Below are 56,563 nucleotides of genomic sequence, written 5' to 3' on the forward strand. Positions count from 1 at the left end.
AAAGGCTCACCGGAATGTCGCCCACTTTCGAGCCTGTGACCGGACCGGTATACCCCCCCGTCCAGGCCGGGATGGTTCCATCCTTATTGCCGGCTTTTTCCCCGCCGAGCGGCGTAAGGGAGGTTTTCAGCTTGCCGGCGTCCTCCGCACTGACGGCCGCTGCGGCCGTCTGCATTCCTGCAATCAGCGCCAGCACCGATGCACATAGCAAGGTTTTGTTGAACATATCCCGTCTCCTCGTTTACTTATAGTGAATCAGAAAGTGCGTTGAACAGTGAGTGACACGAAATCGCGGTCGCCGTGGAAGTTGTCATAGGACAGCTCCCCGGCAGGATTGACGATCGAGCCCGAAGAGCCGATGTAGTGGGTGTAATTCAAGCCGGCCTGCCACGTCTTCCGATAATCCGCTTTCACGCCGACGCTCAAATTGCCGCCATTTTCGGACGGGAACAGGACGCCATTGACGGAGGAACGCCCGGCCAGGCCATAGCTGACGCCAATCGGCACCTGCAGGTCGACACCGGGCATAACCTGGAAATATTCCGGGGTAAACACGAACTGGATTGCGCTCGCTTCACGCGTGGCATTGGGGTCGAGCACCGCCCGGTTGTCGGTGACGCTCAACACACGGTTGTAGGCAAACTCCCCTACAAAGGCCGCCCCCTCCCAAAGCGCATTGGCCGGCAGAACGGTGATCGCCGAAAGGCTCACATGCATCGTCTTGCCTTTCGGAAAGGTGGCGTTGTCGTCGTTGTCCGCTCCCCCCAGACCCAGCGCGATATTGCCCGAAGCAACCAGCGGCTGATTTTCGCGGAAGGACAGTTCGCCGGAAACGTTCGTCTCACCCAGCAGCGTGGCAAAGCTCGCGCCTACGGTGCGGATGTTTTCCGCATAGACGAGGGCGTAATCGCCATCCACGCCGTTGGCGGGATCGGCGTTCACTCCCGGCCTTATGTAGAACTGGGGCAGCTTGTCGTGGAACTGCGCGGCGTACAGCCCATACTCGGTGTCGCCGGCCCGGAACTTGACTTGAACCCCGCCCTGGCCTGAGTCCTGGGCGTCCATATCCCCCGCGCGGCGCAAGGTGCCGTTCGGGCCAAAGGGGCCAAACAGGAATTCTCCGCCGGCGCCGGCGAAGTCCGCGAAGGAAAAGTAGCTCCCCGCGCCCGGCAGGCGCGATTCCCGCCATTCATACTGGTAATAGGCGCCGATCGATAAGTCCGCGCTGAGCTGCAGTTGCGCCGAAACCTGCCCTACGGGGCGGGCGACTTCCTTGAACTGCGAATTCGGCACCGACAGCGCGCGCGCCAGGTCGAGCGGGGTTTGCGCGCCTGCGATCCCGTTCGCGCCGAAGAACAGCGTTTCGCCGTAGAGCTGGGTGAAGCGTCCCGCCTTCAGGTTGAGGCCCTTGCCGGCAATATCGGTTCGGCCATACACGAAGGCATCGAGAAACTCCGCCTTGCGGCCATGCAGCTTTTCGGTGGCCGTCGTGAACTCGTCGAAATCCGCGGAGCGCTGGTTGAGGGACCCGGCGTGGCGTGGGCTGCGGTCATTGGACTCGTTGTAGACCTGGTCGTGCCAGGCTGCGCCGCTGACACGGATACCCATGTTGTTGCGGTAGCGCAGGTCGAATTCGGACAACAGGTCGACACGATTCGAGATCAGGTCGCGGCTGAAGTTGCGGTCGCCGTCGTTGGTATTGACCCGGGCCCCCGTATCCGAAGCCGGCCCATTCGTCTCCTGTTTTTCGGTCCTCCAGCTCGCGTTGTATTTGACGGTATTGTCCCAGCGCATCGACAGGTCGGTGTTGCCTGTATCGATGGCAACGCCAAAAGCCGTTCCCGAGGCCACCATGCCCGCACAGACGATGGTGACTGCTTTGCTAACCGACCTGATCCGCAGCACGGAGCTGCAGTTGAAGCGGGACTGCCTTTCTTTCATGTCTTCCTCCTTGAATGGATAGGACTGTGGTTTTTGTTTTTCCCATCGTCCGGGACGGCCATGAGTCTGTTTTAGAATCGGAATTTTTCTTGTATCGCCGTGACTGAAGATCACGGCGATGAGCCGGCTGGCGTACTTTAGGCAGCCCCGCGCAGATGGCGCTCCATGCGTTACAGTCGGGCCGAACTGTTCAGGATTGCGATATGCGCGGGGCTGCCGGAAGCGGACAACTTTGGGGATATCGAAAGGTGTCGTGACATCCATGCCCTGCCGGACGGGGAGCGATCGCGCGTGCGGCGGGCGGTCATTGGGGGGTAGAGAATTGGCTTCACTGGTGTCTCAATGTGCAGTTCAATGAGGATCGATCACGCGTGCGCAGCGCCTACGCCGTCAACAACCATGAAGATACGATTGCCCTGTGCTTATTAGAGCTATCCGACCGATCAGCAACAATTGGTGCGAACACTTAAACGCTAAGGGGTAACCCCAGGGCTACCGCACTCGGAAGTCATAACGGATGAATCCCCAGCATCTTCATCCTGATGTCGTCGTCCCAGGCCGCGCGCTTGCGCTTCAGGCGCAGGCTGGTCTTGGCCGGGTCGGTGGTGTCGGTGCGGATCAGGTTGAGGACGATCTTCTTGAGCAGCGAGAGGTTCTGCGGCGCGTTGTCCTTGCGGACCATGGAGCCGTCCTCACCGAAGCACACGTCAAGCATCCAGTGGAGCCGGTTCTCGATGGTCTGATCACAAACGACAAATTCTGCGTCACCCGCTTTGTCCGGCTGACACTGACCTCGCCGCGCCATGACTGGCGGCGACAGGGCACGGCTCAGCATGCTGCGTGTCCTTCCGCGGAGAGTGTTCTCTGCGGAGGGGGCCATGAAACACCAATGGCAGATTCGCCGGCAGACGAAGCCGTTGCCGGACGGTCAGCAGCGGTGGGATCGAGCCTACCAGCTGTTGCTGGAATGGAGCCGGTGTCCGGCGGCGCCTCCGCATCCACCGGCAAAGGAGAAGGATGATGTGAGTTGCCGTGTATGTGAGGGTATCGACCTCGAACCAAGTCCACCAGCAGACCATTGATCAGCAACTCGATCGCCTGCGAGCCCATCTCCAAGCACAGGACCTTACCCTGACGGATCAGAACATCTACCGTGACGACGGCTTCAGCGGCGCGCGCCTGAACCGTCCCGGGTTGGATCATCTGCGCGATGCCATACGGGAGCGCAGTATCGATCGGGTGGTGCTGACGGCGCCGGATCGGCTGGCGCGCAATTATGTCCATCAGATGCTGCTGCTGGAAGAATTCGAAGAGCATGGCTGCCAGGTCGAATTTCTCGACCGCCCGATGAGCCAGGATCCGCACGACCAGCTGTTGTTGCAGATTCGCGGAGCGGTGGCCGAATACGAACGCACCCTCATCACCGAACGGATGCGCCGTGGCCGCCAGGCAAAGCTGCGCGCCGGAGTGTTGTTGCCCTGGACGCGGGCGCCCTACGGCTACCGCCTTCATCCCGATCGGCCGCGCGATCCGGGCGGGGTGGTGCTGGAACCCGGCGAGGCCGCCGTGGTGGCGGAAATCTTTGCGCTTTACCTGGAGCCCCAGGTGAGCCTGTTGCAACTGGCGCGCACGCTTGCCGAACGTCATATACCGTCGCCCGGCGGCAAGTCGGTGTGGGCAGTCGCCACCTTGCACGGGATACTGACGAATCCCGCCTATACCGGCCAGGTCTATACTGGACGAGTACGTTACCGCCCACCCCGTATCCGGCGTTCGGCGACCCACCCGATTGGCCGGCCGCACGAAAGCCGCATCCCGGTGCCACGCGCCGAATGGATTGCGGTGGCGACGGTGCCGGCCATCGTGGCCACCGAACAGTTTGACCTGGTACAAAGCAAGTTGGCGAAGAATCGATGCTTTTCGCAACGCAACAACACGGCGCACCCCTACCTGCTGCGGGCGCTGGTCAGCTGCGGCTACTGCCGGTATGCCTGTATCGGTCGCACGGCGGTCCGTTCTCCCTATTCGTATTACATGTGTTCGAGCAAGCTCAAATGGGCGATGTTGGGGCGTGAGCCTTGCCATGCGCGTTTTGCTCCGGCCGGCCAACTCGATGATCTGGTGTGGCGCGACTTGTGCGAAGTGCTGACCCATCCGGCTGAACTCACGCGGGCGCTGGAGCGGGCGCACGGCGGACAGTGGTTGCCGCAGGAATTGCAGGCACGCCGGGAGAACCTGCGCCAAGGCCGGGTCAGCCTGGGCCAGCAGATCGACCGCCTGACGGAAGCCTATCTGCATGACGTCATTGCCCTGCCTGAGTACGAGCGGCGGCGTCGCGACTTGGAACAGCGCGATCAGGCGTTGGCGGAACAGGAGCGCCAGTTGTCCGCCCAAGCCGACCGGCATGAGGAACTCGCCGGCACCGCCATCGCCATCGAGAACTTCTGCGCCCGCGTACGCGCTGGACTGGATAACGCCAGCTTCGAGCAGAAGCGCCAGTTGGTCGAACTGCTGATCGACCGGGTCATCGTCACGGACACCGCGGTGGAAATCCACTATGTGATTCCCACCGACCGGAGCAGCGAGCACGTCCGTTTTTGTCATTTGCGTACAGACTATCTCGATGGCCCAGTGGGCACGCACCGTGCGGGCCAGTTCCTCGGCCGAGAGCACGCGCGAGCTGATGTAGAAGCGCTCCTCGAGCTCGGCCGCCTTGTTGCCGACGAAGCGCTGAGAGACAACGCAACCGACCGTCTTGCACCCAGGCCACAGCGCGGAGTCGATTTCGCTGCCGCTGGGCACGGCCCAACTCACCTGCAGGACGGTCCGACCGTGGCCGCGTTCGACGTGCTCGAAGCCAGGGCGGGCTGTAAGCGTCCGCCGCTCCCACGCCCTCTTACGCTTGCGCAGACTCTTTCTATCTGATCGGCAGCAATTCGTCGATGCGGCTGTTGGGCCAGGCCGGCAGCTTCTCGAGGGTGTCGGAGAGCCACGCCAGGGGCTCGAAGCCATTGGCGCGTGCGGTGGCGAGCAGCGACTGAATCACCGCGGCCCGCTTGCCGGCGGCTTCGGAACCCGCAAACATCCAATTTTTCTTGTTATCGAAATGTTTCGATAACAAGAACTGGACTAAACCGCTGGCGCGGTAGGGGGTGATCCACGCGCGGTGCCGAAGCCGGCACATTCCCACAAAGCCCGCGTTGGAGAAGGATGGGGTGGCTGTTCGCAGCCCTTCGTTCCTTCCCAATCAGGAGCTTTGCCATGACACCCCTTCGCCAGCGCATGCTCGAAGACATGGGCGTTCGCAATCTCGCCCCGAACACCCAGTCGGCCTACCTGAAGCAAGTCTCCGCCTATGCAAGGTACTTCGATTGCTCGCCCGACGAACTCGGGCCGGAGCAGGTTCGCGCCTATCAGGTCTATCTGACGCAGACCCGCAAACTCACCCCCTCCACGGTCAGTGTCGCGACCGGCGCGCTGCGATTTCTCTACAAGGTGACACTCAAGCGCGCCTGGGCGGTGGAAGAGATTCCAATGCCCAAGCGGTCCTTCAAGCTCCCGGTGGTACTGAGCCGCGAAGAGGTGTCGCAGTTCCTGGCGTCGGTCGACCATCTCATGCATCGCACGATCCTGATGACGGCCTATGCCGCCGGGCTGCGCGTCTCGGAAGCGACCCACCTCAAGGTGAGCGACATCGACAGCCAGCGCATGGTCTTGCGGGTCGACCAGGGCAAAGGACGCAAGGATCGCTACGTGATGCTCTCGCCGCGGCTGCTCGAGGCGTTGCGGGTCTACTGGAAGTCCGCGCGGCCAACGCTGTGGCTGTTTCCGGGTGACGTGCCGGGTCAGCCGATCACCCGCAATGCGGTGGGATTGGCGTGCCAGAAGGCTCGGCGCGCCTGCGGCATTCGGAAACCGATTACCCCGCACTCGCTTCGACATGCCTTCGCCACACACCTGCTCGAATCCGGCACCGACGTGCGCACCATCCAGTTGCTGCTCGGCCATCGCAGTCTCGCCACGACCTCGCGCTACCTGAAGGTCGCCACCAGCACCGTGTGCGCGACGACGAGCCCGTTCGACCTGTTGCCGAAAGTGGTGGTGGATCCGCCGCAGCCGAGTCCGCCCGTCCATTTCTGAGACCGGGGCGTGCGCGCCACCGGGCTCGAGGTGGCGGACATCTTTCGTCAGGCCGGGCCCATCTATCGCCGGGACCACGCGGCTACCCTCAGCCGCGGGCAGTACCAGGTCATGCGCGCGATCGAGCGTTGCCGCACCGCGGCCCTCGGCGGACACGTCGAGCAGTGCGACGCCTGCGGTCACCAGCGCATCGCGTTCAATAGCTGCCGCAATCGGCACTGTCCCAAATGTCAGTCCCTGGTGCGGGCGCAATGGCTCGAAGCGCGCCAGGCCGATCTGCTCCCCGTCGAGTATTTCCACGTCGTCTTCACCGTCCCCGAGGACATCGCGGCGATCAGCTATCAGAACAAGAGCGTGGTCTACGAGATCCTGTTTCACGCCACCGCCGAGACCTTGCGCATCATCGCCGCCGATCCGAGGCACCTCGGGGCCGAGCTCGGTTTCATCGCCATCCTGCATACCTGGGGGCAGAATATGCTGCATCACCCGCATCTGCACTGCGTCGTGCCGGGCGGGGGCGTGTCGGCCGACGGCGAGCGCTGGATCGCGTGCCGCCGCGGGTTCTTCCTGCCCGTGCGGGTGCTGTCGCGGCTGTTCCGGCACCTGTTCCTCAAGCGCTTGCAACAGGCCTTTGATGCGGGCGAGCTCCACTTCTTCAATGCCCTCGCGGCGCTGCACGCGCCCGCTGTCTTCGCCCGGCATCTGGCGCGCGCGAGACGATCCGAGTGGGTGGTTTTCGCCAAACCGCCGTTCGGCGGCCCGCAGCAGGTCCTCGAATATCTTGGCCGCTATACCCATCGCGTCGCCATCTCGAACAATCGCCTCGTCGCCTGCACCGACGATGAGGTGAGCTTTCGCTGGAAGGACTACCGCCACCACGGGCGCAACAAAGTCATGCGCCTGGAGGCGCACGAATTCATCCGCCGCTTCCTGCTGCATGTCCTGCCGGCGGGGTTCCATCGTATCCGGCATTACGGATTTCTCGCCAACCGCCTTCGCGCGAGCGCGCTCGCCCACTGCCGGGCGTTGCTCAGCGCCCCCGCGCCAGAACCGCAGACCGACGCGCCGCGCGACTACCGTGAGCGCTACCAGCAGCTCACCGGAAGGTCACTACGCGACTGCCCGCAATGTGGCCGGGGTCACATGGTGTGCCTCGAGACCTTCCTGCCCGGCGCCTTGCCCCGCGCGCCGCCGCGAGTGCCGTCATGAATGCGACCGCTGCCGATTTCCTGAACGCTTCCCTGGCATCCAAGAGAGGCGCCGGGACTCCTGTCGCCAGGCACGGCCGAAACCGCCGGAGCGGCTCCGCGTCGTCGGCGCGGTGCTCGCCCGGGCAGCCACCCCAGGCATCCGAAGGCGCCGCAATCATCGCTCGGGCGTCATTTCCACGAGCCATTCCGGCAGCCATTCACGCCTTCGCCGCTCGCACCACGATTCAATCCCCATAGCCCCACCCGCGTGCCGGCGGTTCAGTCCAACAGGCTTTTTAGCCTACCGAACGCGGTCATCCCGGAGCGCCCGCATCAGCACCTGCTCGCCGCGTTCGCCAGGCTAAAAACCCTCTGCATTATCCTCGGTCAACTATTAGGCAAGGTCTGCCGCCGGGATCGGCCACCTGTGTGGCGGGCCGCGTACTTGAGTTTGCATAATTTCAGAGGCTTTCGAGGAATTTGAGGACAGCGTCGCTTGGGCGATAGCGTTTGCGCTTGGTCTCTGGCGGCGCGAGCGTATCGAGGGCACGTTCCTTCATTGCCAGGTCGGCCTCGACGTAGCCATGGGTCGTGACCGGGCTCTCGTGCCCCAGCCACAAGGCGATGACCGTGATGTCGACGCCGGCCTGCAACAGATGCATGGCGGTCGTGTGCCTCCAGGAATGGGGCGATATTCTGCGCCCCGCCAGCCGCGGACACTGCGTCGTCGCCGCCGTGATCGCGAGGGCAAGTCGCTCGGCGACATTCGTGCGGGTCATCGCTCGCCCGCTGCGGTTGGGGACGAGCGGCTGGTCGGTGCGCAAATCTGCATACTTCAACCAGTGACGGATTTCGGCCGCCGTTTCCTTCCACAGCGGCACGGTTCGTTGCTTGCGCCCCTTGCCCTGCAGGCGCACCGAGGACGTCGCGCCGAGCGTGACATCGGCCACCCGGATGCCGATCATTTCGGAAACCCGCGCGCCGGTGTTGTAGAGCAACGCGAACATCACCCGATCACGGCGACCACACCAGGTGCTCGTGTCGGGGGCGGCGAGAACGGCTTGAACCTCATCGCGGGAGAGATACTCGAGCAGGGGCCGCTCGAAGCGTTTCATCGGGATCGCCAGGATCTGCTGCGCGAGTTGCAACGTCGGCGGGCATTGCAAGGCCACGTAATGGGCAAAGGCGCGCACCGCAGCCAGTCGTGCGTTGCGGCTGCGCACCGTGTGGTGGCGCTCGGTTTCGAGGTGGGCGAGGAAGTCGAGGACCAGTGCCGCATTGAAATCCCCCAGCGTCAGCTTGGCCGGTGGCTTGCCCCGTTCTCGTTCTGCATAGGTCAGCAGCAGCCGGAAGGTATCGCGATAGGCCCCGACCGTTCTCGGACTGGCGTTCTGTTGCTGGATCAGGCGTTCGGCAAAGAAGCGTTGGAGCAAGGCTCGGCAGGCATGGGTACGTGGGCATGGTGGGCTCCTGTGGTGATGGATCGGACTCACAGGAAACACCATTTCTTATGGCAGGTTTGCAGACAGCACTGAGGGCTGAAACCCCCGCTGGCTCTAGGCTTCGGCGGCGGTAACGAGCAGACCTTGCCTAATAGTTGACCGAGGATAATTCTTGCCCAGAGCGATCGGGCGGATGGCGTTCTCGATCGGATTATTGGCGATCGGCCAGTCGCCACGGCTCGCGTAACGCGCGAGCGCCGGCCAGCGCTTCAAGCTGTAGTCGATGGCACGGGCCAGCGCCGCGCCATCGGCCACGGTCTTGCGAGTCTGCACGAGCCACAGATACATCGCCTCCAGACGCGGGCGGGCGTACTGCGCGCGCAGTTCGGCGCGCGCCTCGATCGAGACGTCGCGCGCCTGCTCTTCGAGCGCATACAACTCGCCGATGCGCTGCAAAGCCTCGGCCGCCACCGGGCTCTGGTTGGCCTGATGCAGTTCGAAGTACTTGCGTCTTGCATGGGCCATGCAGGCCAACTCCCCGACCTGATTGCCGAAGAGCGCCTTGTAGGCGACGTAGTCATCGACCATGAGCATGCCCTTCCAGCCTTTCAGGAAGGCCTGGGGATATTGCCCGCCGCGCCCGGGCTGGTAATCGAAGATGATGATGGGCGGGTCGGCGCCGAGCGTGTTGCTGCGGTAGGCCCACAGATACGCCCGCTTCGTCTTGCCGCGCCCCGGATCGAGTTGCTCGACGGGGGTTTCGTCCGCATGCAGCACCGTACCCGCCAACAGGTGCTCGCTCAGTCGGGCGTAGAGCGGCGACAGCGCCACCCCGATGCGCCCGAGCCACTCGGACTGCGTCGAGCGCGGTAGTGCCACATCGCTCCTCTGGGCGATCTGTTCGAGCCGGTACAGCGGCAGATGATCGACGAACTTGCTCACCGTCACCCACGCCAGCAGCCCCGGCGCGGCCAGGCCGCCGTCGATGACCGCCGCCGGCACGGGGACGGCCGAGACCGTCTCTCAGTGGCGGCAGGCGTACTGCGGGCGGATGTGGCGATGCACGAAGAACTTGGCCGGGATGATGTCGAGCTGCTCGGAGACGTCTTCGCCGATCTTGACCAGATCCTGCCCGCACGTGCCGCAGCTGCAGGACTCGGGCTCGTGACGGTGTTCGATGCGCTCGAGGTGGGCCGGCAACGGCGGGCGGCCCGCGCGGGGGCGCTCGGGCGGAGCCTTCGGGGTCGCTGCAGCTTCGGATGCCTCGGCGTCGCGCAGCGCCTCGAGCCGGGCTTCGCAGGCGGTGAGGTCGGCCGCGAGCGTCTCGTCGAAGAGGTCCTTCATGCCCGCCGGCAGCGTTTCGCTGCTCGCGCCGAAGCGCAGGCGCTTGAGGGTGGCGATCTCGTGGACCAGGGCCTCGATCTTGAGCTTGCTCAGCTTGAGTTCCGCTTCCAGGCGGGCCACGTCGGCCGCCTGCGCGACCCACTTCTGAACCTGCTGCGCGAGTTCGGGCGGCAGGTCGAAAGCGGTCAGTTCGGCGGCGAAATCCATGCCGGAATTATACCCGAAGAGTGCGCCAAACCCCAGCATTCACAAGGGTTTCAGGCCAATTTTATGCAACTGATGGTGGACCGTGTCGGCGCCCCGATCACACCCGCCAGTGCGCCGGGGCGGCGGCGCTCAGGCGCTGCCATTGCACCCCCGCCACGAGCCACTGCCACTGCTCGGCCGACAGCGCGAACACCGCCGTATCGGCAGCGGGCCAACTGAAGCTGCCCCGATGCAGACGCCGCTGACTCAGCCACACCCCGGTGCCATCCCACAGCAGCACCTTCAGGCGCGTGCGGGCCCGGTTGATGAAGGCGTACGCACTGCCATCGCACGGCGCGCGGCCCAGGCTGTTCTGCAGTCGTGCAGACAGACCGTCGATGCCCAGACGCATGTCGATCGGCTCGACCGCGAGCCAGATCTGCTCCGGCGGAATCATCACGTCGCCCCGTGCGCGAGCACCTCGGCGAGCCACGACGCCGGCGGCAGCGCACCGAACTGCAGGCACCAGCCCGACGGGCTGCACAGCGACAGCACCTCCCCCGCTTGCCGCGGCGCCGTGACGCCGACAGGACGGGCCGCCACCAACGTCAGGACCGAATCCACCTCGCGCGCTGACTCGTGGCGCGACCGCCGAATCCAGTACCCCAGGGATTTACTGCTCACGCCATGCTCGGCGCTATAGGCCGCCTGTGTCTGACCACTGCGGCGCCACCGCTCCACGTGCTCGCGCCAGCGCGCAACGCGCTCCGATTGTGTGCTCATCACGAACTCCTGGTGAAAATCAGGAGTGTCGACAAAACCGCGGGGCTGTTACAGGTGGGAGCGGCGGACGCTTACTTTCGGGTCTCCTCCGTATCGGAATTTTTCGGTCTGGGTATTACTGCGCATGGTCGCGGATCATGTTGCGGGCGATGACGAGTTGCTGGATCTGCGTCGTGCCTTCGAAGATGCGGAACAGGCGCACGTCACGGTAGAAGCGCTCGATGCCGTATTCGGCCAGGTACCCGGCGCCGCCGAAGATCTGCACCGCCCGATCGGCGACACGGCCGCACATTTCCGAGGCGAAGAGCTTCGCGCACGCGGCTTCGGTGCCGACGTCGAGCCCGTCGTCGCGGCGCCGTGCTGCGTCGAGCACCATGCTGCGCGCCGCATAGATCTCGGCCTTGCTGTCGGCGAGCATCGCCTGGATCAGCTGGAACTCGGCGATCGGCTTGCCGAACTGCTTGCGTTCGAGCGCGTAGCGCAGCGCGTCGTCGAGCATGCGTTCGGCGACACCGACGCATACTGCGGCGATGTTGATGCGACCCTTGTCGAGCACTTTCATCGCAGTCTTGAAGCCGACTTCCTCGCGTCCGCCGATCAGGTTCGCGGCCGGCACGCGGCAGTCGTCGAAGATCACGTCGCAGATGTGCGCGCCTTTCTGGCCCATCTTCCTGTCGATCGGCCCGAGCGACAAGCCCGGCGTGCCCTGCTCGACGATGAACGCCGAGATGCCGTGAGCGCCGTGCGAGTCCGGCGTCGTGCGGGCCATCACCGTGAAGATGCCGGCTTCCGGCGCATTCGTGATGTAGCGCTTCGTGCCGTTGAGCACGTAGCAGTCGCCGTCGCGGCGCGCGCTGGTGCGCAGGCTGGCGGCGTCCGAGCCGCTGTCGGGTTCGGTCAGCGCGAACGAACCGATGATTTCGCCGGACGCGAGCTTCGGCAGGTAATGGCGTTTTTGCTCTTCAGTGCCATCGATGACGATGCCCTGGGCGCCGATGCCGTTGTTGGTCGCGAACAGCGAACGGAAGCACGGCGAAGTCTTGCCGATCTCGAAGGTCGCGAGGACTTCTTCTTCCATCGTCAGCCCCATGCCATCGTATTCCTCGGGAATCGACAGGCCGAAGAGGCCGAGTTCCTTCATCTCGTCGACGAGCTCCTGCGGGATCTGGTCGGTTTCGGCGACGTGGGCTTCCTGCGGCACGAGGCGTTCGCGCACGAAGCGCGAGATCGTGCCGAGAAGAATGTTCAGAGTCTCCTGATCGCGGATCATGTCCTATTCCCTCTCCGGTCTGATGGTGCGTTGTGGTTTTTGCTGCGAAGCGCCGCCGCCCGGCCGGCAATCGGTCACCGGTCCGGGCGGCAGCGCCTGCGCGAGCGCTTACTTGACGTATTTGCGGAACTCGGGCTTGCGCTTCTCGCGGAACGCGTTGCCGCCTTCGGCCGATTCGGCCGTCTCGTAATACAGCTTCAGCGCGTGCATCGCGAGGCCGCCCATGCCGCGGATCATCTCGGTATCGACGTTGAACGACTTTTTCGCCAGCGCGATCGCAGTCGGGCTCTTCTCGACGATCTCGTCGCACCACTTTTTCACTTCGGCGTCGAGTTGGTCATGCGGCACCACCGCATTGACGAGGCCCATCGCGAGCGCTTCCTGCGCAGTGTAGCGGCGGCACAGATACCAGATCTCGCGCGCCTTCTTCTCACCGACGACACGCGCGAGCAGCGCCGTGCCGAAGCCGGGGTCGACCGAGCCGACGCGCGGGCCGGCCTGGCCGAGCTGCGCCTTTTCCGAGGCAATCGCAAGGTCGCAGACCGTCACGAGCACGTTGCCCCCGCCGATGGCAAAACCATTCACGCGCGCGATCACCGGCTTGGCGATGTCGCGGATCGCGCTCTGCATCTCCTCGACCGGCAGGCCGATCACGCCGCGGCCGCCGTAGCCGCCGTCCTGCGTGCCCTGGTCACCGCCGGTGCAGAACGCCTTGTCGCCCGCGCCGGTCAGCACGACGACGCCGATCTGGCGATCGAAATCCGCGTCCTTCAGCGCGTGGATAATTTCCTCGCAGGTCTGCGCGCGGAACGCGTTGTACTGCGCCGGACGGTTGATCATGATCGTCGCGATGCCGTCTTCCTTCGTGTACAGAATGTCCTGGTATTCCATTTTGATTTCCTCTGAATGTTAGATTGGGGGTCGCGAGTCCGCGCTCAACCAGCCATCGTCAGGCCGCCGGACACGCTCAGCACCTGGCCGGTGATGAAGGACGCGTCGTCGCTCGACAGGAACAGAATCGCCCCAGGCAGGTCGTCGGGCTGGCCGAGCCGCCCGAACGGCACCGCGCGCGTGAAGGCGGTGCGCAGCTTGTCGCCCTTCTCGCCTTCGCCGCAGATGTCGTCGAGCAGCGGCGTATCGGTCGGGCCGGGGCACACGACGTTGACGCTGATCTGCTGGCGGGCGAGTTCACGCGCCATCGTCTTCGAGAACGCGATCAGTCCGCCCTTGCAGAACGAATACACCGCCTCGCCGGACGAGCCGCCACGGCCGGCGTCCGACGCGATGTTGACGATGCGGCCCGCGCCGCGCTCGACCATGCCCTTGGCGACGGCGTGATGCATGTACAGGGCGCCATACAGGTTGATCGCGACGATCTTGTCCCACAGCGGCTTGTCGGTGCTGAGGAAATTGCCGATCTTGTCCCAGCCGGCGTTATTGACCAGCACGTCGGTCGGGCCGAGCGCCTGCTCGGCGGCGCTCACCGCGGTGATCACCGAGTCCTGGCTCGTCAGATCGACCGCGAACGCCTGGGCGTTGCCGCCTTTCGCGCGGATATCCGCAGCGACCGTTTCGGCCGCTTCGCGGTTGATGTCGAACACCGCGACTTTCGCGCCTTCTTCGCCGAAGCGGCGGCAGATTGCCGAACCGATGCCACCTGCGCCGCCGGTGACGATCGCGACTTTGTCCTTGATTCCTCTCATCTGTGCTTCCTCCTGTTGGATACCGCTCAATTTCCGACCCGTTTGCGTCCGGGCTGCTGTTTGCGTTTCAATGGGCGCCGTTCGAACCCTGCCCGTCCATCCGATGACCGACGCTTCCGCCGCCAAGAACCTCGCCACGATCGAGATCAGCAACCGCCTGTTTTTCCGCTTCTTCCAGGCGGCCAACACGCTGCACACCAAAGGCACGCAGGCGCTCGACGAGTTCGGCGTGACGACGCAGCAGTGGTCGGTGCTCGGCGCGCTGTCCCGCCCGAAGGCAAAGGACGGCATGGGCATCAACGAGCTCTCCCGCTTCCTGCTCGTCAGCCGCCAGAACCTGTCCGGCCTGCTGACCCGCCTCGAACGCGACGGCCTGATCGAACGCGTGACCAGCGAGGAAGATCGCCGCTCGCGCAAGGTCAGGCTCAGCCCCAAGGGCGAAGACCTGTGGATCAAGCTCGCCGAGCCGATTCACGCGTTCTACGACCAGGCGCTCAAAGGCTTCTCGTTCGACGACCGCCTGCAATTCATCCATTACGTCAGCCTGCTGCAGCGCAACATGGCGAAGCTGTAGGGCGGAAAAGCGCAGCGCCTTCCGCCGAATGCGAACCGCCGATGCCGCCCGGTACCGCCCGGCACCACACATCCGGCGGATAACGCCTTCGGCTCATCCGCCCTACGCTCCGTCACGACCTGTTGCATACACGCCGTCAGATCTCGTGCGCCGCGAGCTTCTCGCGCCCGATGATCATCTTCATGATGTTCGCGGTGCCGTCACCGATCTGCAGTCCCATGACGTCCCGGTAGCGCTGACCGAAGTCGTAGTCGCTCGCATAGCCGCCATGGCCGTGCGTGAGCAGGCACTGGTGGATGATTTCGCACGCCAGCTTCGGCGCCCACCACTTGCACATCGCGGCTTCCGACGTGTGCGGCAGCCCCTGATCCTTGAGCCACAACGTGCGCAGGCATAGCGCACGGCAGGCTTCGTACATCGTCTCGGCTTCGGCGAGCGGGAACGTCACGCCCTGGAAGTCGCCGATCTTCTTGCCGAACGCCTCGCGCTCCTGGATGTAGCGCCAGGTCTCGTCGAGCGACGCGCGCACGACGCCCATGCACTGCAGGCCGATCAGCGCACGGCTGTAATCGAAGCCCTGCATCACCTGGATGAAGCCCTGTCCCTCATTGCCGAGCATCATGTCGGCGGATACGCGCACGTCATCGAAGAAGATCGAGCCGCGGCCGACCGGACGCGTGCCGATGTCGTCGAACGCGGTCCGCGTGATGCCGGGCAGGTCCATCGGCACGAGGAACGCGCTGATGCCGCGGGCACGCTCGGCCTCGCTGCCGGTGCGCGCGAACACCACCGCGACATCGGACTGCGTCGCCATCGAGATCGACGTCTTCTCGCCGTTGAGCACGAAGTCGTTGCCGTCGCGCACCGCCTTGAGCTTCAGGCGCGCGGCGTCGGACCCCGCGGAGGGCTCGGTCAGCGCGATCGCGATCGTCTTGTGTCCGGCGATCACCTGGCCCAGCCACTCCTTCGCGATGTCGGGCCGCGCATGGCCGGCCACGATCTGGCCGCACAGCGACGTGAGCAGGTTCACATATGAGACGTTGAAGTCGCCGTACGAGATTTGCTCGAGCAGCAGCCCGCTGGTGAGGCAGTCGACGCCGAGCCCGCCGTGCTCCTCGGACAACTCCGGACCGAGAAAACCCAGTTCGCCCATGTCGCGGATCACTTCGCGCTCGATGCGCTCGGCCTTTTCGCGCGCCTTGTAGCCCGGCGCCAAGCGTTCGCGGGCAAAGCGGTTCGCGGTGTCAACGAGCGCCTGTTGCTCGGGGCTGAGACTGAAATCCATTTTTCTCCTCCTTATCAAGTCCGACGGATTCTAGGAAGCTCTCGGGTTTTGTGTCAATAGCTTGACTTATTTTCATACGTAACAGAGCTCTTATGATGTCTGAAATAACAATTTATAAATATAAAATTCAACAGATTACATAGATTTCCTCGAATGATTCCCGGGCCATCCCCGAACGGTGCATATTGGTTTTTATATCAAACTATTGACTTAAAAATTTCCGGACGCTACTTTTGCAGCGTCCCCGTCGCATGTGCGCCTGGACCACACGTGGAGAGAGATATGCATCCAGAAAAATCAGAAACGAGAGCCGTGAGCGGAAAGATCGCGCTGCCGCTCAACGAATCCAAATGCACGCTGATCCAGGGCTGACCGGGACCGGTCGAGAGAGGAGAACGACAATGAACTTCGAACCGGTACTGCTGGCAGACCGCATGGACGCGATGAAGGCTGCCGGCCTGTGGCGCGACGAGACGATCGACGTCCATTTCCAGCGCGCGCTCGAGAACTGCCCCGACAAACCGGCGGTGGTCGCGTATCGCGACGGCCACCCCGAGCCGGTGCGGCTCAGCTACCGCGAACTCGACTGTCGCGTCGACCGCATCGCGCGCGGGCTCGCCGCGCTCGGCGTCGGCCGTGGCGACGTGGTGAGCTTCCAGCTACCGAACCGCTGGGAGTTCGTCGCGCTTGCACTCGCCTGCGCGCGCATCGGCGCCGCGGCGAACCCGGTGATGCCGATCTTCCGCCAGCACGAGCTCACTTACATGCTGAACTTCGCCGAATCGAAGGTCTTCATCGTGCCATCGGTATTTCGCAAGTTCGACCACGCTGCGATGGCGCGCGAGCTGCAGTCGAAGGCACCGCACCTCAGGCAGGTCGTCGTCATCGACGGCGACGGTGATGACAGCTTCGATCGCGTGTTGATGCGCGACGACACGCCGCCGCTCGCCGGCCCCGCACTCGGCCCCGACGACGTCGCGCTGCTGATGTACACGTCGGGCACGACGGGCGAGCCCAAAGGCGTGATGCACACGTCGAACACACTGTTCTCGAACCTGCACGCATACATCGAGCGGATGGAGCTCGGCGGCGGCGACGTCATCCTCGGCGCCTCGCCGATGGCGCACCTGACCGGCTACGGCTACCTCGCGATGCTTCCGCTGATCCTGAACTCGACGACCGTCCTGCAGGAGACCTGGAACGCGGCACGCGCGCTCGAGATCGTCCGCGAGACCGGCGTCACGTTCAGCATGGCGTCGGCGGCGTTCATCTCCGACCTGTGCACTGCGGTCGAAGCCGGTGCGCCGGTGTCGTCGCAGTTCACGAAGTTCAACTGCGCCGGCGCGCCGATTCCGCCGATCGTGATCCAGCGCGCCTGGGAGCTGATGGGCCTTCTGGTGTGCTCGGCGTGGGGCATGACCGAGTGCGGCGCGGTGACGGTGACCGAACCGGCCCGCGCACTCGAGAAGTCCGGCGTGTCGGACGGCCGGCCCGTGCCCGGCATCGAGGTGAAGATCATCGATGCAAACGGTGCGAAGCTATCGCAGGGCGAAACCGGCAGCCTCTTGATCCGCGGCGCGTCGCTGTTCGCCGGCTACCTGAAGCGCCCGCACCTGAACAGCGTCGACGCCGAAGGCTGGTTCGACACCGGCGACCTCGCGTTTCAGGACGCCGAAGGCTACATCCGCATCAACGGCCGCAACAAGGACATCGTCATCCGCGGCGGCGAGAACATCCCGGTCATCGAGATCGAGAACCTGCTGTACCAGCATCCGTCGATCACGACGGTGGCGGTCGTCGGCTACCCCGACCGGCGGCTCGGCGAGCGCATCTGCGCGTTCGTGTCGCTCAAACCCGGCTGCACGCTGACGTTCGCCGATCTTACCGCCTATCTCGATCGCCAGCAGGTCGCGAAACAGTACTACCCCGAGCGGCTCGAGATCGTCGACGACCTGCCGCGCACACCTGCCGGCAAGCTGCAGAAGTTCAAGCTGCGCGAGACCGCGAAAACCTTCGGCGACACCGCCAACCCCGCCCCGGAGAAATCCTGATGAATCTCGTAATCCTCGTCGAAACCCGGCACAAGGTCGGCCTGATCCGCATCAACAGGCCCGAAGTGCATAACGCGCTCAACGATGACGTGATGACCGAGCTCGGCCGCGCGCTCGACGCGTTCGAGGCCGACCGGAGCATTGCCTGCGTCGTGCTGACCGGCTCCGAAAAAGCTTTCGCCGCCGGCGCCGACATCGCGGCGATGCGCGCGATGGACTTCATGGACGCCTACAAGTCGGACTTCATCACGCGCAACTGGGAGCGGCTGCGCACTTTCCGCAAGCCGGTCATCGCGGCGGTGAATGGGGTCGCGCTCGGCGGCGGCTGCGAGCTGGCGATGATGTGCGACATCGTCTTCGCTGCCGACAACGCCCGTTTCGGCCAACCCGAGATCAAGATCGGCACGATTCCCGGCGCCGGCGGCACGCAACGCCTGCCGCGCGCGATCGGCAAGACCAAGGCGATGGACATGTGTCTGACCGGTCGCCTGATGGACGCGCAGGAAGCCGAGCGCAGCGGGCTCGTCGCACGCATCTTCCCGGCCGGCACGGTACTCGACGAGGCGCTCGCGACCGCCGCGCAGCTCGCCGAGTATTCGCTGCCGGTGCTGATGATGATGAAGGAGTCGGTCAACCGTGCATACGAGAGCCCGCTCAGCGAAGGGCTGCTGTTCGAGCGCCGCACGCTGCACGCGACGTTTGCGCTCGCTGACCAGAAGGAAGGCATGAACGCGTTCGTCGAGAAACGCACGCCGCAGTTCGCGCACTGTTAGCAACGCTCGTTCAGGCTGTTATCGAAAGGGAATCAATGAACAAAAAACAATCAGCGCTCGCAGCCGGCGTTGTTTTGGCGGGCCTGGCGTCGGCGCCCGTCATGGCTCAGTCGGCGACGACGCTCTACGGGGTCGTCGACGCCTATTTCAGCTACGGAAAAATGGGCGACAACAGGAAGACCGGCATCGATCCGGGCGGCCTGACCGGCTCCCGCGTCGGCTTCCGTGGCACTGAAGCGCTGGGCAACGGCGTGGCGGCGGTGTTTGCGCTCGAATATGGGCTCCTGAACGACGCCAACGAAGGCATCGGCACCACCGGACTGCGCGCCCGCCAGCAATTCGTCGGACTGAAGGGCAGCTTCGGCTTCGCCGGCCTCGGCCGTCAGTACGCTCCCGGCTACTATGTCTTCAAGTACGACGCTGCGATCGGCACGCCGTGGGGGCCGCAAGCAATGCTGGGCATCAAGGCCGGCGCGACGATCGTGCCGGCGAGCCCAGCACGCGCGAACAATGCGCTGAACTACATTTCGCCGAACATGGGCGGCCTCACCGTCAACACGATCTACGCGTTCAGCGAGGAAAATCAGGCGACGAACCGCCGCCAGGGCGATCGCTTCAGCATCGGCGCCGAATATGCGAACGGCCCGCTCGGCGCGAACGTGATCTACCATCTCGGCCGGAACATGCCGGCCGCAGTGGGCCGCGACGACAAGAAGGAATGGTACGCGGGCGGCTCGTACAATTTCGGCGTCGTCACGTTGCTCGCCAGCTACCAGCAGGTCGAGCAGGATTCGGACACCAACAAGGTCTACCAGGTCGGTGCGATTGCGCCGGTCAGTTCGGCCGGCAAGCTCCATTTCGCGATCGGCCGCCTCGATCACGAGAATTCCGCCATGGACGCGACGAACCTGACCGTCGGCTATGGCCACGCGCTTTCCAAGCGGACCACGGCTTATGCTTTCGCCACGCGGGTGAACAACGACTCCGCGCAAGATGCGACATTCGTCGCGAGTGCGGTCGGTCAGACGGGCGAGAACAGCACGAGCCTCATGGTCGGCGTGAATCACACTTTCTGAGTCGTTCCTGACCCATGGCCTCGACGGGCGTCGCTAGGATTGGCTGCCGTGGCCCAGGAACTGCCGCGCGAATTCGTCGCGCGGCAGCGGCCGCCCGAGGAAATACCCCTGGCCCTGGTCGCAGCCGTGCGCCTCAAGGTACGCGAGCACATCGCCGCTTTCGATCCCTTCGGCGACGACTTCCAGCCCGAGCGTGCGCCCGAGCGCGATGACGGCCTCAACAACCGCGCGACTCGTCGAATCCTGGCCGATGCCCTCCACGAACGAACGGTCGATCTTGAGCTTGTCGAGTGGTAGCGAACCGAGATGGGCCAGGCTCGAGCAGCCGGTGCCGAAGCCGTCGAGCACGACCTTGACGCCGAGCGCCCTGACTGCGGCAAGAATCCCGGCAGCATCGTCGGCGTTGTCCATCACTGCGCTTTCGGTGATCTCGAGCAGCAACGATGCCGGATTCATGCCGCCGTCGCGCAGGATGTCCGCGAGGCGCTGCACGAAGCGCCGCTGCCGGAACTGGACCGGCGACACGTTGATCGCGATCGGCACCGGTTCCAGCCCCTCGGCGGCCCACGCGATGTGCTGGCGGCACGCTTCGGCGGTGACCCACTCGCCAATGGCGCCGATCAGGCCCGACGATTCGGCGACGGGAATGAAGAGCCCGGGGCCGAGCGCCTCGCAGTCCTCGCCGGCAAAGCGGAGGAGCGCCTCCGCTCCCCTGACGGCACCGGTTCTCAGGTCGATCACCGGCTGGTAATGCAGCGCGAACGTGTTTTTGGCGAGCGCCTGCTTGAGCCGCCCCTCCACCGAGGTCGACACGTCGTCGCGGTGTTCGAGGTTCGGCTCATACACGCAGTAAGCACCGCGGCTGCAGTGCTTGGCCTGGTACATCGCCAGATCGGCGGCGCGAATCAGCCCATCGACAGTCATGCCGTGCTGCGGAAACAGGCTGATGCCGATCGACGGTGAAACGGATACTTCGGCGTCGCGGATCATGAATGGCTGCGACACGCTTTCGACGATGTACTGCGCGATGTTCATCGCTTCCTGCGTCTGCTCGAGATAGGGCAGCAGGACGATGAACTCGTCGCCACCGAGTCGGCCGATGATGTCTTCCTTGCGCACGCCCGCCTTCAGTCGGCACGCGACCTCCTGCAGCAGCCGGTCGCCGGCTTCGTGGCCATAAAGGTCATTGACCGGCTTGAAGCGGTTCAGGTCGATGAACAGGAACGCGCCCTGGCTGTGCTTGCGCCCGGCTGCCGCGAGCAGGTGCTCGGCGTATTCGAAGATCAGCCGGCGGTTCGGCAGCGCGGTCAACGAGTCGTGCAGCGCCGCTTCATGGGCGCGCTGTTCCGCCTCTTTGCGGTCGGTGATGTCGATGTTCATGCCGACCCATTTCTCGACCTCGCCGTCCGCCCCGACGAGCGGCGCCGCCCTCACGTTGGCCCAGCGCCACTCGCCCAAGTAGTGACGCAGGCGAAGTTCCGTATCGAACACGCGCCGGCCGGCAACCGCCGCGCGCCATTCCCTTTCGACGCGGGCGCGGTCGTCGGGATGAATCGCATCGAGCCATCCGAAGCCCGCCATTTCCTCGAAAGTCTGGCCCGTGTAGGCGGACCAGGACGGCGAATGGACGACCAGGGCTCCCGCGGCATCGCCTTCCCACACCGCCTGGGCGGTTTCCTCGACGAGCACGCGGAAACGTTCTTCGCTCTGGCGCAGCCGGTCGCTGGCGAGCTGCCGCGCGAGCGCAGTCCCGGCGGCACTCGCCAGCACCTCGAGCACCGCAACCTCCTCGTCGTCCGACCGGTGCGGCTCGAGCCAGTACGCTCCGACGGCACCGGTGGGGATCGCACCGCCGACCGGAACCATCACCAAGCCGCGCTTCGATACCCCTTCGAGCACATCCGCGGACACGCGATCGTCGTCGCGCACATCGACGATCACCGCTGTCCGGCAGTGGCGGACGGTCCACTCCGCGACGCTCGCGATCAGCGGATGATGGCTGCGTTCCCACACCGCCCCGTTCATCGCCCCCCTGCCGATGCAGCGGAACCGGCCATTGTCGAGCTCGACCGTGATGCCGTCCGCACCGACGAGCCTCTGGGCCGCACGCAGCAGCTCGTCCAGGAGTTCGGCGCTGCTGTCCGCGCGCGAGAGCCGCTCGAGCCCTTCGGACAGGCGGCGGAAGCGGACATGCCCGGCCAGCAGCGCCGCTTCGGTGCGCACCTCGTCGGTGATGTCGCTGAACACCACCGCCACCTGGCGCTCGTCCGGCTTGCCGTAGCGGAACGCATAGACGTCGAACCAGCGGTCGAGCATCGCGGCGCGCCGCTGAAAACGAACCGGCTCTCCGGTGAGCGCCACTTCGCCGTAGATCTGATACCAGAAGGATTCATGTTCCGGCACCAGCTCGCGCATGCGGCGCCCGACCACATCGACCAGACCGGTGTGCTGCCCGAACGCCGGATTGACCTCGATGAAGCGATAATCGACCGCTTCCGCGTGCCCGTCGAAAATCATCTCGAGGATGCAGAACCCTTCGTCGATCGATTCGAAGAGCGCCCGGTAGCGCGCCTCGCTCGCCTCCTGGCGTCGGCGTGCGAGGATCCGCGGCGTATCGTTGATTACCGTCACGAGCACGCCGCCGATGCTCCCGTCCTCGCAACGGACCGGGCTGTAGCAGTTCGTCACGTACAGCGGCCGGGCGCCGTCACTGGACGACGGGTCGATGACCTGCTCGGAGAGCATGACCGCGTCGCCGTCGGCCATCACCTGCCGGCACAACGGTTCGTGAACCTGCCACGCTGCGGTCCCGCTGTCCCTTGCGGTGCGCCCGAGCGCCTCGGGATGGCGCACGCCGAGCAGCGGCCGAAAGCCATCGTTATAGAGCTGGACGAGATCACTGCCCCACAGCAGCGCCGCCGGAAAACCCGCCCCGAGGACCAGCGCGACGACCGTTTTGAGGCTCCCCGGCCACTGCGCGACGGGGCCAAGCGCTGTCCGGCCCCAGTCGATGCGGCGCACCAGCGCCCCCGTTTCGCCGCCGGGGGGGAGCCACTCCGGAAGAGGAGTGCGCCCGTCGCTGAGGGGGTCGTCCAAAATGCACCTCGTCTGTGAATCCGGCGTTCGCCGCTGCAGCGAGCGGACATCCGGCGTCGGACTTCCGACGTCCCGCGCTTCCCTGGCAGTGAGAACTCTTGATTCCGCTGGAGATATTCATCAAAGGACAGGAATTCATCCCACGCAAGCCATGAGACTGAAACGTACCCGACGGAGCTCAGCACGGAAATACCTCGAAACAATGATTTTCATGCCATGCCAATATTCCGGGAGCAATTTCCAGCCACCGCGGCTGCCCTCGACCGGGCCGGGCCGGGGAGGAGTCAGGAGTCAGGAGTCAGGAGTCAGGAGTCAGGAGTCAGGGATTTTGGCTGAGCAAGTCGCGCAGCGCACCCTCGAACAGCCGCACGACGACGCTGCGATCGAGCTCCGGGTTGCGGATGCTGCGGCTCGCCAGCCCTTCGAACATCGCCGCGAGCACTTCGATCATGCCGGCGATCGTCGCCTCGTCGTCGTCATGGCCGCCCGCGCGGCGCAGGTCGCGCAGCGTTAGGGCGAGGCTGCCGCGGCACACGCGGTCAGCGGACCGGACGATATCGGCGACATGCGGGTTGCGAGCCGCCTCGGCAAGGATCTCGAGATTGAGTCCTGCCGCCCGGGGTTCGAGGCTGCGCTCGACGCCGTCGGCAACGTGTTCGACCATCGCCTCCTTCATGTTGCAGGCGACGCGCAGCGAGGCGGTCATCGCCAGGACATGTTCCAGGTCCTGCGCGACGATCGCCGCGATGATCGCCTCCTTGTTTTCGAAGTAGTGATAGATATGCCCCGGACTCATGCCGGCGATCCTGGAGATCTGGGCGATGCTCGCACCGTGGAAGCCCTTGCTGCGAAAACAGTCCCCCGCGGCGGCGAGAATCTGTGCGCGGCGGACTTCGGCGCGCGGCGGGTCGGGAGGGGCGGAGTCGGGGGGCATTCGCAGGGTCTCCGGAGATATTGAAGATGTATTGCATCGATCTTGCACTGCGGAAAATCCTAACATAGAATGGTCATTCTAGAATAAACATTCTATTTTTGCACCCCACCCGGACGGTGCACACTTTCCGGCACCGGTCCAACCATTTCGAGAGGCGATTCATGGGGATCAACGGCAATCGGCTGTTCCGGCCAGTGGCCATCGCACTGGCAAGCGCCGTGCTGCTCGCTGCCTGCGGGAGCGACAAGCAACAGGGCTCGGCAGACGCCGCTGCGCCCCCCCCTCCTGCCCCGACAGTGACCGTCGTCACCGTGCACACCGAAGCGGTGCCGCTCGTCGTCGAGCTGCCGGGGCGCACGGCGCCTTACCTGATCGCGGAAGTGCGCCCGCAAGTCACGGGCATCATCAAAGAGCGCCCATTCACCGAAGGCAGCGACGTCAAGGCGGGTCAGGTGCTGTACCAGATCGACCCGGCGACCTATCAGGCCGCTTACGACAGCGCCAAGGCAAATCTTGCGCGCGCCGAGGCGAATGTTTACGCCGCGCGCCTCAAGGCCGACCGCTATGCCGACCTGGTCAAGATCAACGCCGTGAGCAAGCAGGCCTTTGACGACGCGACGGCCGCACTGCAGCAGGGCCAGGCTGAAGTCGCGGCCGCGAAGGCGGCGATCGAGAAAGCGAAAATCGACCTCGCCTTTACCCGCGTCACGTCGCCGATTGCCGGGCGCATCGGCCGTTCCGCGGTCACGCCCGGCGCGCTGGTGACGGCGAACCAGAGCCAGGCCCTCGCCACGGTGCAGCAGCTCGACCCGATCTACGTCGACGTCACCCAGTCGAGCAGCGAGCTGATCCGCATGAAGCGCGATCTGGCCGAAGGCAGGCTGCAACGGGCAAGTGGCGACACCGTACCCGTGCGCTTGGTGCTGGAGGATGGCAGCGTCTTCGGCGCCGAAGGCAGGCTCGCGTTTTCCGAGGTCTCCGTCGATCCAGGCACCGGCAGCGTGACGCTGCGCGCGGTGTTCCCGAATCCGCACGCCGAACTGCTGCCCGGCATGTATGTGCGCGCGCGGCTGCCGCAAGGCGTCAAGAGCGACGCCGTGCTCGTGCCGCATGCAGCGCTGAGTCACGATCCGCGCGGCAACGCCCAAGTCATGGTCGTCGATGGCGAAAGCAAGGTCGAGGCGCGCAGCGTCACCGCCGAGCAGTCGCTCGGCGACAAATGGGTCGTGACCGCCGGTCTCGCCGACGGCGACCGGGTGATCGTCGAAGGGCTGCAGCGCGTGCGCCCCGGCGCCCAGGTGCAGGTGACCGAAGCCGGCGCGGCCCCTCCCGCGGCAGCAAACGCTCCCCCTGCCGCCGCGCAGAAGAACTGAGGACGCGACGATGGCACGCTTTTTCATCGACCGACCGATCTTCGCGTGGGTCATCGCGATCGTCATCATGCTCGCCGGCGCGCTGTCGATCCTGACGCTGCCGGTGTCGCAGTATCCGTCGATCGCCCCTCCGACGGTCGTCATCAACGCCAGCTATCCCGGAGCATCGGCGAAAGCCGTGGAGGATTCGGTCACTCAAATCATCGAACAGAAGATGACCGGTCTCGACGGCCTGCTGTACATGAAGTCGTCGTCGGATTCTTATGGCCGCGCCTCGCTGACGCTGACTTTCGACGCCGGCACCAACCCCGACATCGCGCAGGTGCAGGTACAGAACAAGCTGCAACTGGCACTGCCGCTGCTGCCGCAGGCGGTGCAGCAGCAAGGCGTGCAGGTCGCCAAATCGACTGCCAACTTCCTGATGGTCGTCGGTTTCGTGTCGCAGGACGGCAGCCTCAAGCAGGTCGACCTGGCCGACTTCCTCGTGTCGACGGTGCAGGATCCGCTGTCGCGCGTCACCGGCGTCGGCGAAGTCCAGGTGTTCGGCTCCCAGTACGCGATGCGGGTGTGGCTCGACCCGGCGAAGCTGGTGAAGTTCGGCCTCACGCCAGGGGACGTCCAGGCGGCGATCCGTGCCCAGAACAACGAAGTTTCCGCCGGCCAGCTCGGCGGTACGCCCGCGGTGGAGGGACAGGGTTTTACCGCGTCGATCACGGCACAGAGCCGGCTGGAGACAGTCGGGCAGTTCGAGGACATCCTGCTGCGCAGCTCGGCCCAAGGCGGCGAAGTGCGGCTCGAGGACGTTGCGCGGATCGAGATCGGTGCCGAGAACTACGGCACCGTCGGCCGCTACAACGGTCAGCCCGCGGCCGCGATCGGCATCAAGCTTGCCGCCGGCGCGAACGCGCTCGACACCGCGACGGCGGTGCGGGCACAGCTCGACCGGATGGCCCCGTACTTTCCCGCCGGCGTGGAGGTGGTGGTGCCTTACGACACCACGCCTTTCGTCGCGATCTCGATCCAGGGCGTCGTCAAGACGCTGCTCGAAGCGATCGCGCTGGTGTTCCTCGTGATGTACCTGTTCCTGCAGAACATCCGCGCGACGCTGATCCCGACGATCGCGGTGCCGGTAGTGCTGCTCGGCACTTTCGGCGTGATGGCGGCGTTCGGCTTCACGATCAACACGCTGACGATGTTCGGCCTGGTGCTCGCGATCGGCCTGCTCGTCGATGACGCGATCGTCGTCGTCGAGAACGTCGAGCGCGTCATGAGCGAGGAAGGCCTGTCGCCGAAGGAGGCGACGAAGCGCTCGATGGACCAGATCACCGGTGCGCTGGTGGGCATCGGCCTCGTGCTGTCGGCAGTGTTCATCCCGATGGCGTTCTTCGGCGGCTCGACCGGCGTCATCTACCGGCAGTTCTCGATCACCGTCGCCGCGGCGATGGCGCTGTCGGTGCTGGTCGCGATCATCTTCACGCCGGCGCTGTGCGCGACGATGCTCAAGCCGGTGGAGAAAGGCCACGAACACGGCGAAGGCGGCTGGTTCTCGGGCTTCTTCCGCTGGTTCAACGGGATGTTCGCGCGCAACACGAGGCGCTACGAGTCGACGGTCGGCCGCATCCTGCACCGCAGCCTGCGCTTCCTCGCGATCTATCTGGCGATCATTGCCGTGCTCGCGCTGCTGTTCCTGCGCATGCCGACCTCGTTCCTGCCGGAAGAGGACCAGGGCGTGATGTTCAGCCAGGTCACGCTGCCGGCCGGCGCAACCCAGGACCGCACGCTGGCGGTGCTGAAGAAAGTCGAGGACCATTTCCTCGAGAACGAAAAGGACACGGTGCGCTCGATCTTCACCGTGGCCGGTTTCAGCTTCGGCGGCAGCGGGCAGAACATGGGACTCGCGTTCATCAACCTGCAGGACTGGGACGAGCGCGGTGAACCCGGAATGGACGTCAAGTCGGTGGCCGGGCGCGCGATGGACGCGTTCGCGCAGATCCGCGAAGCGATGGTGTTCGCGTTCGTGCCGCCGGCCGTGCTCGAGCTCGGCACCGCGAGCGGCTTCAACATTTTCCTGCAGGATCGCTCCGGCCTCGGCCACGATGCGCTCGTCGCCGCGCGCAACCAGTTCCTCGGCCTCGCTGCGCAGGACAAGCGGCTCGTCGGGGTGCGGCCGAACGGCCAGGACGACATGGCTGAATTCCGCCTCGACATCGACCACGCCAAGGCCGGCGCGCTCGGCGTCTCGGTCGCGGACATCAACGAGACGCTGGCAACGGCGTGGGGCGGCACGTACGTGAACGACTTCCTCGATCGCGGCCGCATCAAGAAAGTCTATCTGCAGGCCGACGCCGACGCGCGCATGAAGCCTGAAGACCTTGCCAAGTGGTACGTACGCAACCGTCAGGGGGAGATGGTGCCGCTGTCGGCGTTCGCCACCGCGCACTGGAGCTACGGCTCGCCTCGCCTCGAACGCTACAACGGCCAGCCGGCAGTCGAAATCCTCGGCCAGGCGGCGCCAGGCCTGTCGTCGGGCGACGCGATGGCCGCGGTCGAGGAGATCATGGCGAAGCTGCCTGCCGGCATCGGCTACGAATGGACCGGCACCTCGTACGAGGAGCGCCGTTCCGGAGCGCAGGCCCCGGCACTGTACGCGCTGTCGCTGCTGGTCGTGTTCCTGTGCCTGGCGGCGCTGTACGAGAGCTGGTCGGTGCCGTTCGCGGTGATGCTGGTCGTGCCGCTCGGCGTGCTCGGGGCGCTGCTCGCGGCGACCGGGCGAGGCCTGTCGAACGACGTCTATTTCCAGGTCGGCCTGCTCGCGACGATCGGCCTGTCGGCGAAGAACGCGATCCTGATCGTCGAGTTCGCGAAAGCGCAGATGGAAGAGGAAGGCAAGGAGCTCGTCGCCGCGACGCTCGACGCGGTGCGCATGCGGCTGCGCCCGATCCTGATGACTTCGCTCGCGTTCGGCCTCGGCGTGCTGCCGCTGGCGATCTCGACCGGCGCCGGCTCCGGCAGCCAGAACGCGATCGGCACCGGGGTGCTCGGCGGCACGATTGCCGCGACCGTGCTGGGCATTTTCTTCATTCCTTTGTTCTATGTCGTGATCATCCGCGTCTTCCGCAAAAAACCCGCTCCGCCCGCAACCATCGCGCCTGTCGCCGAGGAGGCCAAGTGATGACCCGACTCCGCATCCTGACGGCCGCACTCGCCGCCACTGTCGCGAGCGCATGCTCGACGCTGGCGCCGGACTACCAACGGCCACCCGCGCCGGTCCCGGCGTCCTTCCCGCAGGCGCCGGACACGCTTTCGGCAAGAGTCCCCGCGGCCGACGCCCTGCCGTGGCGCGATTTCTTCGCCGCGCCCGGCCTGCGCGAGCTGATCGCGCTGGCGCTCGACAACAACCGCGACCTGCGCGTGACTGCCCTCAACATCGAGCGCGCCCGCGCGCAGTACCGCATCCAGCGCGCGGACCTGTTCCCGGCGATCGGCGCGAGCGGGGGCCAGAACGCGCAGCGCCTGCCCGCGGACCTCGTGCGCGGCAGTAGCGGCGGCAACGCCAACGGCGATGCGAGGATCAGCCGGCAGTACAGCGCGACGATCGGCTTCTCGGTGTGGGAGCTGGATTTCTTCGGCCGCCTGCGCAGCCTCAACGAGCAGGCGCTGGAACTGTACCTCGGCACCGAGGAGGCGCGCCGCAGCGCGCAGATCAGCCTCGTCGCGGAAGTCGCGAACGCGTGGCTGACGCTCGCCGCCGACCGCGAACGCCTCGCGCTCGCCCGGAATACCTACCGGACGCGGCAGGAGTCGTACGAGCTGACGCGACGCAGCTTCGAGGCCGGCGCGGTGTCGGCGCTCGACCTGCGGCAGGCGGAGACGCTGCAGGAAGACGCGCGCGCCGACGCCGCGCGTTTCACCGCGCTCGTCGCGCAGGACGAGAACGCGCTCGCGCTGCTCGCGGGCATGCGCGTTCCGCCCGAGCTGCTGCCGCCGCAGCTCGCCGGCACGATGACCGCGGTCGCTGAGCTGCCCGCCGGCGTGCCGTCCGAAGTCCTCGTGCGCCGCCCCGACATCCTGGAGGCGGAGCGCCGGCTGCGCGCGGCCAATGCCAACATCGGTGCGGCCCGGGCCGCTTTCTTCCCGTCGATCACGCTGACCGCGGCGGCCGGCAGCGCGAGCAGCACGCTCGACGGCCTGTTCTCGAGCGGCTCCGGCACGTGGAGCTTCGTGCCGCAGATCCGCATCCCGATCTTCGAGGCCGGCCGCCTGCGCGCGAACCTCGACGTCGCCGAGATCCAGCGCGACATCAACGTCGCGCAGTACGAAAGGGCGATCCAGGGCGCGTTCCGCGAAGTCGCCGACGCGCTGGCCGAACGGGCGACGCTCGCCGAGCAGCTCGACGCGCGGAGGCGCCTCGTCGACGCGACCGCCGAGAGCTTCCGGCTGTCCGAAGCGCGCTACAAGGGTGGCGTCGACAGCTACCTCGGCCTGCTCGATGCGCAACGCACGCTGTACGACGCCCAGCTCCAGCTGATCGCCGTGCGCGAGTCCGACGCCGCCAACCGCATCGCGCTGTACAAGGCACTCGGCGGCGGCTGGCAGTAAGGCTTTGGCGCCCGGGAACGGCGTGGCACCGGCGCGGCGGCGCTCTTCGCGGCAACCTCCCGGCAACTTTCCGGCACGCACCGCAGCCGGCGCGCATGGAATTGTCCGCCTGCCGCGCGGTCGAATCGCGATCGGCGGCGGCACGCAGGCAGCAAGAGCAGGCACGGCCCCGCGGGTCACGGTCCACTGGAGAGCGTCACCATGCGCATTCGGCACCCAGGCCTCCTCGCCTTCGTGGCCACCCTCGCGGCGGCCGGCCCGGCCCTCGCGCACCACGGCTGGAACTGGGCCGAGCCGGACAACTCGGCGCTCACCGGCGTCGTCAAATCGGTGCGGCTCGGCAATCCGCACGGGCGCGTGACGCTCGACGTCGGCGGCGAGCAATGGGTCGCGGAAGTCGGCCAGCCGTGGCGCAATGCGCGTGCCGGACTGCGGGACGAGATGCTCGTCGAAGGCGTGCGAGTGACGATCTCGGGTCATCGCTCGGCGCGCCCCGGCGAGAAACTCATCAAGGCCGAGCGCGTGATCATCGGCAACACGACGTACGACCTGTATCCTGACCGCGACTAGGGGCGGGAATGTTCGGCGAACTGCTCGCCGCGATCGATGCCTCGGCGCTGTCGGTCCACCTGCGGCATTCGATCTGGCTCTACCCGGTCGTCAGCGCCGCCCACATCCTCGGCATCGCGCTGCTGGTCGGCGCGATCGTGCCGATGGACGCGCGGCTGATCGGCCTGTGGCCGTCGCTGCCGGTGGCGCTGTTCGCGCGCACGATCCTCCCGTTCGCGGCCGGCGGCTGCATCCTGGCGATCGGCACCGGCACATTGCTGTTCATCGTGCAGCCCGCCGATTACGCGGCGCTGCCGGTGTTCTGGACCAAAATGGCGCTGGTGCTGGCCGGCGTCGCCAATGCGCTCGTACTGCGGCGCAGCGCGGCGTGGCGGCGCGCGATCGCGCACACGACCGGCACGGCACAGGCGCTGCGGCTTTCCGGCAGCCTGTCGCTCGCGATCTGGCTCACGACGCTGTTTCTCGGCAGGCTCCTCGGTTTCCTGTGACGGACGGCGGCGCGGCAGCGCACTGTCGGGCACTGCCGGCCGCCCGGTCCTGCGCAACCGCTCAGTCTTCGAGCAGGCTGCGCAGCATCCACGCGGTCTTTTCGTGGACTTCGAGGCGCTGCGTCAGCAGATCGGCAGTCGGCTGGTCGTTCGCGTCATCGACGACCGGGAACAGGCTGCGCGCGGTGCGCGCGGTCGCTTCCTGCGCGGCGACGAGGCTGCGGACCATGTCGAACGCTTTCGGCACTCCTTCGATTTCCTTGATCGACGCGCGCTCGACGAATTCCCGGTAGGTCCCAGGCGCGGGAAACCCGAGCGCGCGGATGCGTTCGGCGATCAGGTCGAGCGCCGTCCATTGCTCGGTGTATTGCTGCATGAACATCACGTGCAGCGTGTTGAACATCGGCCCGGTGACGTTCCAGTGGAAATTGTGCGTCATCAGGTAGAGCGTGTAGCTGTCGGCGAGCAGCGCCGACAGACCGTCCGCGATCTTCGCGCGATCATCCTCGCTGATTCCGATGTCGATCCGTGCCACCCCTCTTCCGAGCTTCTCCAGCTTGTCCTGTTTTTCCTGCTTGTCCTGCTTCTTCGATGCCATGCTGTTCTCCTTGTTGAAAGCAAACGAAACCGGGTGCATTGCACCTGCAGGACTATATACGGGATGCGGCGGCAGGGCACAGGACAAAGGTATTGCCGCGATGCGCGCAGCGAATGACGGCATGCCTTAGGGTTGCGGGTTCAGTGGTCGAGGAGCTGCAGTCCCGGCGGCAGCGCTTCGCCGAACGCACGCCATTTCTCGGCTTCCTCGAGCACGACGACTTCGCGCACCATCGCGGTCCAGCTCGGCGGTGCGTTGATCGCCGCGAGGCGCCGCGCCACTTCGTCACGGAGTTCGGCGGGCAGGTCGCGCGAGCGGTCGCCGGTCATGCGGGCGATCTGGGCTGCGGCGAACGCGGCCGGCTCGATGCGCTTCCAGTCGAGTGCGAGGATCGCGTCGAGCCAGCGCGTCGCCACGTCGGCCGGCACGACGTTGTGCGCGCTGCCGTACAGCGGCTCGCGCGCGCCGATGCGCCCGACCGCCCACCACGCGTTGTGCTTTTCCGCGGGTCTCTGCAGCCGCTCGATCAGCCATTCGCCGATCTCGATGCGATGTTCGACTTCGACCCGCTCGAGCGATGCGGCCAGCCGCACGAGATCCTCGAGGCTGCCGCGCGTCCCGAGCGGCTGGCGGGCGCGTCGCGCGGCGTCGTCGGCTTCGAGCTGTTCGCCCGCCGCCTGCAGCACGAGCAGCTGTTCGGCCGCACCCAGTCCGCCCGCCGCGCGCCGCCACAGCGTCCACCATTCCGACCAGTTCTGCCGCTCCCGCACGTACTGGATGCCCTGCCCGAACAGCGTCCACAGCTGCTCGACCCGCCAGTCGTCGAGCGGATAGCCGAGCCCGGGCCGCAGGCAGTAGCCGGCAAGATTGAGCCACAGGCGCTCGTGCTCGGCCGAGCGGCGCCGGCGCCGCACGCGCTCCCACAGCACGTCGAACAATGCGCGCAGCAGCGGCACGTCCCAGCTTTCACGCTTGCCGAGCAGGTGGTCGAGCTGGCCGCGCAGCTGACGCACTTCCTTGCCGCTGAGGTCGTGCGAGCGGGAGCCGAAGACGCGCTCGACCGCTTCGACCGCGTCGGCGAAGCGCGGCGGCAGTGCCGCGACCGTTTCCGCCTGCGCTGCGCCGTCGCCGCGCAGCTGGAACGCGAGCAGCCAGCGGCGCGCGGGCTCGGCAATGCTGACGCAATGCATGTCGAGCGTGCCGACTTCGGTCATCGTGGCAACGATCCGCACCGGCACGTCGACGGTACCGCTGCCGGCCGCCGGGATGACGGTCGCGATCGGCGGCAGGCGCACGAAGTCGTCGCCGGCGATGTCGACGAGGTCGCCCGCCTGATGCGGCGTGTCGGCGGCCGACGACACGAGGTGGAACTGCACCGGCTGGCCGAGCTTCAGCGCGAAGCTGCGCTCCGGTAGATGGACTTCGACGGCTTCTTCGGTGCCGCGCGGCAGCACGCACACGCCGCGCCGCGACGGCCCATCGCCCTCGATGACGAGGAAGTAGCTGCGCGGCGCACCTCCGCCGATGCGCGGCCCCTGCCCGGCACGTACCAGCGCGTACGCGACGGCGCCGCGCGCGACCGCGACGTCGGGGTCGTCGTTGTGCAACAAGCGCAGCGCCTGGCCGCGCCAGCCGCCGAGCACGTGCTGCAGCCGCTCGCTCAGCGCATGCGAGCGGAACACGCCGCCATTGAGCAGCACGGTGTCGGGCACCGGCAGCTCGGGCGCTTCGGGCGCATCCGCGCCGAGCGCTTCCCGCGACGCAGCCGCGTGCCGCTCGAGAAACGCCGCGAGGTGGCGCGTGATCGCGGGATCGGCCGGGTACGGCAGGCCGAATTCGACGATGCCGGCGCGCCGCCGGGCCGGGCGCTGATCGGCACCGCCTCGAGGCAGGAAGCCGTCGACGATCAGGTGCTCGACTTCGTCGCGCGCAAGCTCGACCGAGCGCGCGCCGCCGACGAGCCGGCTGCCGGCCCCGAGCAGCGTCACCGTCGTGCGCTCGCGCGCGGCCGGGCCGAGCAGCTGTTCCTTCGCGCCTCGGCAGCGCTGCAGGAGCTGCGAAAAGCGCGCCGCGGTGAGCTTGCCCTCGGCCACGCCGAGGCGCGCTTCGACGACATGCGCGAGCGCGAGATCCATGTTGTCGCCACCGAGCATCAGGTGGTCGCCGACGCCGATGCGGGTCAAGCGTGGTTCGCCCTCCTCGACGGCGACGCGGATCAGCGTGAAGTCGGTCGTGCCGCCGCCGACGTCGCAGACGAGGATTAGCCGCGTCGCCTCCAGTTCCGCCGCGAGTGTTGCCCGGTGGCGGAACAGCCAGTCGTAGCACGCCGCCTGCGGCTCCTCGAGCAAGCGCAGCGCCGGCAGCTGCGCGAGCCGCGCCGCTTCGAGCGTCAGCGCCCGCGCCCCTTCGTCGAACGACGCGGGCACGGTAAGCACGACCTCTTGGCGCTCCAGCGGCGCGTCCGGGAAGCGCGCGTTCCACGCCGCGCGCACGTGCGCGAGGTAACTCGCGCTCGCCGCGACCGGCGACACTTTCGCGACGTCGTCGCCCGCCCCCCAAGGCAGAATCGGCGCGCTGCGATCGACGCCGGCGTGCGACAGCCAGCTTTTCGCGCTGGCAACGAGCCGTCCCGGCACCTGCGCGCCAAGCTCGCGCGCGAGGCCGCCGACGACGACCGGCTCGACGCCGGCAACATCGGCCGCCACCCACGGCAGCTGCAGATCGTCCCGGCTCAGCTCGCCGGGCGCCGGGTGGTAGCGCAGCGACGGCAGCAGCGGTCGCGCCGCGACTTCGCCCGGGGCGACGAGCTGATCGATCGGCAGCAGCGCGATGCCATCCTCGCCCGGCGCCGCGTACGCGACGACGGTGTTGCTGGTCCCGAGGTCGATCCCGACGAGATAAGGCTTCACGGCATTCAGGACTGCCCGCCGCGCACGTCGAACGACACTTTCCAGCGCGCGCTGCCGTCCGCAGGCAGCGCTTCGAGCTCCAGCGTGCCGGCTTCGGTGACGCGCGCATGCAGCTTCACGCGCACGATCTCGCCTGCGGCACGGCCTTCCGCGGGCAGGCTGGCCTCGATCTCCTCGAGCTCCTGCAGCTCGTCCGGCGCCCAGAAGTCGAGCAGCGTGCCGACTTCGTCCTGGCGTCGCACTGACGAACCGAAAAAGCGGAACCGCACCGGTTCGCCGACGACCAGGCCGAACTCCTGCGCCGGCAGCTGCGCCTCCGTCCCTTCCTCCATGCCGAACGGCGCGAGGCACAGCGCCTGGATCGGCGGCTCGACGCCCGGCACCGCCGGCATCGCGGACTCGACCGCGACGTAGTACGCCCGGGCAGTGCCGCCGCGGATGCGCACGCCGCGGCCGCGCCGCACGTAGCCGTAATATGCGGCGCCGCGCGACACCGCGAGGTCGAGATCGGCGCGTTGCAGCACGCGGACCGGCGCGGCCCCTTCGGCTTCGAGCCAGCCGTCGAGCGTCGCCAGCACGCGATCGGCGAGCAGCGCGGACTTGAACACGCCGCCGTTGAACAGCACCGCGGTCGGATGCAGGAAGCTCGCGTCGGCCGGATGAAGTGCGCCGAAACCTTCCAGCTCGGTCGTCGCGCCGAGCTGGCGCCCGAGGAACGCTGCGAGGTGGCGCGTGATCGCCGCGTCCTGCGCATACGGCAGGCCGAGCTGCGTGAGGCCGGCGCGGGCGCGCGACAGCGGCCGGTCACTGACTTGGGCCGGCGGGAAGAAGCCGTCTACGATCGTCGCGGTCAGCATCTCGCGGCCGAGCTCGGTGCGGATCGAGCCGCCAATGAGCTTCGCGCCGCGGCTCGGCACGACGATCGGCACGGCGTCGACCGTCGGGTCGCCGAGCAGCGTCTCCTTCGCGCTGCGGCACGCGTGCGCGAGGGCGCGCATCTGCCACGCGTCAAGCTGCGTGCCCGCCGCCGCGAGATTGCGCGCGACCGCGTACGCGAGTGCGAGATCCATGTTGTCGCCGCCGAGCAGGATGTGCTCGCCGACCGCGACGCGGTGCAGTTCGAGGTTGCCGTCGCGTTCGACGACCGCGATCAGCGACAGGTCGGTCGTGCCGCCGCCGACATCGACGACGAGGATGACGTCGCCGGGCTTCGCCTCGTCGCGCCAGTGCCCTTCGCTCGTCTGGATCCAGCTGTACAGCGCCGCCTGCGGTTCCTCGAGCAGCGTCATGTGGCGGTAGCCGGCAGTGGCCGCGGCTTCCGCAGTCAGCTCGCGCGCGGCCGGGTCGAACGACGCGGGGATCGTCACGGTGATGTCCTGCTCGTCGAACGGCGCGTCGGGCTGCGCGTCGTTCCACGCGTCGCGCAGATGCGCCAGGTAGCGCACCGACGCTTCGAGCGGCGAAATCCGCGCGACCTCGTCAGGTGCGTCGCTTGGCAGGATCGCCGCCTTGCGGTCGACGCCCGGATGGCACAGCCAGCTTTTCGCGCTCGACACGAGGCGGATCGGCGTGCCGGCACCGCGCGAGCGCGCGAATTCGCCGACGACGTAGTCCTGCGCGCTCGTCCACGGCAGCGTCAGCTCGCCTTCGCCGAGCTCGTTCTCGTGTGGCAGGTAGAGGAAGGACGGCAGCAGCGGCAGCGCCTCGACGGCGCCGGGGCCGGTCAGCTGCGGAATCTCCAGCACTTCTTGGGCGGCGTGTTCGCCGTCGCTGCCGGCAATGTCGATGTACGACAGCGCGCAGTGGGTCGTGCCGAGGTCGATGCCGATGACGAAACGCGGCTCGCTCATAGCTCCACCTCCGCCTGCGCGATGATCGAAGCGTCATGTTGCTCGGCGAGCTTCGGCAGGCGCGCGTCGGTGACGCGCCAGCCGCGATGGCTGATCGTGCCGGTGAAAGGCGGCTTGCCGACGACGTTGCCGGTGAGACGGATCGCCGCGGCGTCGAAACCGTCGGTGAGGGTCACGCGGCTGCCTTCGGCGTCGGCGTGCACCGGCTCGATGCTGAAATGCTCGCCCAGCGCCTTGCGGCACCCGGCATGCACCAGGCGTGCCGCGCTGCCGACATCGGCGTCGGAATAGACCGAGATGTCCTCCGCGACGAAATCGATGAGGCGCGCTTCGCGCTGCAGCATGCCGAGCAGCTGCAGCGCGGCCTCGTGCGGAACTTCGCGCAGCGGACGCACGTCGGGGGCGGGTTCAGCGGCGGGCGGCGCGGCGACGTCGGCGCCCGCGCGCAGGCCCATCACCTGCGCGGCGAAGTCACGGTTGCCAATGATCGAGAAGAACGCGCCGAACGCAAGCGACAGTCGGCGCATGAAAGAAGGAGGGGTCTGAGCCATGAAAAGGTCCTGTAGGTCCTGTAGGTCCTGTAGTTGTCCGGCACGGCGGGGCCGGGATCGGGCGTCCGGCGGCGGAACGCGCGCACGGCAGCCGTTCGTGGGCGACCGGCGGTGACGTCGTCGCCGCCGCGCCTGCGTTCCCTTCCGGGAACCGTCCCGCCGCGCGCCGCAATTCGATTCCGGTTGTCGCACCCATCGGCCAGGCTGTCTGGCGCCAGGGATGGTGCGACGCAATATAGTCGATTCTTCGCCTGGCGCCCACAATGACAGCGAGACCGGTCGGGCGGCCGCCAGCGTGCGGATCGTACCATCCGGGCAGGCTCGGCGCGCCGGCCATGGCACTACCGCCGACGCGGTTCGCGTCGATCACCGCGGGAGAGCATCCTCATGCGCTACGAACTGTATTACTGGCCGTCGATCCAGGGGCGCGGCGAATTCGTTCGCCTGCTGCTCGAAGAAGCGGGCGCCGACTATGTCGACGTTGCCCGCCTGCCGGAGGAAAACGGTACGGGCCTGCCGGCGCTGCTGCGGCTCCTGGGCGGCGAATCGCTCGAACACGTGCCGTTCGCGCCGCCGTTCCTTAAAGCGGGCGACCTCGTGATCGGGCAGACCGCCAACATCCTGCTGTATCTCGGCCCGCGGCTCCGCCTCGCGCCGAAGACCGAGGCGGGGCGGCACTGGGCGCACCAGCTGCAGCTGACGATTGCCGACCTCGTCGGCGAAATCCACGACACCCACCACCCGATCGCGAGCAGCCTGTATTACGAAGATCAGAAGCCCGAAGCGCTGCGCCGCGCCAAGGACTTCACGAAGAACCGGCTACCGAAGTTCCTCGGCTATTTCGAGCAGGTCCGCGCGCAGAACAGCTTTCGCAGCGGCTACCTCGTCGGCGACACGCTGTCGTACGTCGACCTGTCGATGTTCCAGGTCGTCGCAGGCCTGCGCTACGCGTTCCCGCGCACGATGTCGCGCCTCGAACCGGGCTGTCCAGGCCTCGTCGAGCTTCACCGCCGCGTCGCCCGGCGCCCGCGCCTCGTCGCGTATCTCGCGTCGGAGCGGCGCCTGCCGTTCAGCGAAGAGGGCATTTTCCGCCATTACCCGGAACTCGACCGTTAGCCGGCCCCGGCGCAGTCAGGCACCTGGCGCAGCGTACTTCGCCGCGACACTTGTACCCGTACCGTCAGCCCGGCCACGCCCGATCGATCAGCGTCGTCGCGTCGGGCTTCGTGAGCAGGCCCGGGACCTGTCCGGCCGGGCGGTCGAAGCGGCTGTCGATGAACGCTGCAGCGACATTCCCCGGCGCATGCCGCAGCAGCAATCCCGCCTGCACGAGCAGGACCAGCTGCATCGCGACGTGGCGCGCGTGCCATTCGGCTTCGGCCGGGGCGCGCAGCCGGTTCGCCAGGTCGCCGAGCGCGTGCACGAGCGCCGCGTTACCGGCGAGGGCCTGCGACAGTTCCCGCCATAGCGCCTCGACTCCGTCCGGCTCGCGCGCGGCGGCGCGCAACACGTCGAGGCACATTACGTTGCCCGACCCTTCCCAGATCGAGTTCACTGGCGCCTCGCGGTACAGGCGCGCCATCGGGCCGTCCTCGACGTAGCCATTGCCGCCCCACACTTCCATGCATTCGGCGACGAATGCGATCGCGCGCTTGCAGATCCAGAACTTCGCCGCCGGCGTGACGATGCGCCGCCACGCGCGTTCCAGTGGATCGTCGTCCGACTCGACCGCCTTCGCCAGGCGCATCGCGAGCATCGTCGCCACTTCGCTTTCGAGCGCGAGCTCCGCCAGCACGTTGCGCATCAGCGGCTGCGCGACGAGCACGTTGCCGAACGCCGAGCGATGGCGGGCATGATGGATCGCTTCGACGAGCGCACGGCGCATCAGCGCGGCGCTGCCGAGCACGCAGTCGAGCCGGGTCTGCGCCGCCATCTCCATGATCGTCGCGATGCCGCGTCCCTCGTCGCCGACCAGCGTGCCGAAAGCATCCTCGAACTCGACTTCGGCCGACGCGTTCGAGCGGTTGCCGAGCTTGTCCTTGAGACGCCGGATGCGCACCGCGTTGCGGCTGCCATCGGGCAGCCAGCGCGGCACGAAGAAGCACGACAGCCCGGCGGGGCTGTGCGCGAGCACGAGGTGCGCGTCGCACGTCGGCACCGAGAAAAACCATTTGTGCCCGACCAGCAGGTGGTCGCGGCTGCCGGCGGCGAGCGGCCGCGCTTCAGTCGTGTTCGCGCGCAGGTCGGAGCCGCCCTGCTTCTCGGTCATGCCCATGCCGATCATCGCCGAGCGCTTGCCGGCGAGCGGCACGTCGCGCCCGTCGTAGTCGCGCGAGCGGAACTTGTCGGCCAGCGCGCCGAACAGCGCCGGCTCCCGGCGCAGCACCGGGATCGACGCGAACGTCATCGTGACCGGACACAGCGAGCCGGCTTCCGCCTGGCCGTGCAGGAAGAACGACGCGGCCCGCGCGACGTGCGCGCCGGGGCGCGGCTCGAACCACGCCGAGCTGTGCACGCCGTCGGCGTACAGCAGCGCGAGCAGGCACGACCAGGCGGGGTGGAAATCGACGTCGTCGACGCGCCGGCCGCAGCGGTCGTACGCGACAAGCTCCGGCACGTGACGGTCGGCGAGTTGCGCGAGCCGCTGCGTGTCGGCGCTGCCCAGCACTTCGCCCTGCCCGTGCAGTGCCTCGGCGTGCCACCCCGCGCCGTCGCGCACCACCGCTTCGCGCAGCGCGATGTCGGTGTCGAACAGGTTGCAGTCGCTCAGCACCGGTACCTGGTTGAAGACTTCATGAGTTCGCCACATGGGACCTCCCGCCGCGACGCTTTCGCCGTGCTTCAGCCTAGAACGCGGCCGCAGCGCATGTCCACCTGCGCACAGCCGTCCGCTTCATGGCGTGGCGGGCGATGCGGTCGAGTTCGTGGTCGTGTTTCTTGAGCGAGGTCCTGAATGCGGCGCGGAGAGCTTTTTGCTTCGGCTGCTGCCGCGAGGTTCCTGTTGCCGCCTCTCGGGCGGGCAGGCCGGCGCAAATTGTCAGATACGGGGAGCGAGCATGGCGGATATCTACGATGCGCTGGTGATCGGCGGCGGGCCGGGCGGCCTGGCCGGGGCGCTCTACCTGGCGCGCTTTCGTCGCCGCGTCAGGGTCGTCGATGACGGTTGCAGCCGGGCCACGCGCATTCCCCGATCCCACAACATGCCAGGCTATCCGCGCGGCGTTCCCGGGAACAAGCTGGTGGCGGCCATCCGCAAACAGGCCGAAGCTTATGGCGCGGAACTTTCCGTCGGCCGGGTCGAAACGCTGGAGCGGGTGGCGCCGGGCTTCGCGGCCGTTCTGGCGGACGGCACCCGCCTGTTGGCCCGTACCGTCCTGCTGGCGACGGGCGTCTCCGACGTCGAACCGGATCTCCCGCACCTAGTCGAAGCGGTGCGTACCGGCGCGCTGCGCTATTGCCCGGTCTGCGACGGCTACGAAATCATCGACAAAGCGGTCGGTGTACTCGCGGCCAGCGAAGCCGGCATCCGCGAAGCGCTTTATCTGCGCAATTTCACGGCCCGCCTGCACGTCTTCCGGACATCGCACGACTTCCGCATCGAAGAGCATTCCGATCGCCTGGCCGAAGCCGGCATCCGCTGGGCTCCCGAGCCTGTCGACAGCCTGCGCCTGTGGGACGCAGAGGTCCGCGTGCGTCATGGCGCAGCCGAAACCTGCTGCGACTCGGTGTATAGCGCGTTGGGTACGCGCGTCCACGCGGAACTTTCGATGGGCGCCGACACCGATGAAGCCGGTTATCTCCTCACCGACCGCCACCGGAAAACCAGTATCGACGGTCTTTATGCCGCCGGCGACGTCGCCCAGGGGCTGAACCAGATCAGCGTCGCCGCGGGCGACGCCGCCATTGCCGCTGCCGCGATCCACCTCGCGCTGGCACCCGCCTGGCGCAAGTGAAGCTTTTGCATTTCCCGCGACTTCTGAAGGAATTTTTTCGCCGCAGGAGGCAGGGAATACGCTATTAACCCGGCAACCAAATACCGTTCGGGCTGAGCCCTTCGGCCTCGCTCAGGACAGGCTTGTCGAAGCCTTGGCAGCGCCCTTCGACACGCTCTCAAGAAACAGTAATTTTCGCATCTTGATTCAATGGGTTAAAAATGTGCAGCGAGGAACGATCGGCATTATGGTTGAGCGGGAACAGCCTGCGGCGAGAGGGTCAGGCCGAGCTCCTGGGCGCGCTTCTGCAGTGCTTTGATGGCGCGTTCGCGGTAGCGCGCTTCGTGCCTGGCCTGATCCTCCTTGACGTAGCTGGCCTGCCCGCTGAGCATCGCATGGACAATACGCGCGAGCTTATGCGCCACGGCGGTAATGGCCTTGGGCGAGCCCATGCGCAGGGCAAGCTTTCGGTAATAGGCCCCCATGGCGCAGCGCGAGCGCGACAAGCCCAGCGCGGCGAGTTTCAACGCCCGCGCGACACGGTTGGGGATTCGTTTGCTGGCGCCGGAGAGCTTCTTGTTGCCAGAAATCCGCGTGCCGGGGCACAGTCCCAGCCACGAGCAGAAATGCTTTGCCGTGGCGAAGCGGGTGAGCGAGCTCCCCAACTCCGAGAGGATCTTCAGGGCGGTGCCCACGTCGATGCCGGGCACTTCGGTCAAATCCACGCCGCACCAGTTCATCAGTGCCCGCCGTCCGTCGAAGGCCAGCGTGTTCTTGCGACGTCCCTTGTTCGCGTTCGCCTCCGGCCTCTTGTCGAAGACGCGCATCGCCTCAAGCCGCCCCTCGATCTCGGCGTCCAGCCGCGCAATCTGCTCGCTGGCAAAGTCATAGGCCTTGAGCTCGTGGGCAAGACTGAACAGATGCTCGCGGCTCCAACGCCCTTCGAGCGCCTTGGCAATCTGCTCGGTGCTGGCATGTACCCGGTAGTTCCTCAACTGCGCGAGGGCCATGCGGTCGCGCTCGCCGGCAACGATGGCGCGGATGATGTTCATGCCCGTCTCGCCGGTGATGTCGGTAATCACGTTGGTGAGTTGCACATTCATCTGGGTGAGCGCCTTTTGCATGCGCTGGGTATGCCGGGCGCGCTCATCGATGGTGATGTCGCGCAGCCGCGACATCTCGCGCAGCGCGCAAACCTGCTCATCCGGCCGATGCGCCTGACTCAGCAGTCCGAAGCTGTGCAGTTGTTGCAACCACTGGCAATCAAGCACGTCGGATTTGCGCGCCTTGACGTGGCGTACGCTTTTGGCATCGACCAGCCACACCTCAAAGCCACGCGCTTGCAGAAGCTCGTACAGCGCTATCCAATACACCCCCGTCGATTCGAGCGCGACGGTATCGATGCGGCACGCGCAAAGCCAATTGGCAACCGCGACCAGGTCTTCGGTGTGCGGTCCGAATTCGCGCACCGCGGGCTCGCCTTTGCCTACCCGATCAGGCGGCACCGCCACATAGTGGCTTGCCCCGCCGATGTCGATGCCGGCAGCGTTGGGATGCTTGATGCTCAACGGCTCGACCGGTGTGCCGTCAACTCCGCGTCGGGTCGGACCAACTCGTTGCGCCATGTTCTCTCCTTGAGTCAAGGTCGCTCGCGGACGTGGGCATGTCGATACGCTCAATCTCTCAATCGGGATGTCGGACAGACCCGCCGGTGGCCAGCACCAACGCGCCAGGGGACTCACCATACTCGCCGACGATGCCTCAACCATACTCAGAGGACGGGCTCCAGGGCACCAGTGCTCAGTCGGTCTTTGTCCACAAGCAACTCCCCGAACACTACCACCGCCCTGTTTCTTGCCAACGCCTTTCGACCATCGGGCGAATATCCCACTCAGGACGAACGGTTCTATTTGATTGCCGCCTTAATAACTACGGGAGGTGCCAAGGCGGCGCCACAGGTCGCGCACGACGCCGACGAACGCGGCGCTCCAAGCGGCGAGCGCGGCATACAGGAAGATCGGCGGCACGAAACCGAGGAAATCGAAGCCCATCGCGCCCGCCATCTGCTGCGTGCTCGCGGCGTACATGCCGAGCGGGAACACCGCGCCCCAGTACAGCGGGTCGTACTTCAGCGGGAAGCGCTTGTAGACATGCCGCCACAGGCCGAGGATCAGCAGCATCGGAATCCACCATGTGCCCGTCGCCCAGTAAAAGACCGTGAACCCCTTGAGGAACGGCAGCAGCGAATGCAGGAAAGGCGCGTCGGGGGCGTTTGCGATCAGCAGCGAGCCGGCGAGTGTCGAGATCGCCATCGCGCCCATGTTGATCCAGTACGGCGGCGCGAGGTCGCCCGGCGAGAACAGGAAGAACGTGTAGCGGTAGAAAATCAGCGACATCATCCAGATGTAGAGCATGCCGCCCCACAGCCACATCGACAGCGCGAGGAAGTTCAGCTCCAGCCGGTAAGGCTGCTCGAGGTGGTTCGCGAGCAGCGCGCCGAGCACTGCGATCGACTGCGTCGCGACGACCGCGAGCAGCCAGCCGCCGCTGATGCCGCGGTCGAGCGTCGGCTTTTGTTCCTTGACGGTGAAGGCCGTGAAGATCGTGTAGGTCAGTCCGATCCACAGCGCGATCGCGACGAACCACAGTGTGAGCCCGGCCGCTTCGCTGTCCGCGAGGATCAGGAACTGGCTGCCGAGGATGCCGGACGCGGCCACTGCGGTGAAGAAGCCGGGCCCGCGCAGGTGATCGACCATGTCGCCGAAGAAGCGCTGCGGAAAGCGGATCATGCGCAGCACGAACAGCACCGCGATGACGCCGTAGATGCCGACGTTGAGGACGAACAGCCCCTGCGCGAGGCGCGGCAGCGCGAGGAGATGCGCGCCCAGCGAAATGATCCCGGTCGCCATGACCATGCCGAAGTACGCCGGAGACATGCCTTCGAGATCCTGCAGCAGGCGCGCGCCGGCAAGCGTGCGTGCCGCCGGAGCGGCGGTCATCCTTCGCACCCCTGCGGCGGGCGGGCGTACCACTGGCCCGGTTCCCCTTCGTACAGCGTGACACTCGACCAGAAATTCCAGCTGAAGCCGATGTCCTGCCGGTCGCCGGTCGATAGCGCATGAGTGAAAAACCAGCCGTTGGCGGTGGCGCGGCCGGCAACCACGTGTGCGCTTGGCGAGGCCGTTTCCGGCGTGCAGCTCATGCCGGGACCGCCACGCGCGAGGACTTCGACTGCGCGGCTCGCCGACGCCGTGTTGCCGGCGCTGTCGGTCGCGCTGTAGGTGCATGCATAGCGGCCCGGCCGGGCCGTGTCTACGCTGCTGCAGTCGGCACTTACCGCGAGCTCGCCGTCCTCGGGATCGGTGGCGCTCGCGCCCGGATCGACGAACGTCTGCCCCTCTTCCAGGCTCAGCGGGTTCGCCCCGGCGATCGTGATGCGCGGGCCGCCCGGCTCGGCGGCGGCTGCGCGCGGATGGCGCTCGAAGAAATTCCACGCGATGTCCGGCAAGCTCGGCCCGTGCCGGATCGACCATTTGCCGTCCCGCCCCTGCTCGCCGCCGATCCAGTAGTGGCCATGGTCGGTGTCGGACGGGTTCGGCGTCGCCTGCGGGCCGTCGTAGAACACGGTTTCAACGACCGAGCGGCTCGCGGTGTCGCCGTCCGCCGTGAAGACGGAATGCCGGCAACCATAGTCTTCGTCGCCGAACACCGCTGTGCACGGCGTCTGCCGCGCCATCGCCGTCGCCGGCGTATCGTGTCCGGCCGAACCGAACACGATCAGATGCGCGTCGCGCAGATTGTGACCGGCCTGCTGGACGACCGTGCAGTCGGCGTCGTTCTGCACCACCAGCAGCGGGATCGGATAAGGGTCATCGACTTCGGCCTGCATGTCGGCGACGACGCGGCTCACCGAATGGAACGTCGCCCGCCCGGGGCACTGGCCCGACAGCGACACCGACGCCGAATCTTCGCCATAGGGAATCCCGGCCACGCTCGCGGCCGCCGCCCAGTATTCGTTGTGCGCGACCGCCGCGACCACCGTCATCGCCGCACCCGACGACAAGCCGGTGATGTAGCGGCGCGCCGGGTCGATGTCGAAGTTGCCCTCGACTTCGCGCGCGATGCGATGCAGGTCTTCCGGCTCGCCGCGCCCTTCGTGCTGATGCGCGTCGAACCAGAACCCCCAGCAGTTGGTGTTGCGCAGGCCGTCGTAGCTGGTGATGCGCGGCGCGACGAGGATGAAGCCGTAGCGTTCGGCGGCGGCGGTCAGGCCCCAGTCGCGCAGCACGTCTTCCTCGGTCTGCTGGCAGCCGTGCAGCGCCATGACCAGCGGCGCCGGCCCGCTCAGGCCGTCCGGAACATAGACTTTGTACTGCCGGTCGCGCGAGCCGGAATAGTCCTGCGCGCGGAACGTGAAAGCTTCGGTCGTGCCGGCCACCGCCGCCGCGCCACACAGGGCCAGCAGCACCGCAGCCAGCGCATTTCGCCATACCCGTTTCACGCGCATCGACAAATCTCCTTGAAGCTCGCCGTGGAAAGTCCGCAGGCGATTCGACCATCCCGCTGTCACGCGGCGCACGTATTGACACTTTTTTGCGCCGCTTTTGGCACATCGCGCAGATTACTTCACGACCACTTTTCCGCTTACCTGCGAGCAGGGTGCGCCGTCTCATTCAGCACGCGCAGGACGACTTCCCGGTCGATTGCGTCGAGGGCCGATTCGAGGGCGGCAGGGTCGCGGGGGGGGGGGGGGGGAAGGTTTCGTGAGGTACTGGATCATGCGGGGGGCTGTGGCGTGGCCGCGGCTGGCGGCTCTTGCGATCCACTCCATCCCCGCTTTTTCGTCGGCCGGAACTCCGGTCCCGGCGATGTAACAGCGGCCGAGCCAGTGCATGGCTTCGGGGCAATTCTGCTGGGCTGCGGCGTCGAGCCAGCGCACGGCCTCTTCGGGCAGGTTCTGCGCAAGGAACAGCAGCGCGAAGTCGCACTGCGCTGCCGCGATGCCGGCATCCGCATCGAGGATCAGCTCGCGGTCATCCGGTTCCACGCGCAGGCGGGAGAGCGCCAGCGCGTCGTCGAGCGCGACGAGCGTGCGCTCGCCGGCACCGAGAGTCTGTGTGCGGAGCAGGCCATCCGCGACCCGGCGCCACAGCGTGCGCTTGCTGAGGCCCGAGAGCGACGAGACGGTGTTCAGGGAGATGCAGTCCATCGTGGCTCCGACGCGGCGAGAAAGCGCGAGTTTAACTGCAGGCTTGGCCGGGCAAAACGGTTTCGCCGAACGGGAGCTCCCGGCTGCGCCATGCCCGTCCTGCTGGCACGACCGGGTGTGCCATTCGAATGGCGTGGCACAGGTGGGGGTGTGCCAGGGGCGACGGTGGCACACCCTAGTTCGCCGGAATCCCGCTGTTTCCGGCCTTTCTCGACATGGCGCAGCCCTTGCTCTGTATCCCGCAAGCGGGATTTTCCGCGGGTATCCAAGGGAGTACAAAATGAAAAAGGCACAACAGGGCTTTACCCTGATCGAATTGATGATCGTCGTCGCGATCATCGGGATTCTGGCGGCGGTAGCGCTGCCGGCTTACAGCGCTTATCAAGCCAAGGCGAAGCTGGTAGCTGGCCTGGCTGAAATTTCTGCAGGCAAGACTGCAGCGGAAGACCAGCTCAATGATGGGGTAAATCCTGCTAATGCGGCTGCGATCGGCCTTCTCGCTGCGACGGGAAATTGTACGATCACAGCGGCGTTTGCCGCTGGCGCTGGGACAATTAGTTGTGCCGTGCTTAATGCGCCGTCACTGGTTTCCGGCGCGACGCTAACGTGGACGCGTACTGCTGCCGGAGTTTGGAGTTGCGCCACCACCGGTGCCACGGACAAGACGCTGGCACCGAAGACGTGCCCCCAAGCATAAATGAATGAGGAAAAAGGGGAAATAGGAAAGATCACGGATATCCCCTTCCTCCGAAAGAGACCGCCTCGGCGGTCTTTTTCTTTTGGAACTGAAGCAAGCACTGAAACAGGGGACCGCCATTTCGGCGAATTCCTCGACGCGGCCCGGAGGGAACCTGTAGTCGTCACCAGGAATGATCGCCCGATCGGGATCATGATCTCCATCGAGGACGCCGCCGACACCCTGCTGCCGGAATTTCTGCTCGACAAGGACCCAGGATACGACGGCTGGCTCTTCGGCAAGGTTTCGGCGACCCTCGCGCGCGTCGACGCGAAGGAGCCCCGCCTCCACGACCACGACGAGGCGATGGCCCGGCTGCGGGAACGCAGGGCCGGCGAGAACGCGTATTGACAACAGCTACACGCCCTCCCACAATTCGTGTATCCAACGTGTATGCAAAAGGAGCCACCCATGCGTGACGCGGCCATCAACCTGCGGGCCTTGCCCGAGCAGCGTGACCTGATCGATCACGCTGCCAGCCTGTTGGGCAAGAACCGTTCGGACTTCATGCTCGAAGCTGCTTGCGACCGAGCACAGGCCGTGGTGCTGGATCAGGTCTTTTTTGGCCTGGACGCCGACAAGTTCAAGCAGTTCACTGCCATGCTGGACGCACCCCCTGGACCAAATCCCGGGCTTGAACGCCTCATGGCCGTGCAGGCGCCGTGGCGCACCGGCGCGGCATGAGCTTGCAACTGAGCGCACCGCAACCCCTCGCTGCCACTCATCTTCTGGATGAATTTGCCAGCGGAGAAACGTGTCTGGACGAATGGCTCAAGCGGCGGGCGCTGTCCAATCAGTTGAGTGGAGCCAGCCGCACATTCGTCGTCACGGATCAGGAGCAGCACGTTTTCGGCTACTACGCGATGGCGGCCGGAGCGGTCTCGCACCAGATGGCGACGGGCGGCGTGCGGCGAAACATGCCTGACCCCATTCCGGTGATGGTGCTGGCACGGCTCGCTATTGACGATCGTGTCCAGGGCATCAAACTCGGAGCCGCCCTGCTTCAAGACGCTGTCAATCGGGCCGTGGCAGTGTCGCAGAACGCGGGCGTGCGAGCCTTGCTCGTTCATGCGCTTCACGAGCATGCCAAGCAGTTTTACGAGCACTACGGTTTTCAGGAATCGCCACAGCACCCGATGACGCTGATGCTGCGCCTGAACACCGTCAAGGCTTGAGCGAGCAAAAATAGGGTCAGCACCTGGTGGATCAACAGAAAAATTACTTTAAAAACAGGCTGATATACTGATTCTATAGGCTGGAAATGGTCTTTTTCTTTGGTGCGCCCTCCCCGCGGCACACGCGTCCCTTCGCCTTGCCGAAATGGACAAAATAGCTACAATAAACACAATCATGCCCCTACTGGAGGAGATCAGCATGAAAGTCATGTCGGCGCGCGACGCCAAAAACCATTTCGGCGAGTTCCTCGACGCGGCCCGGAGGGAACCTGTCGTCGTCACCAAGAACGATCGCCCGGTCGGGATCATGATCTCCATCGAAGACGCCGCCGACACCCTGCTGCCCGAATTCCTGCTCGACAAGGATCCGGGATACGACGGCTGGCTCTTCGGCAAGGTTTCGGCGACGCTCGCGCGCGTCGACGCGAAGGAGGCCCGCCTCCACGACCACGACGAGGCGATGGCCCGGCTGCGGGAGCGCCTGCGGGAACGCAGGGCCGGCAAGACGGCGTAAGAATGGGGATCGTCTGGACGGAAGAGGCGATCGGCGACCTCGAAGAGATCCTCGCGTATTACTACGCCGAAGCGGGTCCGGCAACGGCGCAGGCGGTCGAGGAACGCATCGTCGCCGAAATCATGGCGCTCACGACATTCCCCGAGAGGATCCGCACGAGCGACCGCGTCCCGGGCGCCCGGGAACTTGTGGTGCGACGCCTCCCATACGTGGTCTTCGTGAAAGGGGTCCCCGACGGCGTCGTGGTGCTCAACGTGGTACACACGGCGAGGAAGTTTCCAGAGTAATTACGCGCGAGGACACCTCGAACTCGCCCTTGGCTGCGCCCGCGGACTCCCCCTTCGTCCAGTTCTTGCGCCGCTCGTGAAGATGCATATATTGACGCATAATGACATCTTTACTGATGATGGTGTCCGCATGAGAACGACTGTCACGATCGATGATGATCTGTACGAAAAGGCCCTGGAAGTGGCCGATCCGGCTATGGACAGGGCCGATCTCTTCCGCGAGGCGATGAAAACTTTCGTTCGGGTACAAGCCGCCAAGCGCCTTGCTGCGTTGGGGGGCACCATGCCGGAGATGCAGGATGTGCCGCGACGGCGCGGCGAGCCCTCGCAATGAAAGGCGTCCTGGTCGACACATCGATATGGGTTGACCACTTCCGACAACGCAATGATGTCCTGGTGGGCTTGCTCGATCTGGACCTGGCGCTGACGCATCCGATGGTCCTGGTCGAACTTGCGTGCCGAACACCCCCTGCACCGCGAGTTCGGACACTCGGCGACATAGGACTGCTTCAACAGACGCAACAGGCGAGTTTGCGCGAGGTGATGGACTTCATTGAACGCGAAAAACTGTATGGGCTTGGGTGCGGGCTGGTTGACATGGTTTTGTTGGCGTCAACGCTGATCACACCGGGCGCAGAGCTGTGGACGCTGGACAAGCGCCTGGCCGCGCTGTCGGAACGGTTCAGCGTGATGCACCAACCGATCTCACGCTAGAAGCGGCCTGCAATCAGATCAATCGTGGCACTCAGGCGGCTCCACGTCGCCAGCGGCAGGAAAAGCGTCAACGCCGAGTCGGGCAGAGCGATGAAGCCGTGATGCAGATAGAAGGCCGCTGCCGCTTCATCCTTCGCATCGACCATCAAAGCATAAGCGGCAATCTTGGAGTTGGCCGCACGGTCGAGCGCATCGGCCAGCAGTGCACCGCCCAGACCTTGCCCCTTGAAAGCCTGATCGACGGCCAAGCGACCCATGCGAACCGCGGGCACGCTCGGATAGCGCGGCAGCTTCTTGGCCATACGGGCCGGAAGATCGGCCAGCAGCAGGCTTGCTGACGCCAAAGTGTAGTAGCCCGCGATGCGCTGCCCGTCCGCCAGCGCGACGAAGCAGGCGGTCACGCGGCGGCGAACGTCCTGGGTAACCTGCTCCCGCAAGTAGCGGTCGAGCGGTTCGGAATCGCTGTTGAACGCGGCATGTCACTGCCGGATGTAAGTTGATACGGGCTGCCGATTGAAAGTTGATACACCGAGTTGAGAAAATCGGGCCATTTGGAGCCCGGGTGATCACAGACGAGGTGTATGTGGAAATCGAACTGTTGAGGCGTCACGGGTTGAGCCTTCGGCGGATCGCCGCCGAGGTGGGGTGTGCGGTGAACACGGTGCGTGCGCACCTGGCGTCGCCGGGGCTGCCGCGCTACGCGCGCAAGGTCCAGCGGGTGACGAAGCTGGCGCCCTTCGAGGCGTACTTGCGCGAACGCCAGGCGGCGGCGCATCCGCACTGGATTCCGGCCTCGGTGCTGATGCGTGAGATCGTGGCGCAGGGCTATCAGGGTGGCGCCAGCCAGCTGCGCGCGTTCATGCACATGCTCAAGCCGGCGCAGCCATCGGAGCCGGTGGTGCGCTTCGAGACGGCGCCGGGCCACCAGATGCAGGTCGACTGGGTGGAGTTTCGCAAGGGCGCGCAGCCGCTGTACGCGTTCTGCGCCACGCTCGGCTACAGCCGCATGAGCTACGTCGAGTTTGTCACCGACATGAAGGTGACGACGCTGATCGGCTGCCACGAGCGCAGCTTCGCGGCGTTCGGGGGCGTGGTGCGCCAGGTGCTGTACGACAACATGAAGACCGTGGTGCTCGAGCGCGATGTCGACGGCGAAGGCGCGCACCGCTACCACGCCGGCTTTCTGGACTACGCCCGTCACGCCGGGTTCGTGATCAAGCTGTGCCGCCCCTATCGGGCACGGACCTGCGGATTCCGACCCAACGTGACCGCTGATTCCGAAATAGTGTGACCGGTGAATCCGCGGTCGTGACCGCGGATTCCGATTTGATCGTGACCGATTTCGGCGAGTTGTCGGAATGGGCGGTCACGATGTCGGAATCAATGGTCACGATCAAATCGGAACGGGTTTGTGAGGCCAAGCGTGGCAACGTCGTTTGTCAGGCCGGCTACCCTCGCGCGCTTTGCGCGGAGACCGAGGATGCCGGCGGAGCGGATTGCCATGCACAAGATCAGGGAGCTGTTACGGCTCAAATACGACTGCGCGCTGTCGCATGAGCGCATTGCCCGCGCGCTGTCGATTTCCAAAGGAGTGGTCGCCAAGTATGTGAAGGCGGCCGAGGAGTGCGGCCGGCCGTGGGCCGAGTTGTCGGCGGCCGACGAGGCCGAGTTGCGCCGGGTGCTGGGGGTCGCCCGGCGTGGACGTGGCGCGAGCGTCGCGAATGTGCCGCCGGATCTGGCGGCGGTGCATCAGGGGCTCAAGCGAAAGAACGTCACGCTGGCGCTGCTGTGGGAAGAGTACGTGCAGACGGCCGACGGGCCGAGCTATCAGTACTCGCGCTTTTGCGACCTGTACCGCGCGTTCGCCCGCACGCTCAAGCGCTCGATGCGCCAGGTGCACCGCGCCGGCGAGAAACTCTTCATCGATTACGCGGGCGACACGGTGCCGATCGTCGACGCCGACACGGGCGAGATTTCGCGCGCGCAGATCTTCGTCGCGGTGCTCGGCGCCTCGAGCTATACGTTCGCCTGCGCCACGGCGACGCAGTCGCAGGCCGACTGGCTGGGCTCGCTCGCCCGGGCGCTGGCCTTCATCGGCGGCGTGCCCGAGCTCGTGGTGCCCGACAATACGCGCTCGCTCGTCGGGCAGGCCGACCGCTACGAGCCGCAACTGCAGCGCACCACCGCCGAGTTCGCCGCGCACTACGGCGTGGCGATCCTGCCCGCGCGCCCCTACAAGCCGCAGGACAAGGCCAAGGTCGAAGTCGGCGTACAGATCGTGCAGCGCTGGATTCTGGCGCGGCTGCGGCATCGACGTTTCTTCTCGCTGGGAGAGTTGAACGAGGCGATCGCCGCGTTACTCGAGCCGCTGAACACGCGTGCCTTCCGGCGCCTGCCAGGCTCGCGCCACGAAGCGTTCGAGACGCTCGATCGGCCGGCGCTGCGCCCGTTGCCCGCCACCGCGTTCCAGTTCGCCCAGTGGAAACGGGCCAAGCCCAATATCGATTACCACGTCGAGTTCGACGGGCATTACTACAGCGTGCCGTATGCGCTCGCCGGCCAAGCGGTGGAGTTGCGCATCACCGCGAGCAGCATCGAATGCTTTGCCGCGGGCCGTCGCGTCGCGGTGCATGCGAGAAGCCACCGGCCCGGCGTCTACTCCACGCTCACCGAACACATGCCCGCATCCCATCAGGCGCATCGCCAGTGGTCGCCCGGCAAACTCATCGCCTGGGGCGCCACCGTCGGCCCGCACACCGAGCAGGTGGTCAGCCACCAACTCGAACGCATGCCGCACCCCGAGCAGGGCTACCGGGCGTGCCTCGGGCTGATGCGCCTCGGTCGCCAATACGGCAACGAACGGCTCGAAGCCGCGGCGACCCGCGCCGTCACCCTCGGGGCGATGCGTTACCGCAACGTCGCCTCGATCCTCAAGAGCGGGCTCGACCGCGCACCGCTCCCCACTCCCACTCCCACTGCCGCTAGCCAAACCGAACTGGCGCTTCCCACCGTGCACGAGAACCTGCGCGGTGCGCGCTACTACCACTGATTCCACCCACCGGAGAACATCGATGCTGATGCAACACAGCCTGCAACAACTGCATGCCCTGCGCCTGGAAGGCATGGCGCGCGCCTTCGAGGAGCAGCTCACCCAGCCCGCCATCACCGCGCTCAGCTTCGAGGAGCGCTTCGCCCAGCTCATCGATCGCGAGATCCTGCTGCGCGACGGCAAACGCATCGACCGGCTGCTCAAGGCAGCCCGCATCAAAGCCGCTGCAGCCTGCCTGGAGGACGTCGACTACCGCGCCGGGCGCGGGCTCGAGCGCAGCCAGATCGCCGCGCTCGGCACCGGGCAATGGATCCGCCATCACCAGAACTGCCTCATCACCGGGCCCACCGGCAGCGGCAAGACCTGGCTCGCCTGCGCGCTCGCCAATGCCGCGTGCCGGCAGGGCCTCGCGGCCTATTACGTGCGTCTGCCGCGGCTCTTCGAAGAGCTGCGCATCGCGCATGCCGACGGCAGCTTCAGCCGACGCCTCATGCAGCTCGCGCGCATGGATCTCATCGTCATCGACGATTGGGGCCTGGCCGCGCCGTCGGCGCAGGAGCGAAGCGACCTGCTGGAGCTGCTCGACGACCGCGTCGGCACGCGTTCGACCGTGATCACCAGCCAGCTGCCGATCGAGCACTGGCACACCTACCTGGGCGACCCGACCTTCGCCGATGCGATCCTCGATCGCGTCGTGCACGCCGCGCACAAGCTCGCCCTCAAGGGCGAGTCGATGAGAAGAAAGGAAAAGGCATGAGGCCGTGCGCGCGAGACGCCTTACCCACAGGCGCCCGCCCGCCAGCGTATGAGGCGCGCTGGCGGCCGCCTGTGGATAAGCCTGCGCCGTGCCTCGAATTGACCGTGATCGTGACCGACGCGGTTAGAATCTGAACACCACGCTTCGCGCGCAGACCCCCCGGTCACGTTCGTCGGTGCAGGCGGTCACGTTCGTCGGAATGCGCACGGACCAAGGGCAAGGTGGAGCGCTTCAACGGCTATCTGCGGCGCTCGTTCTACGTGCCGCTGGTGGCGCAGTTCAAGCAGGCCGGTCTGGTGCTCGACGCCGCCACGGCCACGGTGCAGGTGCGCCGCTGGCTCGACGAAGTCGCCAACGTGCGCGTGCATGGCACCACCGGCGAGCAACCGGTAGCGCGGCTGGCGGCCGAACGGGCTGCGCTGCAGGCGCTGGCACCGCCGTGGCGGGGCGACATCGAGGGCGCCCGGCCGCAGGCTGAGGCGGCACACGACGAGGGCCCCGTGCGCCCGCCCGCCGTGCGTGCGCACCTCGAAACGGCGCAACCCGCCCAGCATCCGCTGGCCGTCTACGACGCGTTGCTGCAGACGCTGCAACAGGCGCAGGAGATCGGCGCATGAACCTGCAATACGAACGGATCCAGGCGCTGTGCCAGACGCTGAGCCTGCCGCTCACCGCCCAAGGCTATGCCGCAGCGGCCCAGCAGGCGGCCACCGATCAACTGGCCTACAGCGACTTCCTCGAACAGTTGCTGCGGGCCGAGGCGGCCGGTCGTCAGAGCCGCAAGCAAAGCATGCTCACGCGCCTGGCGGGCTTCCCCGCGATCAAGACGCTGGAGGATTTCGACTATGGCTTTGCCAGCGGGCTCAAGCGCAGCCAGATCGAGGAGTTGGCCAGCCTCGCCTTCGTCGAGCGTGCCGAGAACGTTGTGCTGGTGGGCCCCAGCGGGGTGGGCAAGACCCATCTGGCCATCGCGCTGGGCTACCGCGCCACGCAGGCCGGCATCAAGACGCGCTTCACCACCGCCGCCGACCTGCTGCTGACGCTGGTCCTGGCGCATGAGCGCAACCAGCTCAAGAACGTGATGCAGCGGGCGATCAACGCCTACCGGCTGTTGATCGTCGACGAGATCGGCTACCTGCCGATGACGCGCGAGCAGGCCAACCTGTTCTTCCAGGTGATCGCGGCGCGCTACGAGCGGGGCAGCCTGATCGTGACCAGCAATCTGTCGTTCGGGCAGTGGGACAGCACCTTCGCCCAGGATGCGACGCTCACGGCGGCGCTACTGGATCGGCTGCTGCATCACGCGCACATCGTGCCGATCAGCGGCGAGAGCTACCGGCTGAAACACCAGCGCAAGGCCGGGATGGTGCAAGCGCTGGCGGTCGCCGGCTGAGGGCCGCGCGACGGAGCGCCCCTGCGGTCGGGCCTTCGGCCCTCCCTTCGGGGCGCTCCGTCGCACATGTCAATGGGATAGAGGTGTATCAGTTTTAAATCGGCAACCGCCGGGAAAGCGTGTCAGTTTTAAATCGGCATTGACACGGCACGGTCATGCGCGGCATCGAGCGGCGCGAGCTGGAACGGCGCGCTGCTCATTCAGCACGCAGCAGCTTGCTGCGACGAACGAAGGCACGTTCCAAAGCCGGTGAGGGTTGCGGGGGCGACAGCAGCGCCTGGGCAAAGCACTCCTGATCGGCGAGCGACAGACGGATGACTTCAGCCTGCTCGATAGCACGCTGTGCGGCATCCTGCACGGCAGCGATGACAAAATCAGTCATGGTGCGCCCTTGAAGTTCAGCGGCGCGCTTGAGCATCGAATGCAGATCCTTGCTGATCCGGGCTTCGAGGCGGGCGGTGGAAATGGCTGCAGGCATGGTGTTGTCCTCCTGGTGCAGTTATACGGCAAATTGCCGTATCGTCACAACCTTAACGTACGGCTTTCCCGGTCCGTACCATGTCAGACCATGGTTTTTCCCACTTGCGCAGAAGAAAGCGGTTCACGCCCCCGCGAACGCCGCCGGGCGGCCGAAGTGGAAGCCCTGGTAGAAATCGAAGCCGAGCGCGCGGCAGCGGCGGGCGCGTTCGGTCGTGTCGACTTTCTCGGCCAGGAGCCGCGCCGGGTAGAGTCGCAGGCGGCGAACCAGCCGTTCGAGCGCGTCGGGATCGAGCTGCAGCACGTCGATCTTGACGATGTCGACGAGCCCGAGCAGCGGTTCATAGGCGGGCGTGATCGCGCAGAAGTCGTCGAGCGCGAGACGGTAGCCGAGGTGCTTGAGTTCGGCGCAGCGGTGCACGATCGCCTCGTCGACTTCGATCGTTTCGAGCAGTTCGAGGACGACGTCCTCTTTCGGCAGGCGTTCGACGCCGCGGCCGAGCAGGGTTTCGGCGTCGAGGTTGACGAAAGCGGCGCAGCCTCCCATGACGCTGTGCACGCCGAGCCGGCCGAAGACGCGGGCGATCACCTGCGCGGTCGCGCGCGCGCCGTCGCTGACTCTTGCTTCGCCCGATCCGTCGTCGCGGAACAGCAGTTCATAGGCGATCACATTGCGCTCCTGGTTCAGGATCGGCTGACGCGCGACGAACACTTCGTTCTGGCTGCCCATGATTGCCTCCATTGGCGTGGTTCGCGGCGGCATGTGTTGCCTCGACCGCCCTGCCCGGTGCTTTCCGGGCCATGACTGCATTCTTCCCCACTCCGGCTGAACGACTCCTGAAGGCGGCATTCAGTGCGCGTTCACTGTGAAAAAATGACCAGATCCGATTTTTCTTCCTCGCAATATGACGAAAACGACCGGATGCCACCGTCCGGAGAAACCGCCCTGTCCTCGAATTGCGGGCGGATGTCGTATTTGCCGCCGTCGATTCGGTATTGCATCAGGCTTGATGCAAACAGCGGGCCCGCCGGAAAACGCCTGACTGGCACCGTTCGTAGCGCCCCTGGTCGGCCGACAGCCGTGCCAACGGAACGATAAGCTTGTCGCAAACGTTTTATTTGTCAGGACATCATCCGGACGTTACTATCGATTCAACTCAGACACCGGAAGTTGCCCATGACCACCTTGAACCAATCGAAAACCGAACGGATCGATGTCCGGGCGAGCGGCCCCGTCAAGCAGCTCCTGCAGGAAGCAGCGCGTGCTTGCCACAAGAACGTCAGCGAGTTCCTGCTCGACGCTGGCGTGACTGCGGCTAACCAGGCGCTGGCCGACCGTCGCCGTTTCGTTCTCGACGACGAGCGGTGGCAGGCATTCCAGCAGGCACTGGATCGCCCGGTGCAAGCCAAACCGCGCCTGAAGAAACTGCTCACCGAACCTGGAGTGCTGGATTGAGCGCTGCGTATGAGCCGATAAGCAAACTCGGTGCCGCAGACGCCGTCGAAAGTTTCGACTGTGGCCAGCCGGCACTGAATCAGTTTCTGCACCAGTACGCACTGGTCAACCAGAAGGCCAATAGCGCACAAACCTACC

Annotated in this window: 50 protein-coding genes and 6 pseudogenes (2 of these 56 cut by a window edge); 30 read left to right on the forward strand and 26 right to left on the reverse strand. The window is 66.0% G+C overall.

What is annotated here, in order from left to right; translation table 11 throughout:
- Both EBN1_RS05420 and EBN1_RS05425 read right to left on the reverse strand, forming a co-directional pair.
- Positions 1–226, reverse strand: partial view of a DUF1329 domain-containing protein gene (locus tag EBN1_RS05420; protein ID WP_011236911.1) — the beginning only. It extends 1,139 nt beyond the left edge of the window; only the first 226 of its 1,365 coding nucleotides appear in the window; its start codon is at positions 224–226; its stop codon lies beyond the left edge, outside the window.
- Positions 227–255: 29 nt separating this feature from the next.
- Entirely contained in the window at positions 256–1,941 is a 1,686-nt protein-coding gene (locus tag EBN1_RS05425) for a DUF1302 domain-containing protein (RefSeq protein WP_011236912.1), read from the reverse strand.
- A 266-nt stretch (positions 1,942–2,207) separates the two neighbouring features.
- Between EBN1_RS05425 and EBN1_RS05430 the strand changes: the two are divergent.
- Positions 2,208–2,339, forward strand: a pseudogene (locus EBN1_RS05430) (ISAs1 family transposase); the annotation flags it as partial.
- Positions 2,340–2,449: 110 nt separating this feature from the next.
- Here EBN1_RS05430 and EBN1_RS05435 read toward each other — a convergent pair.
- A pseudogene (locus tag EBN1_RS05435) lies at positions 2,450–2,677 on the reverse strand (ISAs1 family transposase); the annotation flags it as partial.
- A gap of 296 nt (positions 2,678–2,973) precedes the next feature.
- Here EBN1_RS05435 and EBN1_RS05440 point away from each other — a divergent pair.
- Positions 2,974–4,866, forward strand: a complete 1,893-nt coding sequence (locus EBN1_RS05440) for a recombinase family protein (protein WP_011236915.1) — start codon at positions 2,974–2,976, stop codon at positions 4,864–4,866.
- Here EBN1_RS05440 and EBN1_RS05445 read toward each other — a convergent pair.
- Positions 4,859–5,038, reverse strand: a pseudogene (locus tag EBN1_RS05445) (transposase domain-containing protein); the annotation flags it as partial. The gene EBN1_RS05440 and the pseudogene EBN1_RS05445 sit on opposite strands and share 8 nt — an antisense overlap.
- 164 nt (positions 5,039–5,202) lie before the next feature.
- Here EBN1_RS05445 and EBN1_RS05450 point away from each other — a divergent pair.
- Together EBN1_RS05450 and EBN1_RS05455 are read left to right on the forward strand one after the other, a co-directional pair.
- Entirely contained in the window at positions 5,203–6,081 is an 879-nt protein-coding gene (locus EBN1_RS05450) for a tyrosine-type recombinase/integrase (RefSeq protein ID WP_041645857.1), read from the forward strand.
- Between the two features lie 9 nt (positions 6,082–6,090).
- The gene (locus EBN1_RS05455; RefSeq protein WP_011236918.1) at positions 6,091–7,290 is read left to right on the forward strand and encodes an IS91-like element ISAzo26 family transposase; all 1,200 of its coding nucleotides are present in this window, start codon (positions 6,091–6,093) and stop codon (positions 7,288–7,290) included.
- 442 nt (positions 7,291–7,732) lie between these two features.
- Here EBN1_RS05455 and EBN1_RS05460 read toward each other — a convergent pair whose 3' ends face one another.
- The 7 genes and pseudogenes from EBN1_RS05460 to badH all read right to left on the reverse strand — a co-directional run bounded on the left by EBN1_RS05460 (position 7,733) and on the right by badH (position 13,999).
- On the reverse strand, positions 7,733–8,704 hold the full coding sequence (locus tag EBN1_RS05460; RefSeq protein ID WP_241762812.1) for a tyrosine-type recombinase/integrase: 972 nt from the start codon (positions 8,702–8,704) through the stop codon (positions 7,733–7,735).
- A gap of 135 nt (positions 8,705–8,839) precedes the next feature.
- Positions 8,840–10,264: pseudogene (tnpC, locus tag EBN1_RS05465) on the reverse strand (IS66 family transposase); the annotation flags it as partial.
- A gap of 97 nt (positions 10,265–10,361) precedes the next feature.
- A complete protein-coding gene (gene tnpB, locus EBN1_RS05470) occupies positions 10,362–10,700 on the reverse strand; it encodes an IS66 family insertion sequence element accessory protein TnpB (protein WP_011236923.1) in 339 nt (112 codons plus the stop codon).
- The gene (gene tnpA / locus EBN1_RS05475; protein ID WP_011236924.1) at positions 10,700–11,026 is read right to left on the reverse strand and encodes an IS66 family insertion sequence element accessory protein TnpA; all 327 of its coding nucleotides are present in this window, start codon (positions 11,024–11,026) and stop codon (positions 10,700–10,702) included. Before tnpA ends, tnpB begins: the two co-directional genes overlap by 1 nt.
- A 115-nt stretch (positions 11,027–11,141) precedes the next feature.
- Entirely contained in the window at positions 11,142–12,296 is a 1,155-nt protein-coding gene (locus EBN1_RS05480; protein WP_011236925.1) for an acyl-CoA dehydrogenase family protein, read from the reverse strand.
- A 108-nt stretch (positions 12,297–12,404) separates the two neighbouring features.
- Positions 12,405–13,187 (reverse strand): 2-ketocyclohexanecarboxyl-CoA hydrolase, encoded by a 783-nt coding sequence (badI, locus tag EBN1_RS05485; protein WP_011236926.1) that lies wholly within the window; start codon positions 13,185–13,187, stop codon positions 12,405–12,407.
- A 44-nt stretch (positions 13,188–13,231) separates the two neighbouring features.
- Positions 13,232–13,999 carry a 2-hydroxycyclohexanecarboxyl-CoA dehydrogenase gene (gene badH / locus EBN1_RS05490; protein ID WP_011236927.1) on the reverse strand — a complete coding sequence of 256 codons (768 nt, stop codon included), beginning with the start codon at positions 13,997–13,999 and terminating at the stop codon, positions 13,232–13,234.
- A 103-nt stretch (positions 14,000–14,102) separates the two neighbouring features.
- Here badH and EBN1_RS05495 point away from each other — a divergent pair, with 103 nt between their 5' ends.
- Entirely contained in the window at positions 14,103–14,573 is a 471-nt protein-coding gene (locus EBN1_RS05495) for a MarR family winged helix-turn-helix transcriptional regulator (RefSeq protein WP_041645859.1), read from the forward strand.
- A 136-nt stretch (positions 14,574–14,709) separates the two neighbouring features.
- Here the strand turns inward: EBN1_RS05495 and aliB are convergent, their stop codons facing one another.
- Entirely contained in the window at positions 14,710–15,858 is a 1,149-nt protein-coding gene (gene aliB / locus EBN1_RS05500) for a cyclohexanecarboxyl-CoA dehydrogenase (RefSeq protein WP_011236929.1), read from the reverse strand.
- Between the two features lie 401 nt (positions 15,859–16,259).
- On the opposite strand from aliB, the gene aliA reads away from it, so the two are divergent.
- From aliA to EBN1_RS05515, 3 genes are read left to right on the forward strand one after another with little or no spacing between them, the layout of a single operon-like run.
- Positions 16,260–17,909 carry a cyclohexanecarboxylate-CoA ligase gene (aliA, locus tag EBN1_RS05505; protein WP_011236930.1) on the forward strand — a complete coding sequence of 550 codons (1,650 nt, stop codon included), beginning with the start codon at positions 16,260–16,262 and terminating at the stop codon, positions 17,907–17,909.
- Positions 17,909–18,682, forward strand: coding sequence for an enoyl-CoA hydratase (locus EBN1_RS05510; RefSeq protein ID WP_011236931.1), 774 nt, complete (start codon positions 17,909–17,911; stop codon positions 18,680–18,682). The genes aliA and EBN1_RS05510 overlap by 1 nt, the downstream gene beginning before the upstream one ends.
- 35 nt (positions 18,683–18,717) lie before the next feature.
- Entirely contained in the window at positions 18,718–19,758 is a 1,041-nt protein-coding gene (locus EBN1_RS05515) for a porin (protein WP_011236932.1), read from the forward strand.
- Between the two features lie 33 nt (positions 19,759–19,791).
- On the opposite strand, the gene EBN1_RS05520 is transcribed toward EBN1_RS05515, so the two are convergent.
- Both EBN1_RS05520 and EBN1_RS05525 read right to left on the reverse strand, forming a co-directional pair.
- Positions 19,792–22,854, reverse strand: coding sequence for a sensor domain-containing protein (locus EBN1_RS05520; RefSeq protein ID WP_011236933.1), 3,063 nt, complete (start codon positions 22,852–22,854; stop codon positions 19,792–19,794).
- A 319-nt stretch (positions 22,855–23,173) separates the two neighbouring features.
- Entirely contained in the window at positions 23,174–23,788 is a 615-nt protein-coding gene (locus EBN1_RS05525) for a TetR/AcrR family transcriptional regulator (protein WP_011236934.1), read from the reverse strand.
- 161 nt (positions 23,789–23,949) lie between these two features.
- Here EBN1_RS05525 and EBN1_RS05530 point away from each other — a divergent pair, with 161 nt between their 5' ends.
- The 5 genes from EBN1_RS05530 (at position 23,950) to EBN1_RS05550 (ending at position 30,818) form a co-directional block, all read left to right on the forward strand.
- Positions 23,950–25,161: an efflux RND transporter periplasmic adaptor subunit gene (locus EBN1_RS05530; RefSeq protein ID WP_011236935.1), complete on the forward strand. Its 1,212-nt coding sequence runs from the start codon at positions 23,950–23,952 to the stop codon at positions 25,159–25,161.
- A 10-nt stretch (positions 25,162–25,171) separates the two neighbouring features.
- Entirely contained in the window at positions 25,172–28,333 is a 3,162-nt protein-coding gene (locus EBN1_RS05535) for an efflux RND transporter permease subunit (RefSeq protein ID WP_011236936.1), read from the forward strand.
- Positions 28,333–29,760, forward strand: coding sequence for an AdeC/AdeK/OprM family multidrug efflux complex outer membrane factor (gene adeC, locus EBN1_RS05540; RefSeq protein WP_011236937.1), 1,428 nt, complete (start codon positions 28,333–28,335; stop codon positions 29,758–29,760). The genes EBN1_RS05535 and adeC overlap by 1 nt, the downstream gene beginning before the upstream one ends.
- A 201-nt stretch (positions 29,761–29,961) precedes the next feature.
- Entirely contained in the window at positions 29,962–30,330 is a 369-nt protein-coding gene (locus tag EBN1_RS05545) for a DUF6152 family protein (protein ID WP_011236938.1), read from the forward strand.
- Positions 30,331–30,338: 8 nt separating this feature from the next.
- On the forward strand, positions 30,339–30,818 hold the full coding sequence (locus EBN1_RS05550) for a hypothetical protein (protein ID WP_011236939.1): 480 nt from the start codon (positions 30,339–30,341) through the stop codon (positions 30,816–30,818).
- A gap of 61 nt (positions 30,819–30,879) precedes the next feature.
- Here the strand turns inward: EBN1_RS05550 and EBN1_RS05555 are convergent, their stop codons facing one another.
- From EBN1_RS05555 to EBN1_RS05570, 4 genes are all read right to left on the reverse strand, one after another.
- Complete coding sequence (locus EBN1_RS05555; protein ID WP_011236940.1) at positions 30,880–31,416, reverse strand: Dps family protein; 537 nt, start codon at positions 31,414–31,416, stop codon at positions 30,880–30,882.
- Between the two features lie 140 nt (positions 31,417–31,556).
- Positions 31,557–34,325: an Hsp70 family protein gene (locus EBN1_RS05560; RefSeq protein WP_011236941.1), complete on the reverse strand. Its 2,769-nt coding sequence runs from the start codon at positions 34,323–34,325 to the stop codon at positions 31,557–31,559.
- 5 nt (positions 34,326–34,330) lie between these two features.
- Positions 34,331–36,175, reverse strand: a complete 1,845-nt coding sequence (locus tag EBN1_RS05565; protein ID WP_011236942.1) for an Hsp70 family protein — start codon at positions 36,173–36,175, stop codon at positions 34,331–34,333.
- Positions 36,172–36,726 carry a DUF2760 domain-containing protein gene (locus EBN1_RS05570; RefSeq protein ID WP_011236943.1) on the reverse strand — a complete coding sequence of 185 codons (555 nt, stop codon included), beginning with the start codon at positions 36,724–36,726 and terminating at the stop codon, positions 36,172–36,174. The genes EBN1_RS05565 and EBN1_RS05570 overlap by 4 nt, the downstream gene beginning before the upstream one ends.
- 387 nt (positions 36,727–37,113) lie before the next feature.
- Here EBN1_RS05570 and EBN1_RS05575 point away from each other — a divergent pair, with 387 nt between their 5' ends.
- Entirely contained in the window at positions 37,114–37,842 is a 729-nt protein-coding gene (locus EBN1_RS05575) for a glutathione S-transferase (RefSeq protein ID WP_011236944.1), read from the forward strand.
- Between the two features lie 64 nt (positions 37,843–37,906).
- On the opposite strand, the gene EBN1_RS05580 is transcribed toward EBN1_RS05575, so the two are convergent.
- Positions 37,907–39,535 carry an isovaleryl-CoA dehydrogenase gene (locus EBN1_RS05580; RefSeq protein ID WP_011236945.1) on the reverse strand — a complete coding sequence of 543 codons (1,629 nt, stop codon included), beginning with the start codon at positions 39,533–39,535 and terminating at the stop codon, positions 37,907–37,909.
- A gap of 91 nt (positions 39,536–39,626) precedes the next feature.
- On the opposite strand from EBN1_RS05580, the gene EBN1_RS05585 reads away from it, so the two are divergent.
- The gene (locus tag EBN1_RS05585) at positions 39,627–40,679 is read left to right on the forward strand and encodes an NAD(P)/FAD-dependent oxidoreductase (protein WP_241762813.1); all 1,053 of its coding nucleotides are present in this window, start codon (positions 39,627–39,629) and stop codon (positions 40,677–40,679) included.
- A 224-nt stretch (positions 40,680–40,903) separates the two neighbouring features.
- Here the strand turns inward: EBN1_RS05585 and EBN1_RS05590 are convergent, their stop codons facing one another.
- From EBN1_RS05590 to EBN1_RS05605, 4 genes are all read right to left on the reverse strand, one after another.
- Positions 40,904–42,283 carry an IS110-like element ISAzo22 family transposase gene (locus EBN1_RS05590; RefSeq protein WP_011236947.1) on the reverse strand — a complete coding sequence of 460 codons (1,380 nt, stop codon included), beginning with the start codon at positions 42,281–42,283 and terminating at the stop codon, positions 40,904–40,906.
- A gap of 297 nt (positions 42,284–42,580) precedes the next feature.
- Positions 42,581–43,657, reverse strand: a complete 1,077-nt coding sequence (locus EBN1_RS05595) for a tellurite resistance/C4-dicarboxylate transporter family protein (protein WP_011236948.1) — start codon at positions 43,655–43,657, stop codon at positions 42,581–42,583.
- Positions 43,654–45,165, reverse strand: coding sequence for an extracellular catalytic domain type 1 short-chain-length polyhydroxyalkanoate depolymerase (locus EBN1_RS05600; protein ID WP_011236949.1), 1,512 nt, complete (start codon positions 45,163–45,165; stop codon positions 43,654–43,656). Before EBN1_RS05600 ends, EBN1_RS05595 begins: the two co-directional genes overlap by 4 nt.
- 162 nt (positions 45,166–45,327) lie before the next feature.
- Positions 45,328–45,867, reverse strand: a complete 540-nt coding sequence (locus EBN1_RS05605) for a tetratricopeptide repeat protein (RefSeq protein WP_011236950.1) — start codon at positions 45,865–45,867, stop codon at positions 45,328–45,330.
- 280 nt (positions 45,868–46,147) lie between these two features.
- Between EBN1_RS05605 and EBN1_RS05610 the strand changes: the two genes are divergently transcribed.
- The 8 genes from EBN1_RS05610 to EBN1_RS05645 all read left to right on the forward strand — a co-directional run bounded on the left by EBN1_RS05610 (position 46,148) and on the right by EBN1_RS05645 (position 49,293).
- A complete protein-coding gene (locus EBN1_RS05610; RefSeq protein WP_011236951.1) occupies positions 46,148–46,564 on the forward strand; it encodes a pilin in 417 nt (138 codons plus the stop codon).
- Between the two features lie 192 nt (positions 46,565–46,756).
- Entirely contained in the window at positions 46,757–46,954 is a 198-nt protein-coding gene (locus EBN1_RS05615; protein WP_241762814.1) for a hypothetical protein, read from the forward strand.
- A gap of 60 nt (positions 46,955–47,014) precedes the next feature.
- The gene (locus tag EBN1_RS05620; protein ID WP_011236953.1) at positions 47,015–47,287 is read left to right on the forward strand and encodes a type II toxin-antitoxin system TacA family antitoxin; all 273 of its coding nucleotides are present in this window, start codon (positions 47,015–47,017) and stop codon (positions 47,285–47,287) included.
- Positions 47,284–47,778: a GNAT family N-acetyltransferase gene (locus EBN1_RS05625; protein WP_011236954.1), complete on the forward strand. Its 495-nt coding sequence runs from the start codon at positions 47,284–47,286 to the stop codon at positions 47,776–47,778. Before EBN1_RS05620 ends, EBN1_RS05625 begins: the two co-directional genes overlap by 4 nt.
- 199 nt (positions 47,779–47,977) lie before the next feature.
- Positions 47,978–48,292 (forward strand): type II toxin-antitoxin system Phd/YefM family antitoxin, encoded by a 315-nt coding sequence (locus EBN1_RS05630; protein ID WP_011236955.1) that lies wholly within the window; start codon positions 47,978–47,980, stop codon positions 48,290–48,292.
- A gap of 2 nt (positions 48,293–48,294) precedes the next feature.
- Positions 48,295–48,579: a type II toxin-antitoxin system RelE/ParE family toxin gene (locus EBN1_RS05635; RefSeq protein WP_011236956.1), complete on the forward strand. Its 285-nt coding sequence runs from the start codon at positions 48,295–48,297 to the stop codon at positions 48,577–48,579.
- 91 nt (positions 48,580–48,670) lie between these two features.
- Complete coding sequence (locus EBN1_RS05640) at positions 48,671–48,913, forward strand: type II toxin-antitoxin system VapB family antitoxin (protein ID WP_241762815.1); 243 nt, start codon at positions 48,671–48,673, stop codon at positions 48,911–48,913.
- Complete coding sequence (locus EBN1_RS05645; protein WP_011236958.1) at positions 48,910–49,293, forward strand: type II toxin-antitoxin system VapC family toxin; 384 nt, start codon at positions 48,910–48,912, stop codon at positions 49,291–49,293. The genes EBN1_RS05640 and EBN1_RS05645 overlap by 4 nt, the downstream gene beginning before the upstream one ends.
- Here EBN1_RS05645 and EBN1_RS05650 read toward each other — a convergent pair.
- Positions 49,290–49,730, reverse strand: a complete 441-nt coding sequence (locus EBN1_RS05650) for a GNAT family N-acetyltransferase (RefSeq protein WP_157866582.1) — start codon at positions 49,728–49,730, stop codon at positions 49,290–49,292. The genes EBN1_RS05645 and EBN1_RS05650 overlap by 4 nt on opposite strands.
- 125 nt (positions 49,731–49,855) lie before the next feature.
- Between EBN1_RS05650 and istA (EBN1_RS05655) the strand changes: the two are divergent.
- The 5 genes and pseudogenes from istA (EBN1_RS05655) to istB (EBN1_RS05675) all read left to right on the forward strand — a co-directional run.
- Positions 49,856–50,545: pseudogene (gene istA, locus EBN1_RS05655) on the forward strand (IS21-like element ISAzo17 family transposase); the annotation flags it as partial.
- Positions 50,546–50,773: 228 nt separating this feature from the next.
- A complete protein-coding gene (gene istA, locus EBN1_RS05660; protein WP_011236587.1) occupies positions 50,774–52,342 on the forward strand; it encodes an IS21 family transposase in 1,569 nt (522 codons plus the stop codon).
- A 22-nt stretch (positions 52,343–52,364) separates the two neighbouring features.
- Positions 52,365–53,099, forward strand: coding sequence for an IS21-like element ISAzo4 family helper ATPase IstB (gene istB, locus EBN1_RS05665; RefSeq protein WP_011235973.1), 735 nt, complete (start codon positions 52,365–52,367; stop codon positions 53,097–53,099).
- Between the two features lie 203 nt (positions 53,100–53,302).
- A pseudogene (locus EBN1_RS05670) lies at positions 53,303–53,716 on the forward strand (IS21 family transposase); the annotation flags it as partial.
- Positions 53,713–54,492: an IS21-like element ISAzo17 family helper ATPase IstB gene (gene istB, locus EBN1_RS05675; protein WP_011236051.1), complete on the forward strand. Its 780-nt coding sequence runs from the start codon at positions 53,713–53,715 to the stop codon at positions 54,490–54,492. The pseudogene EBN1_RS05670 and the gene istB (EBN1_RS05675), both read left to right, overlap by 4 nt.
- A 196-nt stretch (positions 54,493–54,688) precedes the next feature.
- Here the strand turns inward: istB (EBN1_RS05675) and EBN1_RS05680 are convergent, their stop codons facing one another.
- Together EBN1_RS05680 and EBN1_RS05685 are read right to left on the reverse strand one after the other, a co-directional pair.
- Positions 54,689–54,970, reverse strand: a complete 282-nt coding sequence (locus EBN1_RS05680) for a type II toxin-antitoxin system TacA family antitoxin (protein WP_011236962.1) — start codon at positions 54,968–54,970, stop codon at positions 54,689–54,691.
- Between the two features lie 123 nt (positions 54,971–55,093).
- Entirely contained in the window at positions 55,094–55,699 is a 606-nt protein-coding gene (locus EBN1_RS05685; RefSeq protein ID WP_041645864.1) for an EAL and HDOD domain-containing protein, read from the reverse strand.
- A gap of 447 nt (positions 55,700–56,146) precedes the next feature.
- Here EBN1_RS05685 and EBN1_RS05690 point away from each other — a divergent pair, with 447 nt between their 5' ends.
- Positions 56,147–56,425, forward strand: a complete 279-nt coding sequence (locus tag EBN1_RS05690; RefSeq protein WP_041645866.1) for a type II toxin-antitoxin system TacA family antitoxin — start codon at positions 56,147–56,149, stop codon at positions 56,423–56,425.
- Positions 56,422–56,563, forward strand: the 5' portion of a protein-coding gene (locus EBN1_RS05695; RefSeq protein WP_011236966.1) for a GNAT family N-acetyltransferase. Its footprint extends 362 nt past the window's final position; the window shows 142 of its 504 coding nt (coding positions 1–142); it begins with the start codon at positions 56,422–56,424; its stop codon lies off the right edge, out of view. The genes EBN1_RS05690 and EBN1_RS05695 overlap by 4 nt, the downstream gene beginning before the upstream one ends.

It is taken from the genome of Aromatoleum aromaticum EbN1 (assembly GCF_000025965.1).
Classification (GTDB): Bacteria; Pseudomonadota; Gammaproteobacteria; order Burkholderiales; family Rhodocyclaceae; genus Aromatoleum; species Aromatoleum aromaticum.

Coding starts and splice junctions, on each gene's coding strand:
- EBN1_RS05425 (WP_011236912.1), bottom strand. CDS start 1,941: ATGAAAGAAAGGCAGTCCCGCTTCAACTGCAGCTCCGTGCTGCGGATC.
- EBN1_RS05450 (WP_041645857.1), top strand. CDS start 5,203: ATGACACCCCTTCGCCAGCGCATGCTCGAAGACATGGGCGTTCGCAAT.
- tnpB (WP_011236923.1), bottom strand. CDS start 10,700: ATGATTCCGCCGGAGCAGATCTGGCTCGCGGTCGAGCCGATCGACATG.
- tnpA (WP_011236924.1), bottom strand. CDS start 11,026: ATGAGCACACAATCGGAGCGCGTTGCGCGCTGGCGCGAGCACGTGGAG.
- EBN1_RS05480 (WP_011236925.1), bottom strand. CDS start 12,296: ATGATCCGCGATCAGGAGACTCTGAACATTCTTCTCGGCACGATCTCG.
- badI (WP_011236926.1), bottom strand. CDS start 13,187: ATGGAATACCAGGACATTCTGTACACGAAGGAAGACGGCATCGCGACG.
- badH (WP_011236927.1), bottom strand. CDS start 13,999: ATGAGAGGAATCAAGGACAAAGTCGCGATCGTCACCGGCGGCGCAGGT.
- EBN1_RS05495 (WP_041645859.1), top strand. CDS start 14,103: ATGACCGACGCTTCCGCCGCCAAGAACCTCGCCACGATCGAGATCAGC.
- aliB (WP_011236929.1), bottom strand. CDS start 15,858: ATGGATTTCAGTCTCAGCCCCGAGCAACAGGCGCTCGTTGACACCGCG.
- aliA (WP_011236930.1), top strand. CDS start 16,260: ATGAACTTCGAACCGGTACTGCTGGCAGACCGCATGGACGCGATGAAG.
- EBN1_RS05510 (WP_011236931.1), top strand. CDS start 17,909: ATGAATCTCGTAATCCTCGTCGAAACCCGGCACAAGGTCGGCCTGATC.
- EBN1_RS05515 (WP_011236932.1), top strand. CDS start 18,718: ATGAACAAAAAACAATCAGCGCTCGCAGCCGGCGTTGTTTTGGCGGGC.
- EBN1_RS05525 (WP_011236934.1), bottom strand. CDS start 23,788: ATGCCCCCCGACTCCGCCCCTCCCGACCCGCCGCGCGCCGAAGTCCGC.
- EBN1_RS05530 (WP_011236935.1), top strand. CDS start 23,950: ATGGGGATCAACGGCAATCGGCTGTTCCGGCCAGTGGCCATCGCACTG.
- EBN1_RS05535 (WP_011236936.1), top strand. CDS start 25,172: ATGGCACGCTTTTTCATCGACCGACCGATCTTCGCGTGGGTCATCGCG.
- adeC (WP_011236937.1), top strand. CDS start 28,333: ATGACCCGACTCCGCATCCTGACGGCCGCACTCGCCGCCACTGTCGCG.
- EBN1_RS05545 (WP_011236938.1), top strand. CDS start 29,962: ATGCGCATTCGGCACCCAGGCCTCCTCGCCTTCGTGGCCACCCTCGCG.
- EBN1_RS05550 (WP_011236939.1), top strand. CDS start 30,339: ATGTTCGGCGAACTGCTCGCCGCGATCGATGCCTCGGCGCTGTCGGTC.
- EBN1_RS05555 (WP_011236940.1), bottom strand. CDS start 31,416: ATGGCATCGAAGAAGCAGGACAAGCAGGAAAAACAGGACAAGCTGGAG.
- EBN1_RS05565 (WP_011236942.1), bottom strand. CDS start 36,175: ATGAGCGAGCCGCGTTTCGTCATCGGCATCGACCTCGGCACGACCCAC.
- EBN1_RS05570 (WP_011236943.1), bottom strand. CDS start 36,726: ATGGCTCAGACCCCTCCTTCTTTCATGCGCCGACTGTCGCTTGCGTTC.
- EBN1_RS05575 (WP_011236944.1), top strand. CDS start 37,114: ATGCGCTACGAACTGTATTACTGGCCGTCGATCCAGGGGCGCGGCGAA.
- EBN1_RS05580 (WP_011236945.1), bottom strand. CDS start 39,535: ATGTGGCGAACTCATGAAGTCTTCAACCAGGTACCGGTGCTGAGCGAC.
- EBN1_RS05590 (WP_011236947.1), bottom strand. CDS start 42,283: ATGGCGCAACGAGTTGGTCCGACCCGACGCGGAGTTGACGGCACACCG.
- EBN1_RS05595 (WP_011236948.1), bottom strand. CDS start 43,657: ATGACCGCCGCTCCGGCGGCACGCACGCTTGCCGGCGCGCGCCTGCTG.
- EBN1_RS05600 (WP_011236949.1), bottom strand. CDS start 45,165: ATGCGCGTGAAACGGGTATGGCGAAATGCGCTGGCTGCGGTGCTGCTG.
- EBN1_RS05605 (WP_011236950.1), bottom strand. CDS start 45,867: ATGGACTGCATCTCCCTGAACACCGTCTCGTCGCTCTCGGGCCTCAGC.
- EBN1_RS05610 (WP_011236951.1), top strand. CDS start 46,148: ATGAAAAAGGCACAACAGGGCTTTACCCTGATCGAATTGATGATCGTC.
- EBN1_RS05615 (WP_241762814.1), top strand. CDS start 46,757: ATGATCTCCATCGAGGACGCCGCCGACACCCTGCTGCCGGAATTTCTG.
- EBN1_RS05620 (WP_011236953.1), top strand. CDS start 47,015: ATGCGTGACGCGGCCATCAACCTGCGGGCCTTGCCCGAGCAGCGTGAC.
- EBN1_RS05625 (WP_011236954.1), top strand. CDS start 47,284: ATGAGCTTGCAACTGAGCGCACCGCAACCCCTCGCTGCCACTCATCTT.
- EBN1_RS05630 (WP_011236955.1), top strand. CDS start 47,978: ATGAAAGTCATGTCGGCGCGCGACGCCAAAAACCATTTCGGCGAGTTC.
- EBN1_RS05635 (WP_011236956.1), top strand. CDS start 48,295: ATGGGGATCGTCTGGACGGAAGAGGCGATCGGCGACCTCGAAGAGATC.
- EBN1_RS05645 (WP_011236958.1), top strand. CDS start 48,910: ATGAAAGGCGTCCTGGTCGACACATCGATATGGGTTGACCACTTCCGA.
- istA (WP_011236587.1), top strand. CDS start 50,774: ATGCCGGCGGAGCGGATTGCCATGCACAAGATCAGGGAGCTGTTACGG.
- istB (WP_011235973.1), top strand. CDS start 52,365: ATGCTGATGCAACACAGCCTGCAACAACTGCATGCCCTGCGCCTGGAA.
- istB (WP_011236051.1), top strand. CDS start 53,713: ATGAACCTGCAATACGAACGGATCCAGGCGCTGTGCCAGACGCTGAGC.
- EBN1_RS05680 (WP_011236962.1), bottom strand. CDS start 54,970: ATGCCTGCAGCCATTTCCACCGCCCGCCTCGAAGCCCGGATCAGCAAG.
- EBN1_RS05685 (WP_041645864.1), bottom strand. CDS start 55,699: ATGGGCAGCCAGAACGAAGTGTTCGTCGCGCGTCAGCCGATCCTGAAC.
- EBN1_RS05690 (WP_041645866.1), top strand. CDS start 56,147: ATGACCACCTTGAACCAATCGAAAACCGAACGGATCGATGTCCGGGCG.